General features: G+C 42.7%; 29 protein-coding genes. 4 read left to right on the top strand and 25 right to left on the bottom strand.

Going from position 1 to position 41,326, the window contains the following annotated elements:
- Positions 1-539: 539 nt before the first annotated feature.
- Complete coding sequence (locus F7734_RS37925) at positions 540-737, top strand: NblA/ycf18 family protein (protein WP_155749617.1); 198 nt, start codon at positions 540-542, stop codon at positions 735-737.
- Positions 738-1,185: 448 nt separating this feature from the next.
- Here the strand turns inward: F7734_RS37925 and F7734_RS37920 are convergent, their stop codons facing one another.
- From F7734_RS37920 to F7734_RS37905, 4 genes are all read right to left on the bottom strand, one after another.
- Positions 1,186-2,760, bottom strand: a complete 1,575-nt coding sequence (locus F7734_RS37920; protein ID WP_155749616.1) for a serine/threonine-protein kinase — start codon at positions 2,758-2,760, stop codon at positions 1,186-1,188.
- 269 nt (positions 2,761-3,029) lie between these two features.
- Positions 3,030-3,479 (bottom strand): hypothetical protein, encoded by a 450-nt coding sequence (locus tag F7734_RS37915; protein ID WP_166482404.1) that lies wholly within the window; start codon positions 3,477-3,479, stop codon positions 3,030-3,032.
- Between the two features lie 461 nt (positions 3,480-3,940).
- Complete coding sequence (locus F7734_RS37910) at positions 3,941-4,507, bottom strand: Uma2 family endonuclease (RefSeq protein WP_155749615.1); 567 nt, start codon at positions 4,505-4,507, stop codon at positions 3,941-3,943.
- A 176-nt stretch (positions 4,508-4,683) separates the two neighbouring features.
- Positions 4,684-6,024, bottom strand: coding sequence for an ATP-binding protein (locus F7734_RS37905; RefSeq protein WP_155749614.1), 1,341 nt, complete (start codon positions 6,022-6,024; stop codon positions 4,684-4,686).
- A gap of 324 nt (positions 6,025-6,348) precedes the next feature.
- Here F7734_RS37905 and F7734_RS37900 point away from each other — a divergent pair, with 324 nt between their 5' ends.
- On the top strand, positions 6,349-6,870 hold the full coding sequence (locus F7734_RS37900) for a hypothetical protein (protein WP_155749613.1): 522 nt from the start codon (positions 6,349-6,351) through the stop codon (positions 6,868-6,870).
- 249 nt (positions 6,871-7,119) lie between these two features.
- Here the strand turns inward: F7734_RS37900 and F7734_RS37895 are convergent, their stop codons facing one another.
- Both F7734_RS37895 and F7734_RS37890 read right to left on the bottom strand, forming a co-directional pair.
- Positions 7,120-7,776 (bottom strand): DUF4157 domain-containing protein, encoded by a 657-nt coding sequence (locus tag F7734_RS37895; RefSeq protein WP_155749612.1) that lies wholly within the window; start codon positions 7,774-7,776, stop codon positions 7,120-7,122.
- Positions 7,777-7,985: 209 nt separating this feature from the next.
- On the bottom strand, positions 7,986-8,186 hold the full coding sequence (locus F7734_RS37890; protein WP_155749611.1) for a hypothetical protein: 201 nt from the start codon (positions 8,184-8,186) through the stop codon (positions 7,986-7,988).
- Between the two features lie 249 nt (positions 8,187-8,435).
- Here F7734_RS37890 and F7734_RS37885 point away from each other — a divergent pair, with 249 nt between their 5' ends.
- Together F7734_RS37885 and F7734_RS37880 are read left to right on the top strand one after the other, a co-directional pair.
- Positions 8,436-12,707: a DUF4157 domain-containing protein gene (locus F7734_RS37885; protein ID WP_155749610.1), complete on the top strand. Its 4,272-nt coding sequence runs from the start codon at positions 8,436-8,438 to the stop codon at positions 12,705-12,707.
- A gap of 37 nt (positions 12,708-12,744) precedes the next feature.
- The gene (locus F7734_RS37880; protein ID WP_155749609.1) at positions 12,745-13,815 is read left to right on the top strand and encodes a WG repeat-containing protein; all 1,071 of its coding nucleotides are present in this window, start codon (positions 12,745-12,747) and stop codon (positions 13,813-13,815) included.
- A gap of 83 nt (positions 13,816-13,898) precedes the next feature.
- Here F7734_RS37880 and F7734_RS37875 read toward each other — a convergent pair whose 3' ends face one another.
- From F7734_RS37875 to F7734_RS37790, 19 genes are all read right to left on the bottom strand, one after another.
- A complete protein-coding gene (locus tag F7734_RS37875) occupies positions 13,899-15,650 on the bottom strand; it encodes a contractile injection system tape measure protein (protein WP_155749608.1) in 1,752 nt (583 codons plus the stop codon).
- Positions 15,651-15,659: 9 nt separating this feature from the next.
- Positions 15,660-16,619, bottom strand: coding sequence for a radical SAM protein (locus F7734_RS37870; RefSeq protein WP_155749607.1), 960 nt, complete (start codon positions 16,617-16,619; stop codon positions 15,660-15,662).
- A gap of 57 nt (positions 16,620-16,676) precedes the next feature.
- A complete protein-coding gene (locus tag F7734_RS37865; protein WP_155749606.1) occupies positions 16,677-17,357 on the bottom strand; it encodes a hypothetical protein in 681 nt (226 codons plus the stop codon).
- 31 nt (positions 17,358-17,388) lie between these two features.
- Positions 17,389-18,015 (bottom strand): Rossmann-like fold-containing protein, encoded by a 627-nt coding sequence (locus F7734_RS37860; protein ID WP_155749605.1) that lies wholly within the window; start codon positions 18,013-18,015, stop codon positions 17,389-17,391.
- Positions 18,016-18,280: 265 nt separating this feature from the next.
- Positions 18,281-22,837 (bottom strand): hypothetical protein, encoded by a 4,557-nt coding sequence (locus tag F7734_RS37855; protein WP_155749604.1) that lies wholly within the window; start codon positions 22,835-22,837, stop codon positions 18,281-18,283.
- 347 nt (positions 22,838-23,184) lie between these two features.
- Positions 23,185-27,141 (bottom strand): hypothetical protein, encoded by a 3,957-nt coding sequence (locus tag F7734_RS37850; protein ID WP_155749603.1) that lies wholly within the window; start codon positions 27,139-27,141, stop codon positions 23,185-23,187.
- Between the two features lie 66 nt (positions 27,142-27,207).
- Positions 27,208-27,654, bottom strand: coding sequence for a carbohydrate-binding protein (locus F7734_RS37845; RefSeq protein ID WP_155749602.1), 447 nt, complete (start codon positions 27,652-27,654; stop codon positions 27,208-27,210).
- A gap of 150 nt (positions 27,655-27,804) precedes the next feature.
- Positions 27,805-31,473: a baseplate J/gp47 family protein gene (locus tag F7734_RS37840; protein ID WP_155749601.1), complete on the bottom strand. Its 3,669-nt coding sequence runs from the start codon at positions 31,471-31,473 to the stop codon at positions 27,805-27,807.
- Positions 31,474-31,536: 63 nt separating this feature from the next.
- Complete coding sequence (locus tag F7734_RS37835; protein WP_155749600.1) at positions 31,537-32,055, bottom strand: GPW/gp25 family protein; 519 nt, start codon at positions 32,053-32,055, stop codon at positions 31,537-31,539.
- A 1-nt stretch (position 32,056) separates the two neighbouring features.
- Positions 32,057-32,359, bottom strand: coding sequence for a PAAR domain-containing protein (locus F7734_RS37830; RefSeq protein ID WP_155749599.1), 303 nt, complete (start codon positions 32,357-32,359; stop codon positions 32,057-32,059).
- Between the two features lie 442 nt (positions 32,360-32,801).
- Complete coding sequence (gene vgrG, locus F7734_RS37825) at positions 32,802-34,571, bottom strand: type VI secretion system tip protein VgrG (protein ID WP_155749598.1); 1,770 nt, start codon at positions 34,569-34,571, stop codon at positions 32,802-32,804.
- Positions 34,568-35,269 carry a LysM peptidoglycan-binding domain-containing protein gene (locus tag F7734_RS37820; protein WP_155749597.1) on the bottom strand — a complete coding sequence of 234 codons (702 nt, stop codon included), beginning with the start codon at positions 35,267-35,269 and terminating at the stop codon, positions 34,568-34,570. The genes vgrG and F7734_RS37820 overlap by 4 nt, the downstream gene beginning before the upstream one ends.
- Before the next feature lie 3 nt (positions 35,270-35,272).
- Positions 35,273-35,446 carry a DUF5908 family protein gene (locus F7734_RS61090; RefSeq protein WP_166482403.1) on the bottom strand — a complete coding sequence of 58 codons (174 nt, stop codon included), beginning with the start codon at positions 35,444-35,446 and terminating at the stop codon, positions 35,273-35,275.
- 40 nt (positions 35,447-35,486) lie between these two features.
- The gene (locus tag F7734_RS37815) at positions 35,487-35,963 is read right to left on the bottom strand and encodes a phage tail protein (protein WP_155749596.1); all 477 of its coding nucleotides are present in this window, start codon (positions 35,961-35,963) and stop codon (positions 35,487-35,489) included.
- A gap of 19 nt (positions 35,964-35,982) precedes the next feature.
- Positions 35,983-36,414 carry a phage tail protein gene (locus tag F7734_RS37810; RefSeq protein WP_155749595.1) on the bottom strand — a complete coding sequence of 144 codons (432 nt, stop codon included), beginning with the start codon at positions 36,412-36,414 and terminating at the stop codon, positions 35,983-35,985.
- A gap of 153 nt (positions 36,415-36,567) precedes the next feature.
- Positions 36,568-38,028 carry a phage tail sheath family protein gene (locus F7734_RS37805; RefSeq protein ID WP_155749594.1) on the bottom strand — a complete coding sequence of 487 codons (1,461 nt, stop codon included), beginning with the start codon at positions 38,026-38,028 and terminating at the stop codon, positions 36,568-36,570.
- A gap of 17 nt (positions 38,029-38,045) precedes the next feature.
- Positions 38,046-39,245 (bottom strand): hypothetical protein, encoded by a 1,200-nt coding sequence (locus F7734_RS37800; protein WP_155749593.1) that lies wholly within the window; start codon positions 39,243-39,245, stop codon positions 38,046-38,048.
- 114 nt (positions 39,246-39,359) lie between these two features.
- On the bottom strand, positions 39,360-39,938 hold the full coding sequence (locus tag F7734_RS37795; RefSeq protein ID WP_155749592.1) for a DUF4255 domain-containing protein: 579 nt from the start codon (positions 39,936-39,938) through the stop codon (positions 39,360-39,362).
- A 556-nt stretch (positions 39,939-40,494) separates the two neighbouring features.
- Positions 40,495-41,326, bottom strand: an 832-nt coding sequence (locus F7734_RS37790; protein ID WP_155749591.1) for an anhydro-N-acetylmuramic acid kinase, incomplete at its 5' end; no start/stop codon positions are given.

The following is a 41,326-nucleotide window of genomic DNA, read 5'->3' as shown; positions in this document are numbered from 1 at the left end:
CTCCTAACCCCTAACCTCTACCCCCTACCCCCTAATTATGTTCAGCTTGAGCATTTTTCTGGTTAACAACTTGATACATATATTTTTAAGCCTCCGTAGCTAGCGACTCGGAGGCTTAATTGAAGATGTTTCAGTGTAATTGACATCTTGCACCTAATAAGGTATGGCGCATATAATTCTGATTTACTACCTCTCGCATCTCTCCTCTTGTCACCAGCAAGAGATTTACATACACAAAGGAAGACAAAATTCAGCATTCGAGTCTTTTGCCACAGGACTTTATGTGTGTTGGTTTTTGTCTCTCCTGATTTCAACTACCCGAAATCCACTTTAGCGGACTTGAGGTGTATATCAGTAGAATGAGCTACAGGATGCCCAAACTGAAAAATTATCCATTAGGATGTGGGCAATTCGTCAAACAGTTGTTATCTTTCGTAATATGTAAGAAGAACAATTGTATGCCAACTTAGAGTCAATACCAGCATACCTCTGGTTTTTTTGACTCTGTCAAATTTACTTAACCTCTTAGGAGATAACTTATGAACCAACCAATCGAATTGACCTTAGAACAACAATTCAGCATTCATTCTTTTGCCAGTCAAGTTCAAAACATGAGCCACGACCAAGCAAAAGATTTTTTGGTCAAGCTCTACGAGCAAATGGTAGTCCGTGAAGCCACTTACAAAGAGCTTCTCAAGCACCAATGGGGACTAGATTCTGGTTCCACTTGGGCATAGATTTGTGATGTCGCAGTGGGCGACCTCTTTCTCTTGCTCTGTTCCAAGGAGGAAAGGAGCTGGGGATGCAGGGGCGTCAACTCTGAAAAAAACCCAAACTACAAGAGCTTTTATAACGGGTCATTTGCCCAAAAAAATACTTGCCTGCTTCCAATCAAAGCAGTCGTATCTTCTTATGGAGTTAATAGCTGTGCAGAGCGTCTACTAGATTTCAGTATGAGAGGCTAGGGCGACAAATTTATATGCCATTGCTTTTTCCCAAGCGGCACACTAAGCATCCAGAACTGTTCGCACAGCCTCTAGTCTACCCAAGTTTTACACCCGGTAACTTATCTATTTATATTTCTTATAACTTTCTACAGCACCTTGTATAGAGGTTATTAACAATTTGTAATATAAACTATCAAGATTGCTGTAGAACTTATATGAATAATTAAGTATATTTCTCTCAACCGGAAAGGTCAAACGGTGAATCTGTATCGATCGCTTGTATTTTTGCTAGAATTTGGGATTTTATCTTTTCGTACTCAACTTTTAGCAAACTTTTACTGACTTGCGGGTCGGCAGTAGATATTAATGTTTCGCTAATCTTGACCCAATCTTGCAACCGATGGCGCTGAGCAGATGCAATGCTAGAAAGTAGTACGTGAGCACAGCGGTTGGGTGCTTCTCGAGAGAAAAATAACAAGCGATATGAACCTGTTTGCCCAAGTAAGTGAGTCACTTCTTGCCCAAAAGTCGTTTTTAGGTCTAAGTAGTACGGCAACCACTTAGGTCCTTGCTTGCGATTGTATATCAGGGTAATCCACAGCAACATGGGGTGAGGAGCCGTGATAAAAAGAAACTGATTGTAACGCGTACAAACCAAGCGCTTCAAAATTTCTTGTTGTGGTAGCATCACCCATAAAGCAGGAATAACTTCTCCTTCAGGACTCCGGATCAGCTTTGGAAAAACAATATCAGCAATAGGTTTATTAGCAGGCCATGAAGCTTGTTGTGCAATTTCATCAGTTAGCATAGAGGGCAGAAGGATTGGAGTCCTTTGCTCTGAGCCTGTTTTTACTATGGAGCCATTAGCAGGAGGTGTATTAGAAATGACATCACTTTCTGGTTGTGGTATGACTTTACGAGTACCGTAGCTTTGTTCTAATGAGACTAAAACTTTTAGAATTTCATCGATATTTTGAGGACGCGAACTTGGTGATTTAGCCAAACAACTTAAGACCAAATTTTCCACTTCAGTTGGTACTTGTCGCGTAGGAGCAACCTCCAAGAGAGGACGCGGGATTTGTTGATGGTGTAGTTTATACCAAGCGCCAAAGGAGTGGCTGACAGCGACAAACGGCAATTTACCAGCTAGCATTTCATACATCATCACTCCCAAACTATAGATATCAGCACGGTTGTCTAATTCCTTACCATCCATTTGTTCGGGTGAAGAATAAGCCAGAGTCCCTAAGTAATAATTAGTATAATTAGCATCAGACATGAGGAGTTTGGCAATACCAAAATCCAACACTTTTACAAGTTCGCCAAAACTAGCATCTTGGATAACTAGCATATTGCTTGGCTTGATATCACGGTGAATAATCGGACAAATTTTGCCGTCAATCGGGATACCACTGTGGGCGCAGTGTAAACCCAAGCAAATCTGACGTACAATACTGAGAAATCTTGGTAAAGACAACTGTTGCTTGCGGATGGTGTGACTGAGGTTTGTTCCTTGTAAGTATTCCATAACATAGAACGGAGTGCCGCTCTCGTCTACGCCATAGTCCATAACTCGGACAATGTGAATACTTTTTTGACCTAGTAGAGCACAGGTTTTTGCTTCTCTTTCAAAGCGTTCCAGTACCCGCATTTTTTGGTTTTGAATTGATAGGGCAAGAAATTTAACAGCAACAGGGACACCACCCAACAAAATGTCCTTAGCACGATAAACTCTACCCATTGCTCCAGTACCGATGATGTCTTGAAGCTCGTAGCGTTTGCTGAGTAAGCGACCAGTGTTGGGGTCTGACATAAAAAATTCGACTCCAATATCAAATAATTTTGGGAAATTTATGCTTTATACACGCCTCCAGAAATTCGAGAGGAGTATTTACCTAGAGTAAGGCAATGAGACCGAGCGATACGCCCAGTCTTTCTGTAGCACCCAGTACTGTCAGTTATTATTTTGAGTTACTATTTATATTTCCCAGTTTTTACCTTTTAAATAACATTGTTAGTTGTTGGTTGTTAGTTGTTGGTTGTTAGTAGCACCACTAACCACTAACTACTAACCACTATCCACTATCCAGGACTTTGTCTCTCTAGGCTCGCTTCCATTGTACTGGTTAAAAAATGACCAGCTAATACACCACTTGTTAAATAGTAAGTATTATCAGATACTCGATGTAAGGTTTCAAAGCCACTGCGACGCTGGCGATCGCTTAACACCCAATACCTTTGGACAATTGTTTCTAACCCAATCCAGCCTTCCCCTTCTACCTGTCCTAACAAATTATGTTGAAGTAAAAAATTATACTGCCGTTCGCCGCGATCCAAACGACCCTTATACTGTAAGGCAATTTCTGAGTGTTCGGTACCGGGAAACATCAACTTTGTCGCCATTGTGAACCAATTATCTCGATTCCAAACCACCAAGGTCAAACCTTTGACGCTGATTGGCATACCATTACGTTCCAGCCAGGTTCCTTGTAGAATCCAGCGCCCCGGTTCTAATAAAAAAGTGTGTGGCACCTTGTACGTTCCTTGCTTTGCTCGAGCACCGCCTAGACTAGTCTTGAAACATAGGATGTTTGGCAGATTAAGTACAGTATAGCTATTCTTATTGTTCGACGCTTTGCCATGATTTGGGTTTGATTATAGGCTTTCAGGAACTCTGGAAATACTAACCTGAGTACAGATAGCTGCTCGCGATCGCGAACAGCTTGGTTTCCAAGTGATTCAAATGCTTTAACAACCCGACTTTATTGGAGCATCAACCGGAAACTTTGGCATGAGATCGCAATTCCTGCTTCAGCAATGAACACTTCCATTGAAGGAGTATCCTTGTCCAACAAGCGCTCCCACTAAACCAATTGGGTCAGCAACATATCCATCTGAATTTTTTTCGATAATTATCTTAAGTTGTTTCACGAGTTCCTTGTCGATTTTACTCTCAATGTTACTTTAGTGCGGGGTGCTGACGAAGGATTTAGCTAACAAAAAAAGGATGCAATAGAACAACTAAAGCCCGGTAGTAAAGGTGAAGTTATCTCATCAGTATTGAATAATGTTGCCACAAGTTTTAAGGTTGCGTTTTGTCTTCGGTAAACTTGAACTTGCTGTAAGCGGAGATCGACAATCCAATATTCTTGTACTCCCTGTAAGGTATAAAGTTTTAGTTTAACCTCTCGATCGCGCCGTTCATTGTCTGCTCCAGGAGAGAGAACTTCTACAATCAACTCTGGTGCGCCTGTTAAATGTTCTGAATCATCAAGCAATATTGCTAGTCGAGCATAACTTGCCCAAACAACATCTGGAATAACGTTATTAGCTTCTGAAAATATAATTCCGGGCGTAGTTGTAGCTTCCCCCAACTCTGTTTCGTCAGACCAACTGTTCAATGCTGCACAAATCTTAACAGCCACTTTTTGATGGCTCCATCGGGGCGCTCTAGTCATGAATAGCTCACCATCAACGATTTCATATCGAGTGCCATCATCAGGTAAGAGATCTAGATCGGCAATCGTCCAACGAATTTGTTCGGAAGTTACCTGACTCATAAAAATAATTATGGTAACAAATAATATTAACATTGTAATAGAGATTTTCCAAGCAAGATAGGAAAACTTCTGTCTACCACTTTTCTCCTAAGAGGACTTCTTGAGGTGCGCCTGTAGCTGTTGGTAGGTTTCCAGGAGTTCCCATGTATCGCCAGTAAGCTAACACCGGAAGTTTCTTAAACAATCTTCCCGGCTTTGCCAAACTCTCGCTTGATGGCGTAATGTAGATCTTCCTGGTGAATCAAAACATCACCTCGCTGTAGCGCTTGCAGGCAACAATACTGTACCACATTCATAATGTCGGCTCCGCTCAATTCGTAGGTAGCAGCAAATTCCCCAAGATTAACTACTTCAGCTAATTTTAGCTGAGGTGGAAAAGCCATTTGCCAGATTCGCAGTCGTTCTTTAGAGTTGGGCATAGGAAAATGAACGATCGCTTGAAAGCGGCGAATAAAAGCTTCGTCAATGTTACTCTTGAAGTTAGAAGAGAGAATAACTAACCCATCGTAGTTTTCGACACGCTGTAATAGATAACTCACTTCTTGGTTGGCGTACTTGTCATGAGCATCACGCACGTTAGTACGTTTGCTAAATAGAGCATCAGCTTCATCAAAGAATAAAATCCAATCTTTGCTCTCGGCTCTGGCAAAGAGATTAGCTAAGTTTTTTTCAGTCTCACCAATAAACTTTGATACCACCATTGACAGGTCTATTTTGTAAACTTCTTTACCCGTGTATTTGCCCAAAAGACTAGCCGTGAGCGTTTTACCTGTACCGGGAGGACCGTAAAATAGAGCGCGGTAGCCCAGCTTGAGCTTTTTTTTCATTCCCCAGTCGTAGAGGATAGTGGAACCATAAGTTATCCAAGCTTTGAGTTCGTGAATTTGGTCTAACGTCTGGGCATTGAGTACCAAATCCTCCCATTCCATCTCTGTAGAAATACGTTGAGCGGGAAAGTTAATACTGAAATGGGGGCGGGAAAAGTGACCTTGAGTAAAAAGATCCACATAATCTTGCGTCATTACCAGTTTACCACTCATCACGGGTTCGCCATCAGGTGGTGGCTCCAGGTAGAGGACGCGTTCGCGCACAAACAGATGATTGTCCGCGAACATTTGTTGGAGGCGAAAGCGATCGCTCAACTGATTTCCTCCGAGTATGAACAACACTGTCTCACCAGTAGGCAAAAAACCGCGATGAGACTTCCCCCGCCAACCGCCAATTTGCGGATAATCACCAGCCTGAGGTAACTGAGCAGCGATCGATTGGTCAAAAAAATCCGGCTGTAGATGTGGTGCTAGCGCTATTAATAACGTCAATTGTTCTGCAGTATTTAATAAGTGCTTGCGAATAAATAAAGTCAGAGGAGTGTCTGCTACCCACAAATCATCAGGTGAATTGGGTATGAGCATTTCATACTGAGCGCGATCGCCAAAGTATGAAGTCATGCGCCATTCAATCACCTCTGCAAGGTATGAAAGTGCATATTGTAGGGTTTGGGCATTAGAGTCAAGCATCAAGTTTCATCCGCGTACCTTATAATCAGACGCTTCCAGATTATCTACATCTGCGGTTAATTATTTCTTCTTATACCCGAAACCGCTATCTTAATTTAAAAGAATTAACACTTTTTGAAAGTCTGCTTGAAAATAGAAGTAAGATTTGAGAGGTGATTTATAAAGTAGGTTGGGTTGAGGAACGAAACCCAACATTGAACCCTTATTGTTAGGTTTCATTCTTCAACCCAAACAACACAATACATTTGGCAATTTAACATTTACTTTATAAATGACCTCTGATAGAAACTATGTTCTCACATTTAGAGGAAGAAAATAGCTTTTATGCAAGAAACTGTAGTTGAGCAAAATCAGAAATACCGGAACGATATCAAGCCACTTTTGTACAACAGGAATGATGCATATGTACAAATCAATCCCGTTCAAGAGCAGGCTACAAAATTATGGACAACTCTGTCAAAAAAAGATACCGCTGATGCCTACCAAAAAGCTGGGGCGACGACGTGGACAGTTTTAAAACAGGCGATCGCACTGCTTGTTTTTTCAGTTGTCTTACTGGTTGCTTTAATATTTTGGGTATGGGGAATTGGATTTCAAGCTGGGTTTCAGTTTCGCCAATGGCTAGAAGTGAAACAGCCCAATTTAGATGAAGTGATAGCTCTGGTGCTCAAAATTCTTTTGTGGCCTTTCGTGCTAGCATTTCAGTGGGCTAACTGGTTCGTGAAAAATTACTTAGGTTTGGAAATTCGATTTGAGCAACCAAAACCACCATCAACTCCAGCTCCTCCCAGTGGAGGAAGTACTGATTCTACATCTACTCCTTCGCAGGATTCACCAACCAAATAAATTTTAAATACACTGATGTAGGTTGGGTTGAGGCTTTGCGAAACCCAACGATGTCGGCAAAATGTTGGGTTTCGTTCCTCAACCCAACCTACACCTAAATTAAAAATTAGGGGACTTTGTTTGGCTCTTGATTTGTAGAGTCATTAGTGGGCTGTAGTCCGTAGCTCATAAACCCAATTACAAACGCTAGTACAAAAGGAAAAACTATCCACCAAAACAAGTCTTCTAACATAAAACACCTCTTTTTAACTACGGTTTATCTTGGTTTTGTTGCACCACGTGGGTGAGTTCGTGAGCTAACAGATGTTCTCCAGTTTCTGATTCTGGGTCAAATTTTCCTTGGTTAAAATAAATATCCTGTCCGTGTGTAAAAGCTTGTGCTTTCAACTCTCGATTCATTTGTGCAGACTCCCCGTCGGTATGAATTTGCACATCGCTGAAGTCTCTACCGAAAGCAGACTGCATTTTTGCTTGGGTTGTAGCTGGTAGAGGATGACCGCGTCCTTGAGTTTGTTGTAAATGGGAAGATAAAGCAGGGCTAGGCGTTGAAGCCCCTGATTCTGACTTGGGTTGAACTTCTTCTTCTTTTTTATCCTCCATCATTTGGAGTTCTGGCTTAGTGTTGATTTTTTCATCTTCTTTCATTGGAGCCGACTGAATCATTCCCGCTTGTTGTTGTTGAATTTGGGGAGTTTGGTTTTGGTTTACCACTGTATCCGCCATTGCATCAGCTTCTCGTTCAAAAGCATCTCCGGGCTGACCAATGGTAAGTTTGGTTTGGATGCTATTGGCGCTTACTGATGAGAAAAAGTGATTGTTGTTGCTGTGCTGTTTATTGAAGAAGGGTTCGCGTCCTTCTTGAATAGTAGGTGGTTTGTGGGTGCGTCGAGATTTGAACACTGCCATGATTGATTTTTTATAGGTTAAATAAAATGACAAAGGGAGTAGGGAGCGGGGAAAGAAAAATTTTTATTTGTTCTGGTGTAGGCAATTGATGATGGCTACTTAAGTTTATGGTAGGCTTAATATTAAGCAAACCAAGAGCAACTTAATAGTACTCAATAAGATGATTGGGAAATGCTTATTCCTGATGCCCAATCGCTAGTCCCCACTCCTCATTTAAGGTGTGGGACAAACTTGGTTTGAAGAGCTTGTGTGTCACTTTGGCGTTGGATGAAACCCTGATTTTGTTGAGGGCTATATTTAGCTTCTGGGGAGAAAAAGGAACCTTCACTAATTCCCGCTTTCTTAAAAAAGGGTTCACGTCCCTCTTTTAGCGAAGGGGCTTTGCGAGCGTGTTTGTGAGTAAAAGGCATATGTAGCAATCCTATTTAATTTGTAAGGATTATTGTTTTGACAGAAGAAAGGATGAAGATGGAAAAAGAACAAGGTTGCTTGCACCATAATATCCACATACTGCGATCGCAATCCTGTTGAATTTGTGAACTTAGGTGTAGCTGAATGAAGATATGATTCACTAGCGAACTGGAAGCTCCCAAAATTTGAGAGCATGGTGAAGTTACTCTGGATGGACGGACTTTTGATTGTGGAATAGAATCGAGACTATGAAAACCACCGAGAACAAAAGTAGCTATAGTCAACAGTATACCACGGCAGATCGGTCTTCTGTGAAGTCAGAATGGGATCGTGCTTTTTTCTCGAATCCACCATCAGAACAAACTCCTTTCTTTCGTCCTGGTGCAGCATCCTGGGTACAAACAAAATCCATTGGTGAGCGATCGTCTTTCTTCTCACCTTCTCCCACCCCTACAATTCAACGAAAATGCAAGACCTGTGAAGCAGAGGAACAATCTCAGGTAGACGGTGTCGAATTGCCAACCGTTCAACTGATGCCTGCATTTGAAAGTGAAGGAGTGGTTCAGTCAAAAAGAGTGTCCACAGCAGCGATCGCTTCCCCAACTGTCGCCCCCCAAACACACCAAGGCGCTGAAACCAAGGAACTGGAACAACAAGAGGCGATCGCACAAACTCCTCAGATTCAAATGATACCTGCTTTTAGCAGTGCAGACGACCCAGAAGATGGTAACACCAACTACCCCCCTATTCAATTTAGCTTGACAATTGGTCAGCGCGGAGATGCCTATGAGCGGGAAGCCGATGCGATCGCCGATCGGGTGGCAGCAATGCCAAGGTCAACAGCATCTGATTTAGCAACCAAAAACTCGAACACTCCCGATTCACAACAGGTAAATCGCAAGCAAAGTGTAGGAATGCGATCGCTAATGCGGCAAGCAGATGGCAGCCCAACACCTACACCCAAGAATTTAGAAACTAGCCTACAACAGGCACGAGGCAACGGCTCACCCTTGAATGCCAACACCCGTACAGAGATGGAGGGGGCTTTTGATGCCGATTTTAGCAGAGTCCAGATTCATACAGGACGGGAAGCTGCGACGTTAAACAAGTCGCTTGGAGCACGAGCCTTTACTCACGGAAACGAGATTTTCTTTAATTCAGGTGAATATCAACCCCAGTCGCAGCAGGGAAGACACCTTCTTGCTCATGAATTAACCCACACCTTGCAACAAGGTGCATCGATACAACGCAAACCTGTCATCTCATCCACTTCAAATGATGTACAGATGTTGCTGCCCGATTTCATTCTGGAAGAAGCCAATGATTACGCACGCAACATTCCAGGTTATGTCCTGTTCACTGTCATTATTGAATACAACCCACTGACAGGAAACAGAGTTGAGCGCAATGCTATCAATCTCCTGGAAGGGTTCATGGGATTGGTGCCCTTTGGCACAGCGATTTTTGACAAGCTACGAGAACACGGTATTTTACAGGCAGCATTTGAATGGGTTGTAGGGGAACTCGGCAGACTGGATTTATCTATTAGTCGAATTGAACGAATTATCGAAGCTGCAGGTGATGAAATTGGCTATGACATTTGGAATGCTGATGAAGTGCTAGAGCGCCATTTTATCGCGCTTTACAACGATGTAGAAGCTTTTGCGCGATCGCTAGTTGACCACATCATTCAGTTAATCAAAGATGCAGCACTTAATTTAGCGGAAGGTTTGCTGAATGACAACCAAGCTTGGGCGTTAATCAAGAAAGTCTTGCATTACGATCCCTTAAGGGATGAACCTGTTGATGCCAGCACCGCCGAAATTCTCGCAGACTTTCTGCGACTGATTGGCAAAGAACAAGAGCTAGAGCAAATGCAGGAGCGCGGCACTTTAGAAGAAACTGCTGCATGGCTCGATACTCAGCTGGGAACATTTATGGCATTGCTGGGTGAATTCCAAAGCTTGATTGCTTCTGCCATAGATGCGATTAGATCAGAAAATCTAACTAATCTCACAACGAATCTGGAGAGCTTAGCTAATCAGGTTATTGGTTTCTTACAAGGTGTTTGGGAATTTGCCTCAACAGTAGCTCTCAAAGTCTTGGAACTCATTAAAGATGCGTTGCTTGGCTGGCTCAGTTCTTACGCCAATGACATTCCTGGCTACCACCTGCTCACGGTAATCCTTAACCGAGATCCCTTCACGAATGAGGTTGTTCCACGTACCGTCACCAACATTATTCGAGGTTTCATGAGCCTGATTCCGGGTGGAGAGCAGCAGTTCCAGCAAATGCAGGAAACCGGAGTCATTCCTAGAGCCGCTGAACGCATTGAAACAATGATGAGCGATTTAGGGATTTCCTGGGAGTTCATTCAGAATTTGTTCCTGGATATTTGGAATAGCTTCACCATTGACGATTTAATCAATCCGATTGATGCGTTTATTCGCATCTTAACTGAGTTTGAAGAACCCCTCAACCGTCTGTTTACTTTCGTTATTGAAGTTATCAAAGTCGTGTTGGAACTTTTGCTGGAGATGATGAACTTCCCCAGTGACATCCTCGCACGCATCATCAACAATGCAATTCAAGCGCTCGACGACATTCAGCAAGATCCAGTAGGTTTCTTAATCAATATGCTGCAAGCAGTCAAATTGGGCTTTGAGAAGTTCTTTGACAATATTGTGCAGCACTTACTCGGCGGTGTAACGGATTGGCTCTTCGCTGAGGTACGCAAGGCAGGCATTGAACCGCCAACGGAAATTACATTGGAGTCGATATTAGATCTGGTGCTACAAATCCTAGGCATCAGTATGGATCAAATCTGGCAAAAACTGGGCGATCGCATAGGGCAAGAAAATATCGATCGCATTCGTGGAGCTATCGATCGCTTGACAGGTATTTGGACTTTTGTACGGGATGTTCAAGAGCGCGGTGTTGCTGCGATTTGGGAATATATTCAGTCGCAAATCAGTAACCTGTGGGATATGGTGCTGGAACAAATTAGCAACTGGATTACGGAGCGTGTCATTGAGCGCGTGATGACTCGACTTCTTAGTATGCTCGATCCCACGGGTATTATGGCAGTGGTGAATGGCTTCATCAGCTTTTTCAACGCCGTGCAATCAGCAATTGAATACTTCCGTGAAATGCTGATGATTGTAGATGATTATGTCAGCACGATCGCCAGCGTTGCTAGAGGTGACGTTGAACCAGGTGCTGTTAAGATGGAGCAGGGATTAGCAAACAGTATTCCGGTTGCGATCGGGTTCTTGGCAAATCAAGTCGGGTTAGGCAACCTTGGGGATCAAATTGCAGAAATCATTACTGGTATCCGCGAACTGGTCGATCGGGCGTTGGATTGGCTGATAAATCGGGCGGTGAGTGCAGGTCAAGCACTACTGCGATCGCTTGGAATGGGCACGGAAGACCCAACTCCTGCTCCAGGTTCGGAAGCTAGAAGACACGAGCACATTGCAGATAGTATTTATGAATCCTTAAGGAGAGACGTACAAGATAACCAGAATATTGATGAGTTGCTGACAGAAAAGAGAGCACAAGCACAACAACTACATGAACTCTATGCGCCTCAGCTTGAAAGTGGGTTAGTACTTATCATTGAGTTGCATAAGGTTGAATCTAGTGAAGGTAGACCTGGATTAGAGCTTGAAGTTATAATTAGACCTAATACAACTGAGCGCGGCTATAGAATTTATCACAGAGCAGGCAATTTATCTAGTAAAGTTGACGAACTTATTGAACAGTCTTTAGATGAATTAACAGACGTATTATACAGTGGAGATGATAGGGAAGAGGGTATACCAAATAATGTGGTACAAGCAGAAACCTTGGCTAGAGGAATACAAAGAACTTTAGGAAGAATTCAAAGAGATTATGGTGAAGCCGTCAGAGATTCTAGCAACAATATAATATTCGTAGGAAACGAAAACTTCTTTGTCGATCAAGTCAGAAACAATTATGTTTATCCACGCGCTCGTGCTGTTTCAGCTACAATTATTCAAGTAAATGGTAAAATAACGACAGCACATGAAGTAAGAGGATTTTTGTACTCTAATCCTGCCTTTCGGACAGTAACAGTTGGTCAACTTCACTCATTACTTACCGCCATAAATTCTGGAGCTTCTACACCTGTCGATTCGACAGCCATGTTGATTGCCTCATTGGTCGCCGAGCCTTTTAGATATGGACCGTCTCACATTACAAACTTATTGCTGTTGAGTGATTACGGCAGACACGGAGAAGCTGCTTTCGCGGCAATGTCTATGACTACTGGTGGAACAGATCCCACTAACTCTCGGAATGCTGCATTAGATCCAAATGGTCGAGGCACTATACCAGAAGATGTCAGATTGAGACAAATTGAAATTGTTAAAAGCAATAATGAATTAATTAGTAGATTAGAAAATTTTTATGAAGAAAACTATGAACGATTGAGAGATACGGAGATGGTCAGACGTTTCCGAAATATAATCAGAGATTACTTGAATCGAAGACAATAAAACTATTTTATTTTGTTTCTCAGCCAGGTTAATTTAGATGAAATCAACAGAGTCATCAGTACTTTATCCTATATCCCTAAACTGGAAATATGGATTCATAAATTCAAAAGGTGAAATAGTTGTTGAGCCTAAATATGATTTTGTCGGTCGCTTTGCTGAAAATCGCTGTTTTGTTGCAAAGCTTACAGACGATTTTCAAAGGCTCTTTGGATTTATTGATAGTGAAGGACATGAAGTAATTCCTCTGAAAGCTATTTCTGCTTGCACCCATTTTAGCGAAGGATTAGCTCAGTATGGTGAAGATGAAAGCCGGGTTGGATTTATTGATTACTACGGAAACTATGTTATTGATTCTAACTTTGAATATACTATCAACGATCGTATAAGTTTAGGATTTAGTGAAGGAATTGCTGCTGTCGCAAAAGAGAATTGGTGGATTTATATTGACAAAGCAGGAAATGATTCTCTGGGATTACGCTTTCAACTGGCAAGACGTTTTCATGATGGTTATGCTCTAATATCTGAACTAGGAAATACCCTAACCCATAACGATTTATATTTTATTGATAAGCGAGGAAATAAATTAGAGACAATTCCTTGTGCTCTCGGCTTATTTTGTCAAGGATTTCGAGATGGGCTTGCTCTTGTGAAACTTCAGCTTCAGCAAAGTAGCAACAATAAAAATGCTTTTGGTTTTATCAATACTTCAGGCTCTTTAGCATTTCAGAAACAGGTTTCTTATGCTTCTGGCTTTCATGAAGAAATATGTATCGTCAAGGAAAAGGGGAAAAAATTTGGTGTCATTAATCAACAAGGAGAGTACGTTTTAGAGCCTGAATTTGATGATTTAGGGTATTTCAATGATGGAATTGCTCCTTTTAAGGCAGGTAATGTATGGGGCTTAATTAATATTAGAGGAGAAATAATTTTAGAACCTCAGTATCTCTTTATCGATAGCTTTTTGGGGCAGTTGCTTTTTGAAGATCCGTTCCACAATACAGAATATCGGCATCTTACCCTTGCCAAAGTTATGACCGACAGGAGGAGAGAAACCCAAGATTTATATTTAAACCGATATGGTGAGGTAGTTGCTAACTCTAAATTGTAAGGAGTGAGATTGCTTATCTTTGACGTCATCGTAACACAAAACCAAACATTCCAAGAAGAAGTCAGGAGGCTTCTAATCTCATATTAAATCCAATCCACTATCAAAATATCATCCATCCAAGGCAATTTCACCACGCTCAATCCCCAAGGCAGACGACTGAGCAAGATATCAATGGATTGGCGCTCGATCTGGAGTTTCCAAGTACCATTATTGTTACGGGTAAGTTTGCCTTCGCGCTGTAAAAATCCCTCGCGTAGTCCGTCGGGACTGGTATTTTTCAGGGCTTGCCAGTAATTAATCGCAGTTTGTAGTAGATGTTCACCTTCATCCAAGGCGGTGGCAGGTAACTCAACTTCACGGGCGATCGCTTCATCTAGCGACCAGCCACAAAGTAATTTCGGTAATACTAATTCATATTCGGGGGCATCAGTTTGCTGCGTTGCAAGGTAATATAATAAGTATACTGCCCTTTCTTGTGCCATTTGGTCGCGGAAACATCCCTCTTCTACTAGCCCCACACTGCGAAGATAAATCGGCAAAAACGGATGCAAAAGTACTAGTCCAGCTTGATTGATGTAAATCCCAACAGTTTCTTCCTCTGGTGACAAGATGGAACTGCGGGAGTTAAGCCGACTAAAGAGCGTCGGTGGAGTGAGATTTTGACTGGAAAAATTAGTTTGTGTAACCGATAATTCATCTTTATTGACAATTTCATTGGTTCGTGCTGTCAAAGCATTATTTTGGTTTTGAGCCGTTGCTTCGGAAGTTTCTGCTGTGGGTGTAACATCATTGTCCCGATCTTCGGCGGTGGGTTCAGTTGTCGCTGGTTCCGACTCTGGCGTGGCTGGTGATGTAGTTGTTTGCGTCACCGCTAAGGGAAGAACTCGATCGAGTGCTGTTAACCAGAGAGTTCTGGTGGTGGAAGGAATTGCTGTCAAGATAGTTTGCAAGCGTTGATACGCTATCTGAGAAAATCTTGGCTGGTACTCTGTTTGCTGTGTTGGAGGTTGGCGATTAATTGCTGATGGAGATGATTCAGGAGTGGTTTCTTGTTGCCAAGTTTGGATAAGCACAGTCAGCCACAGGCGAGTCCAAACAGCAGCAGGTAAAGGTCTTGTGGGTGAGCGATCGCTATGAATCTCTGCTAAAATTAACAGCCAAGCTTGTGTGTTGAGGCGATCGCTTCGTCGATCAAAATTCAAAGCTTGGATGATTTGTTGTGCTTGGGTGAGGAGAGCAGCCCAACCGATCCAGGTAGGTTGTAATTGCAGCAGTAATTGGTGTCGCAAGTTTTCTGGTAGTTGTGCGACTAAACGTTGTCTGACTGTGGGGTTGTTGAGCAATTCTCGCACTGGTTCTTGCCAAGTGGTATCATTTTGCATGGCAGTTTGCCAGCGAGATAACCAATTTTGCCAGTCAGTTGTCGTCACCCACCAGGGAAGGCGACCATACTGTAAAAAATATAGCAATATTTCCCCATCGGCGGTGGTGCGATTTTGGGCGATCGTTAGGGAACTCTCAGTAGCTATGCGGCGGTTTGCTAGATAATCGCGGAGAGTTTGGTTTAAGGCGTCGATCAGATGGGGGATGAATTCATCGGCTACACGTCGGGGATGAATGACACCTAAATCGATAACGACTCGATCTAGCCGCACGACTTCATCGGCTGTGACTAATTGTTCAAAGAGTTGTGCCATTGCTGGGATACCTTGTTGGTGTAGCAGGTGGCTGATTTGTTCTTGTAGGTTTGATACGTCGGCTAGTTGTCCTGTGTTGATTTCTAGTAGGGCGCGTCCGATGATATGGTGTTGTCCGTATTGTCGCTCCGTTAGCATAAAGTTATTTCAGTTTTGACCAGAACTTATAATTTCGTGAGGGGAGCATAATGATAAAAAACCAGCTCTTCCAACAATGACTTTGTCAAAAATACTTCTCATAATCTTGAGTTGTTCATCTTGCCATTCCTTATTTAGTAGGAAAGGGTATTCATGTCCTAAATATGCCAAAAACTTAGATGGAGTGTTGGCAGATTGAGTATTTTCTTTAAAGAAAAGGCACGTAATATATTTAACGCCCCATGATTTCAGTAAATTTAGTGTGTACTCTAAATCATCCCACAGCCCAAATGGGCTAAGTGTTGGAACAACAAAAATGCCTGCCTCACATAAAGTTCTAATTGCCTGCATTCGGTGTTCATATAATGGAGTTGCACGTTCCCAAGCTCGAATAAATTCATTTTTATTTGTACTAAGGCTAAAGCTTACAACAACAGGCGGACCGCTATCGCTTACTTGTGCCAATTGATTATATTCAGCTATTAAACCTACATCTCGATCGGGTCTAAAGCGGGTTTGTATTACGATTCTTCGTGGTCGTAAACTGGGTGGAGAATTCTGAAGTCTTTTCCATAAAGCTTGTGTTATTGCAGGAGGGGCTGCGTATGCATCTGTAACACCGCTCCAGTAAATTGTCTTATCTGCTAAATGTCCTTTTTCCAAATGCCGTTCTAACTGTGCAATGACATTTTTCTTGTTGCGAACCTGAAAACCCCATTCTTGTCCGTCTGACCCACGAACTGTATTTGGAGTAAGCCGAGTACCAGAGGGTACATAACAGAACAGACAACCTCCAGGACATCCAACCTGTAATTGCATAGTGAGGTCAAATCCTTCCATAAAACCTCTCCCTTGGCTAATAATGTTAGCGTTACTCTCACCAATTGTTACTGATTTTGGAGGTAATATACCGAAAAGTTTTTGGTAAATTTCCTCGTATGTTTGTCCAGTTTCAACTTCATTTCTCATGAGACCTGGCAGCTTTTAATCTTAGACTATTTGAGGTTTTATTTATTCATTTTTAGGCTATAGGTTAGAGGGAAATGGTATGGTATCAGTGTGTAAGTTTACGCTATGTGCTAAGGAGTTACACGTTGCAGAAATTACAGTTAAACGCCAACTATTAGCAATTTTTTCATATAATTTCTCCCGCTCCGATTTATATGTTTCAAGCTCCTCCTGATTCAAAAAATTAATAGCTACAGATGATAATTCCTCTTGCAACCAATCAGATAAATCCTTAAAGTGAAGACTCGCATCTAAATAACTCTGAAGAAGTTCGGGTACATTTAGAGTCTTCACAAAACGATCGAAGACAGAAAGCATATAAACCAACCATTCACACTCTAAATAATAAAAATAGTAATGTTGTGAAGCAATTCCTTGGTTTAAGTTTCTACTAGCTGAATCAAGATCTCTAATCCAGTTCATAATAGTTTTTTCATACTGCTCAATATATGCAAATATAGATACATTTTTATTTTCTATCCGAAAAGCAAGCCCTGCTTTTCCTGATTCATCTAATAACCATCTTCCCACTTCTTCAAATTCAAGTTCGCATTCGTTTAATCTATCTTGAATATCATCTGTTTCAATAGACTCGAGCAAACGATAAAATGCATGAAAAACCCACCACAGGAAGCCACACGCAAAATAATATTTTCCTGATTGTTCATCTATAGAAGTCTTTGTTCCAAGTTTTGTCATATCAATCTCCAAATAATTGCTAAGAGACAAGTTATGCTAACAGTTTAAAGATGTAGTAATATGATGGACCTTGAGAATTTCTTAGTTTAGTTCCTTCTGTCCGTCTTGCTGGATATTTTACAGAAAATTCATATTCATCCCTTTTAGTATCAACAAGTCGTACCTCAAACTTCCTTCCAGCTATTTCAGTAAAACCTTGTTCCTGGCTTGTTTGATAGTGGTCTTGTAACTTCAGGAGACCTAAAGCTCTAGTACTGCTAGTTACACCAAAATGTACTTCCCCTCCTTGTTGTAGGACTTGTGGAGAACTCGTCAAAACACCGTCTATCAGGTTTCCTGTCTTTAAATCGACGTCATCAACACCTTTCTTACCTGCTTGCGGATTATTGAAAATAATTTTATCAAATTTATTTTCTTCTCTAAGATTTGGAAAATTCTCTTGCAAGCGCGTTGCATTAACTCCATGTCTAACCTCAAAATTCTCCTGACTTGAGGGAAATTTCTTCAGTTTAGAATCGTTAACATTTTTCAGTAAATCTTCTACTTCTTCTTTCGACTCAATACCTGTAGCAGTGATGTGAGTTCCTTCCATACCAGGCTTGTCTCGAAGGGTTCTACTATACTCAAACGTATTATCTCCAACTACTAAAACTCTCATCCTCCTAGTATCTTCAGGATTAATTTTGCCATGCACTGCCCAATGCTCTCCATCTTTATACTCGCTCTAGAATTTTAAGTTTATACCGTAACTTTATAGCATAACATAAAAAAGTTATGGAACCGCAGATGAACGCAGACGAACGCGGATAAATTTGTACTTCATTCAAGTGAAAACCGTTATATTCGAGCTTACATAAGTAACGGGCGCAATGCCTTGCGCCCTTACAAAGGGTGTGGTTCATTTAGGTGAAAACTGCTGTAAATCAACGGGATTGAGAGGATGATGTTGCAGGTGGGGTTGGTTTTTCGATCTGTTTGGATGCTGAGTATGTCCAACCCATAAATACCATGATGATGGCTGTACTCACGGCTAGTAATTGGGGTAAGTTGATTCTGTAAAATAGCCGATCGCTTATCAATGATGATTGACTGTTAGTAGCCGTGATAATTTCTCTTCGGTTGAGAAATGGGTTTTGCAAGCGGGTGGATATTGTGTCTGGGTTGGTGTTGGGTGGTGTGTTACTGCTATTACTGTTATCAACGATTCGCAGTGTGATGGTTAGGGTTGTGCTGACTAATCGATCGCTGTTTACTTCTCTCACGGCTTGTGCTTGAATTTGATGAGTGCCTATACTTGGTTGCCAGTTATTAGGCATCCGGTAGGGGGCGGTGTCGGTGGTGAGTACTCTCTGTGTACCACTGGGGTTGGTGTAGGTGAAGATGACGCTCTTGACGGTGGCTGGTGTGGTTATTGCTTCAAAGTTGTATTGATTGTTCGGGTTGAAGTCTGAGAGATTAAAGGTGCGATCGCCTTCTATTTGTGTGCTATTTATAACCTGATTGTTGCTCAACGCCAGTAGATTTAAGGTTGTCACTTCTGGGTTGGGAATCGGTAATTCTGTGGATGCAGGTGGGGGAGTAGGTTCGGGAATCGCGCTCAATATCTCTGGTGGTGCGACAATTGTTACCTCTTGCTGGGAGCTGTTACTACAACCTTGCGCGTTGGTAATACTGTAAACCAAAGTGATGATTTTCTCGCTTTCAGTACCTAAGCTGACATCACTAGGGTTAAATTGTGGTGGGTTTGATTGGCTATTGATGACATCCAGTGTGATATCTTCGTCACCATCGAAGGCAGTGAAAGTACCACCATCTTCGCTTGCAATGAGTTCTACGGGAGAATGGTTATTATCAAATGTGGTGCCATTTCTTCCTACTTGAAATTCGGCATTTGGCAGAGCAAAAATGGTAATATTTTTGCTTGATTCGTTAGTACAGCCTTGGGTGGTAGTAATTTTGTATACTAAAGTAATGACTTTCTGAGTCTCCTCATCATCTAAGTTAACAGCACTAGGGTTAAATTGTATTGGCGTTGATTGGCTATTGATGACATCTGATGTGATATCCTGTTCGCCATCAAGGGCGCGGAAAGTACCACCAGCTTGATTTGCAATTAAGTCCACTGGGTCATCATTATGACAGAAGTTGGTTGTATCTTCTCCAACTTGGAAACTAGTATCTGGTAAGGCAAAAATCCGCACTTGTTGGGTTGACTCGTTGGTGCAGCCTTTGTCACTGGTGATAGTGTAAGTTAAGGCGATCGCTTTTTCACTGGCATTACCTAAGTTGACAGCACTAGGGTTAAATTTTATTGGCGTTGATTGACTGAGCACGATCGCTGTGATATCCTGTTGTCCATCTAGGGCGCGGAAAGTCCCACCCTGCTCAGCAGGGATTAAATCTACTGGGTCATCGTTAATACAAAAAGTGCTGTTGACTTGGAAACTGGCATCTGGTAAAGGATTGATGGTGACACTTAGGGTATCGTAGGTACTTTCTAGGACGTAGGTAAAAGTAATTGCGACTTGTGAAGCGATCGCTTGTTGAATGCGGCTGGGTTGAAAATAGTATTTCCCATCAGCAAAAAAGCTACCTTCACCTTTGAGTGAACCCCCCACTGGATCGAGGATAAATTCATAACGAGTTTCATCACCCGCACAGAAGGTGGTTTTTTCTAGTAGAATAATGGGGCGCGGTTGAGTCAGCACATAGCTGATGGTGGGACTACCACTACAGCAACGATAGGGTAGACAAAAATCAGCAACGACAATATCCTCTCGATTGAGTAATTCCCGACTCGTTGCTTGTTCTTCGGGTGATGCATTTGGTAGGGAGACGTATTTTTTGATGACTTCAGTACGGGCTTGATAAGTAGGATCGCGATCGGCTTTTAATAAATCCCCGACTAAATCTCGACCATCGACATACACTAAAATAAATGTACCACCTTTGGGGACGCCACCTAGATGTTCCATACCGGGATGGTGTTGAGCAAATTTGTGAAACAGTCGCAGTTCTTCTAGATGTTGCAAGCGTTGCTGATAAGCTGTCATCAGCCCCTTTAATTCAAAATAGTTGAGAAAATCAGCAGCTAGGCGATCGCCCATAGAAAAAGCTAATTCATTATCCGTGGCGTAGTTTTCAGGAATATCTCGCAGCCAACCATATAAAGTTTCAAAGTCTTGAAATTCAGGCTGGTTGATAATCGGGCGATCTGACTCGAAATTGACGGTGAAGAAATTCAGCGACAGAAAACTTATCGCAGCTTTACCCCTTGGCTGATTGGTATTGAGATTAATTGGTAAATCTAGTTCGTCGGTGAAAGACAGCCGCAGGAAATAACTCATGGGGTTATTTGGTGACTGACGCTCTACCGTATATGTCATTTTACCCAACACGAAACAAGCTGATAAATCTTTCGCAATGCGCTGCTGTTCTTGGTTAACTCTATCATCTGCTAATCCAGAGAAATCAATGACGGTATCATTTTCATTAGGTAAGGAATAACGAGCGATGCGGATACCCGAGTCGTTTCGCATATAGAGACGGTATCTACCATTACCTACCGCTTCAAATTCCCAGGCGTTGGTATTGGCAGCCGCGACAATTTTGTTAAATAATTGGTCATAAGCGATCGCTGATAAATTCTCCTTATCAAAGAAAACTCGCTTGAGTGTATTTAGAAACACATTCCGCAACCACTCGGCTTCGTGTTTGCGCCACAGTTTCTCAAAGGTATCTTTCATTCGTCCGAAGTCGGCGTTCAAGTCATCAAATTCACCGGAGACATTCACATCCTGAAAACTTCCTTCGTTGCCAATCTTCAGAGCGATCGCATCAAAGGCTAAATTGTAACGCTGTTTGTAATCCAGAATTCGTTTCAAAGCCACAGCACTGGCTTCCCCAAGATGACCTTCAATGCGATAAAATGAGTAGTCGTCTAACCGATAGATTAAATCGTCGCTGGGAATAAAACTCTCAATCGGGTAGAAATAAGCTGGATGAAACTGACTTCGCCCTTTGCGGTAAGCATCGTAATTCCAGTACCGATATAACTGAGGATAATTCAAATAATAGGGAATCGCTTGTTGACTGAGAGGAAAAGAACGATCTTTACTGGGAGTAATTTTTAGAGGCGTGTCAAAAAAGGGTAAGAGATAAAAACTATCCGCCACACACAGACGCACCAAGCGATCGTACAAAGAGCGTACTTGCTTGACACGCAATTGATTGCCGTTGTATATAGGAGCTTGGGTAAAATGACTGCGATAAGGAGAAACTGGCGCGTAGGCTGACGGTGTTTGATTGGGAGGTGGTACCAATCCCAGCATCAAGAATTTGGGAAAACGACGGATATCAGGCGTACAGTCATCCATCAAATCAAAAGCTAGCTCAGCCAATTCCCGAAAAGCCGATACCAATTGACTGAGATAATCATAAAAATATTGCAGCGCATACTGAGCTTCAACTTGGGAAACTTGTGACGGCGGATCGGCTTGAGGCGACCAGATAAACTCCGGTACAATGTTGTGAAGACGTTGATTCAATAAATTTTGGAGCCCTGTGAAATCAGCAGGTTGAGGCTGAAAAGAAGAGAAAAAAGGCGAAAATAGTTGAAAAAGATTGGGGAAAGAATGAGCGATCGCCTTGATTGCTTCCACGCAAACGTTATAGTAACCTTTGAGGAAAGCGTTGTAATCAACAATATTGGATAAACTCACCACAGGATTTGCTTCCTGGTTATAACCAAAGCGTTGTACTTGAGGAAAGAAATTCTGGAAAAAATGAGATGGAGTCGTGAATAACTCCTCAACACTCAAATTTTGCCATGGTACTGGTAAAGGTTCCTGTAAAAATCCTTGTTGCAACAGCTTCTCAGCGCTGAGTTTTTCCTGATTTCCTTCAGAGGCGCGGGGTAAGAGGAAATAACGCAGACGGAAATTCCGATCTTTACCTGTATCATCGCAGTCTAACAAACAAGAATCTCTCTGTTGGTCTTGAAGTTCATATAAAACTACCAATGTCTGTTCGGAGAGAAACCTAGCAAACCCCGTCTCATCGCGGGAAGTTCCATCGGGAGCAGTCTGTAAAGCCAAGCGACTACTCCCTTCTTCTGCAAACAGTTCTACAACTTTGTAGGTGGAGGGTGCAGTACTGGTTTCTCCTTGACTGGGTGCAAATAAAACTGGGGAGACTGGCTGTTCGCTTTGATAGTGAGTTAGGGTGGTGGCTTCTAGAGAAATTACGTACCCTTCGGAAGTAATACCACATCCTGGTGTGATGTGTATTTGCGCTTGATTTGTTTGATAAGTGCTGCTTACTTCCATCCCGCATGCGATACCCATACCAATGAGATAAACGCGAGATAGCCGATTCTGATTGTCGAGGTATGTGACAACACGATTGAGATCGTTGTTGGTTAAAATCTGATTGGGGGTGAAGATGGGATAACCGATCGGGTTAATGATGGTGGTGTTCATGGTTAGTGGTTGGTTGTTAGTGGTTGGTTGTTACTCCTATCCCGCAAGGGAAATTACCTAATTAAATAAACCGCAAAGACGCAAAGAGCACGAAGAAAGAGGAGAAGAAGATCGGTAATCTTATGGCGGAAAGGGAGTAGTGGTTAGTTGTTAGTCTGCTGTTCCATATTTATTTTGTATATTGAACCGCTCCAGGCGCAGAGGACGCAGAGTAAGAGAGAGAGGAATTTGGTGCAAATATTAAATTCGTTTGTGTCGAAATTACTTCTCTTTCCTCTCTCTTCGCGCTCTTTGCGTCTTTGCGGTTCATTTAAATCAGTAATCTTCAGGCAGAAAAGTCATAATTTTCAATCACCAGCAGTTCCCAACGCAGTCTGATTGAGAATCGCTGGGTTAGTATCGGGACTGCTTTCTTCGCAGTCATGTAATGTTGCTTGAGGATATACATTCCGCAACTTAGGTAAAATTTCGAGCAAACGGTTGAGTGTTCCCGTTAAATCGCAGGCGGCGTTTTCACAACTTTCCAACGCCAATTGCTCTAGCCAGTTGCGATACGCTGACTCAAAATCGTGCATTTGCTGTACGTTTACCCAAGCAATTTTTAGAACGATGTGGGCGGGTGCTTCCAAACGCAAAGTTTGCTCCACAAACCGCCGGAAAGGAATATTACGAAAGCGTTCCGGCCAATAGGGTATAATGATACTGACCCAAAAAGAATAGGGGTCGTGTCTGGCTAAACGGTATGGGTTATCTGGCTGAGTTTCTGCATCCTCCTCTGTCACTAAAATAGGGAGAAAATCATCAGATATGGTAGGAATTTCCCCAGCTGTCAGGTTAGGTAGCTTGGTTTTGGGACGTAGAAGAATGTGTTCCAGAACGTGGAAGCCTTCGTCGTTTGTCCATGTTTGTAAGGACTCCATCGCTTGGGTGCGATCGCTTTTACTGTTATAGTATTGACTCGCAAAGATTTGGTCTTTACTTTCATTGGTTAATTCCCACCCGTAAATACTATCTTGGCTGTCAATCAACCGATAGTTCTCTTGCTTCTGCGCCAATTCCATTAAGGTGTTACCCTGTTTCCAAGCATCATCGGCGGTGGTGTAACTCTGTGTTGTTTGTAAAAGTAGCTGGTTTTCTGGGTTGTAAATCTCACCAATGTATGGTTTTTTCTCTATGGTTTTGATTTCTGTATGCAGTCGCGCCGTGCGTACCAACAATAATAAATGTTCGATTGCTTCATCCCGCGCATCGGCTGAGGTGTATGTTTGAGGATGGATAGCAACTGCACTGCGATCCTCGCGAGGACGACTCAGTATCCGAAAACTAAATCCCTGCTTGCTGTTTATTGATTGAATGGCGTTTGGTTCAAACAATACACCTAACACATCTTGATAAAAGCGATCGCGAGCGGTGTTAACATCTTTATATGTTTCCATACTTTCGAGCATAATAGCTCCTTGACGATCTACTAGACGGTAGCGCTCATCTGCAATTACTAAAAACGGTTCCATCGCATTCAATCGCTGGAAAACAGTCGAGCGATCGCGATCGTTAGTAAATACTGCTAACAAATTACCCGTCTTGTCGGTAATTCCCAGACTCCCGTTCTGTACGGTAACGTAGCGGTTCCAGAAGCGCAGGTTTTCGGCAAATTGTTCTGCGGCTTGCCAAGCGAGTAATTTTGTGCTATATGAATTTACACTCCGCAGCAAGGGTTGATAACTAGCGTTGTCTGTCAGCACAAACACATAGCCGTCGGAAGTTAATACCGTTAATTTATATTCATTTTGATTAGCTTGGATGTGACTGAGCCAGCGTTGCAAAGCTAAATCGCGATCGGACTCGGTAGAAAAACGCTGAGTATATTCCGCCAGCACCTTTTTTTGCTCGTCAATTAAAGCATAGCCGTAGTAAGTAAATTTTTCAGCAGTCCCTAACTGATTTTCTTTACCAAAGGTAATTTTACGGTAATTTTGTTTATCTTGAATTTGTCGCAGACTGGTAACCCCATGAGTTAAAGCTTCGACGCGGGAGAAATAGCGTTGAACGCCCGTGAAGGTAATTACCTCAGAATTTTCCCCAGGAATTTGCAAGCGGAACGAGAACAAATCTTCGGCTGCGGGTTGAACGACAACCAACTGTTGCAATGCTGTATCATCTAGATTTGACAACCGAGTGAGTAAACTTTGCAGCAGTGGTTCAAAAGCAACTAACAGTTCCTTGGTGGAAGGAAAATAGCGATCGCTGTTAACTAAAACTGTGGTACAGTCAGTATCTAAGACTTCCAACCCGTAATGATAATAATATTGATAAGTCAGACGCTGGTAAAAATTGCCGTGTAGAGCAAACAACAAAAATTTTTCTCGGTCAGCCAGAGCCTGTTCTGAAGTAGCATAACGCTGCTGACTGGTTAATGGCAATTCATCATTACTAACATTCACACTCAAAACCAAATTCCGCGTGTCAGTGCTGACGCGATAGTGGTTGAGGTGACGACGACGCACATCGTCAATACCCAACAACCGCGACACCCGCTTTTTCAAACCCGCCACATTCTCGGTATCCCATACCGCCTCACAATCGCAATAATTGAAAGCACGGAAGCGATCGTGACTCAAGGCGGGATAATCTTGGAAAAATTTAGCTTTATCGCGAATAATTTCTGCTTCGCGGTCAACTTTATCGTTATGAGTCGCAAATATCTGATAATTTAACAGTACGTAGTCAGTAAAAGACTCCGCAAACCGCGCCAACAGATGATCTAAAAAACGGTTGCGGCGATCGCGGTAAACTTCCACTTCCTCATGCAACACATTAATATAGTTATCCGAGAGAACTTTTTTATCTTTCACCTCAGGAAACTCAATCTTCTGAGTAAAATAAGTCCGTTGCTCAGCATCCGTCTCCCAAGAAAACAAATCCCGGATATGCGCGAGTTGAGCCAAGTAGCCAGCTAATAACTGGTCGAAGAATACCAGATAACCCTTTAACTGTAGAGCCTGAGCTTGGCGTAATGCTGGTACGTTTGTAGGTAATCCCTCTTCCCCGATACCGTAAGTCACCGGGAATTCGTGCTGAATCGAATAATAATCGGCTAATTCATAATAACTTCCCTTAGGAACAGATAAATCCAACTCTTGGCGATCGCGTGGTGTTTTAATATAAGCCGCTTGTTGCTCGTAATAACGACGCTCCACCTCCTCCAAATCGACTGCGATCGGTAGCGTACTCTTAGAAAAGTTAATTTTCGATACCTTCACACCCAACACGGGACGGTATTTCTCAGTGAGATGCAAATACCAAGGGTGTCCCACAGACTGACGCAATCCATTAATATAATTAGCAATGCTAAGTTTCTTAACAGCCGCCACACCGGGAACTTGAAGAATTTCTTTATATAAATCCGAAACGTGCAGAATACTGGGTAAAGTCAAAGCAACCAATTCATCAGTATCAATAAAGCCATGACTTTCATACAGTATCTTACCATTTTCAAAAACAGTAGGTCTCCCAGCGAAGATTTCCGCCGGACTTTTACCCTTATCCAGCAACTCCTGTAAAGTATAAAAGCGCAATCTCGGCGATAAAAATTCCTGTATTCGCACGTAAATATTCACCAACACATCCTCAGCATCAGCATCAGTCGTTAATTGAATATCCGCACACAGAGCAATTTCCTCCTCACCTAGAATAAGGATGTCATCAAAATCCTCACAAAGATTGCGAGCGCTACACAATACTTCCTTAACTTCATCCAAAGTCTCACCCCAAGAACGATAAAGCTGTCCGCAAGCATTCTTACGATATTCCGGGTCAAGATCTAGACTGACAGTATACAACCCCCGAAGATTTAAAGGTAGCGGTTTCTCTTCCGGTTGAGTATATTGCAACACTTTATTCTTTAAATTTACGTAAATAGCAGGCTGATAATGAGTCACCTTTTGCAGCCAAGCATTACGCACCCCAGGAATATCAATTAATCGCTTGCGTAAATCTAACTCCGTGACAGGATTACAAGTTAAGACGCGATCCGGTGTGAAAAAATTATTTTCTCGACTCTTAGTATCACCCGGATTGAGAGCCAAAAGGTCCTCAATATCTAAATTATTGCGATAGCCTAAATCCGTCACCGCATAACAAAGTACCTCCAGAATAGTGACACCTGGGTCATGGAGATTATAATCAGTCCAGAGTTTACCAGATAGAGATTGTAAGTGGGTAATACCGATATCCCGCAGAGTTTGGAAATTCAGATAAGGCGGGAACTCAGGTTTTTGCTTCGATATACTGAGATATTCCGTCATTTGTTGGTTGTTAGTTGTTAGTTGTTAGTTGTTAGTTGTTACTAGTCACTGGTCACTGATTACTGGTCACTGAATGCTAGACTGACCTAACAACCAGAAAAATTCGATTGCTAACCCAATAAACAACAAAGGAATAAACCGAGCTAAATTCCGCAACCGCCCTTCCATTTCCTTTTGATATTCAGTAAACTCTTTACAAAGCCTTTCCAACTCATGCTGAAGCTTATCCACTTTTTGCTCTAATTCCTTCAGCAAAGACTTCCAATCAGAACTAACACCTGGTGGTTGCTCCTCCTTAGCACAAATTTCATTATCACTTTGCATTTCCCAAAGGGCGCAATCGTAGTAAACCACATCTCCTTTTTGATAAGTTTGTCCCGGCTTCCAAATCCCATGAAATTGGTCATCCCGCTTATTTAGCATCGAGTCAATCAACTCAGCAAAATAAGTTTCTGATAAGCGACTTTTATTTCTAAATAAACTTTTTAGTTCGTTACGTTTCCTCAAATTCATACTTAAAATCCCATGACAACATTAAGTACACAAATTACTTCACTCCCGCCATAAGATAACCATCACTCTTCTTCTCCTCTTTCCTCTGTGTCCTCTGCGCCTCTGCGGTTCATTTAATTAGATAATCTCCCTGGCGAGGGATTATTTTTCCTAACCCAACTCCAAATCATCCAATGATTCAAAACCAAGAACACCAGATGCAAGTGAAGAATTACCAGAAACGATCGCCATTTCTTCAAATTCCTGAATCACGTGATTTTGACCGTTAGTTTGCAGGGAAACTGAAGTCAAGACCGATCGCGCAGTACTAGCGATCGCTTCTCGAATATCTTGTTGCGTGTCGAGGTGCATTTTGAAATTTATTATATAATCAACATAATATTGTTCCTCAACAAATTTCAGAATAGAAGATCGATAAACTTTGCCACCAAAATTAATATCTGCACCCGTATCCACAGTCCAAGGGGTAAGAAAACCGATAATCGCTTGCTGCAATTCCCTCTGATAATAGCCAAAGTTACTATCGTAGGGAGATTTGAATTTCACTTGCATTTCTACCTGAATCCTCTCATACTGAGGATTTACCACTTTTATCATTACCCAAGGAGAACTTAAACTTGCTAAATATTTCTCAATTTCTTGTAGTAAATTAATGTTAATTTTCGGTTCTAAATCGTTAGTCGTACTGCGTTGTGATAAATCGGGAATCACAGCTAAAGTTACAGAACCGGGCGCTAATTCATATAACTGTTCTGGACTGTCAACAAATTGACCGTGATTAATACAGCGAACTTTGTAAATTTGAGGAAACTTTTCTAATACCAATCTTTCGTAGTCAAAGATAGATACAGCCCGTCCTTTATGGCGGAGGTGTTCGCTGATACGAGTATAAAAATGCTCTGGTTGTTCTTTGACTCGCCCACCAAAAGAAGCGTAAGGTTGCTCGATTTTTTTAATTTCTGGTTGCGGTGAAGCTAACTTGCTAATTGTTCCTGGTGGTAGGGGAACAGCCAAACGGTTGGGGTCGTTACCTGAGTCGGTGAAGGTGACGCGAGCAGCTTGAGTGTGTACGCCGATAATTTCGCACACAGTCCGACTGCGAGCTAAAATACTCACTTTTAGCCAGTAAAGATTCGGGTCGAGAATGGTCGTTTGATTGCGACTAATATCTGCAGGAATCTCTAAATTAATAATACCGGAAGTTATTAATCCATTGGTAGCATCACTGACAATGCGATCGCCTAAAGATTCCCAAGTATTATCTTTCAAGTAGTACCATTGTAATTTATATTGTTCCTCCCGCCGTAAACTTGTATCCGCCGTCTCTTCTGCAACCTGAAACAGTAGCGGTAAAGCCGTAGGTGGGTCGAGATTCTGCACCCCAATCAATAATTCCCCTTCCTGGGTAAAATGAGGTAAAAAATCCGGTTTTTTACTCAACTCCAACCGTTCAAACCCACCAAAGGGATGGAGGTGAAATAACGTGCAATTATCCTTCTCTGCTTGGGCGGTATAGCTTAGAGACAGCGAGTTAATGACTGGTAGATATGGTTCTGGAGGAAGAATCGGTTCCGCATTAAGTTCTACATAATAGGTGTTAGCTCGAAACGGTTCGTCATCTGAGATGCGGTAATAAGCACCGATAACAGCTTGTCGTTTTTGTTCACCCTCAACCCATACTGTCTGATTGGTTGCTGCAGCTAGCACCTGTCTAGCCAAGACTGTAGGATATTTCTCATGCAGGAAACTCCCCAATAATTGCAGCCGCAAAAAACCAGTTTTACTTTGAGGAGTCCATGTCTCAACGGGTTCAGGAGTATCAAAAGAATTGAGGTGTAAACTGGCTAATTTATCTGTCAGGGAAATCCCAGAACTATCAAACAAACTAGCCGTCAAGCCGCCTACTACCGGATGCCAGATTTTTTGCCGCAGAGCATGAATAGTAAATCTACCAGGTTGAAAGTTATTTTTAATATCATAAGCCGCATAAATATCTTGCCAATTGCTCGGTTTTGGTGTCGCCAATTCCAGGGAAATTGTCAAATCGGTCAAATTCTTCTGCAAAACTTCCTGCGAACCAATGTAAAGATTAGCTTTGTCTTTCGGTTGGCGACCAAACGGTTCAAAAGGTGTAGCGGGATTCAGCACGCCGAAATCATTTTGCAATACCAGATTCCGTACCTTATCCACATGGGTTTGTACAGTGATATCGTGAATTTCAGCATCTCGAAAATAATGGTAAGGCGATCGCCCATCGACTAACACCCGATTGTTCAATTCTAGCCGAACCACAGGCATTGGTCGCTCTAGTTGTAGAGGTAGATTCGGCTGTTTCGGGTCGTAAGGAATTGGCGCATCTGGGCGATAAGGTAAGATAGGAGCCACATCAGGAGCTAGTTCGACCACCAAATACAAATCAGTTCCATCCCATCGGGTTTGTTGACCGTTGCTAGCCGTTTGAGTTGATGGTAGGATATCTGGGGTTATCCATTCCTTCTCGCCACTTAGATAAACCGTAAATACCTGATGTAGCTGGTTAACAGGTATGGGTGTAAAAAAGCCACTCAAAGATAACTTCAATTGGATAACACGCCGCCCTTCTTGTAAGAGCAGCACATCAGAAGCGATCGCCAGTCCAAGAGAAGCATCATCGCGATCGCTACTTCCAAAAGGTAACCATGTTTTAACAATTTGTTCTTTAGGAAATTTTCCACCTTTCCCATCTAAAGAATTTGCTATTGGTGAGACATGCAAACCCAAAAGATTTTTCGGAGCGGCGGCGTTTTTCCTTTCCAGAGAATCAAGAAACAAACCTTTGAGGCTAGCAATTTGAGCTTTATGAATAACAACTTCAGCATCCAGTTGGTAAAATAATTCCACCCCGGTAGCATCTTTCCCGGCGGTGAATCGCGTCGCTGTAGGTAGCTTGTATTCCGTTTGAGTTTTAGCTAATTCAAATAGTAGGTGAGCGCTATCAGCTTGAGACGGGCGATCGCGCAGCAACAAAACTTGACGGTAGAAAAAGTCTAGATGGCGCTGGGTGAGACGATTCAAGTCATCGCGAGCGGGTCGCAGCACCTCCAAAAAAGCCAAGTAAAGGGCGAGGTGTGGCTGATGGTCTTGGCGATCGCGCAGACTCGATTGTAAGTAACTCGGTGCTTGCTGAACAATCTGACGGTAAGTTTGCAACAACACCTGAAACACTGCATCCAGTTCGGAACGCGCTTCTTTAGGTGTAGCCGTCAATGGAGTGCGATCGCCCATCACGGGCGCATCTATCTTTAATTCAAATACTTTGGTAAATTCCTCATAGAATTGCCCATCTATTGCTCCATAACCCAACTCAAAGGCTTGCATCCGAACCAAAGGTTGTCTTAGGTTGGTCTTAACCAAACCTGCGATCGCCGATTTCAAGGGAGTGTATGGTTCTAAGCCTTTATACCAAAACTTAATTTTTGTCAAGATATCTTTCCAAGATTGTAAGACTTGGGTGAGACGAGCAGGAGTGCGATCGTCCAGAAATGCTGCTAGTTTTTGGGTATATTGGTCTTTAATAATTTGAGGGCGAGTTTTACTAATTAAAGCAATTTGGATAGGTGTATTGCCCTCGAAAAAGTTTTGCCAGTTACCATCAGCCTGACTATCAGAATTATAATAAATAACCTGTTCGCTCAGACGATGTGCAAAGACTAAAAAGTCTGCCAAGTCACGTTCATCCACCTGAATAGAATTAGGCGACAAAGCTGAAACCGGGCGTTGACGCTGGCTCACCCCATCACGGGTTAGTGGATTTTTCGGTAGTTCGCGCTTGTTGCTCATAAGACCAGTGACCAGTGACCAGTGACCAGTGACCGAGGAGCGGTGACTGGTGACTATTGAGTATTAACTATTAACTACAATGGCTATTCCTGGAGCACTTGATACTAAAGTGCTGCTACCTTCTTGGAGGTAGAAGGGATAGACAAAGTTGAAGCGAGAATTGGTGCTGATGATGATGCAATCTACAATAATTTGTAAGAAACCTTGAGAGCGTTCTTCCTCCTGTTGGCGAAGATTCTGTATGAAATCTTGTGCAGTATCCGGTAACAAATTTTCTAATCCTTGTTTAATATCGATTTTTTTAAGACGGACACGCGGCTCATAATATAAAATAGCAGTGCGTACCAGTTCTTTAATGCTGCTAGTTACGGTAGGGGTAAGACTTTCAAAGAGTAAATCTTGTAAGTTACAACCGTAATTTGGTTGCATAACGCGTTCGCCAAAGCTAGTAGATAGAAGAATTTGCAAACTCTCACAGATGTCCGTTTCCGCACTAACAAGCCGGACACTTCTAGCTTTTTGGTCAAATGTTGGAGGAAAACCCCAACCAGTACCTAAATAAGCTTTGCTGTCTTCCTCCATATCAGTCTCCAATAAGTACAGTGAACAATCCCAAAACTATCGAGCCACCATGGGCTGTTGTATCTCCGAGACGAGCAGCAGGTTTACCACCAATCAAGACGGTAGTAGAACCGACAACGATAGTATCTGGTGGTCCAACACAGACACAGCTATCACCAATAACAGCCGCCGATAAACCACCAATCAAGACAGTGGGTGTACCCGGACCAAGAATCGGTCCGCCAACGTGAGGAACAGTTGGAACCCCAGGGGTCTGCATAGGACAAACGTGCATATCATTGATGCGAGCGGCGGGTTTTCCCATAAGTGATACAATTTTGGATTTTGGATTTTGGATTTTGGATTTGGAATTTGGGATTTGGGATTGATAAAAACTTGCTTGGACTTACTTCCTTTCCGCCATAAGATTACCGATCTTCTCCTCCTCTTTCCTCTGTGTCCTCTGCGCCCTCTGCGGTTCAATTAATTAGGTAATCTCCTTTGCGGGATAGGAGTAATTTCATCCAACAGTCTCAGGACTTACGCATAGCCTCCTTTTGAATCTATGGTGGTGTACACAACTTGGATTTACCCCCCTTAATCCCCCCTTATAAAGGGGGAAACAGAAAATCTAGTTCTCTCCCCAATCCATCGGTCTGGGCTAGGGTGGGGTAAATTTGAGACAAGTTCGTAACGAATTAAACATCACCCCAATCGTTTGTAGTTGCATGCGCTGAAGCGCTACTACGAACCTCAACGCTACTTTCTTAATTAATTAGGACTAAAGATCCCTTAAGAATAGCAGTCGCACTGCTAGAAACTTCCGCCCCAGCAGTCCCTTGAGCTTTAAATTGACCGTTAGCTGTGATACTCACATTCAAACCCTGGATGTTGATATCGCTATTGGCTTTGAGAGTGAGTTTTCCGGTGGCTTCTATGCTAATATCTTTAGAACTTTTCACGGTCATACCGCGATCGCTCATCACAAAGGTATTGCCATTTTGGTCGGTTAAATTGATTCCCTTATCTTCATCAGAGATAGCGATCTTATTTCCTCCTGGAGTTTGTAGGGTAATTATTTTCTTTTCATCATCAAAACTAATCTGCATCTGAGAACGAGAGAAAAACCCTTTGCGATGGTTGTCATCCGTAGTTGGTAGGGGGGCAGGTTTGCTGCTACTATTCAGCATCCCCAACACGACCGGATCGCGGGGATCGTCGTTGAGAAAACCGACTATCACTTCATCCCCAATTTCGGGACGAAAGAAAGAACCGCGATTATTCCCAGCATCTAGGGTGGCGATCCTCGCCCAAGTTCCATCTGCTTGGGAATCGATAATTGGGATTTTGACTAGGATGCGGTCTTCACCGTTGGGATCTCCTTGCAATTGCACCACCACACCAATTTGCAAACCATTGACTCCAGGAACCAGTCCCGCAGCTGGTTTTTCTAGAATCTCAGCTTCTTGATAAAACCATTCGGGTACCAGTCCCAGTTGCATGTGGGTGAACCACGCGCCACCTACCATCTCGTGACGAACCCCAGAAACATAAGCCAAGCCGTTGAAGCGATCGCCGACTCCTTTTAACTCTACCAGTACGTCAGGTTTTGCATCGGGATAGCCCTTGGTTTTCACTCGCCCTTGAATTTTTGCCAATCGACTTTTGAGCATCTGAGCATCCGCCCAAGCCTTGAGTTCCGGTTGGCTGACAAAACCACCGTGACGGAGTTCCAAGGTACTCAAGTTAATTACGTTGGCTAACTGCTTTCCCGATAAATTCCCTTGTCTGCTGATGGTAGGTTCTTGACCTTCAGCAGAGATTAATACCCCATCGGTATAACTCCAAGACTTTGCTGTCACCGCGTTGTATTGACTGCGAGCATCCATCGCTGCTTCCAACTCAAGGAGATTCGCACCGTAAGTGAGGCTGATTAAAGGACTACCGCTTGTAGTAGGAGCTTTAACTTTGATTTTGTTGTCTTCAGCCAGAACAATTTTGCCATTCATTTCAGCGCGAGACAAAATGAAATCCCAATCAGTGGCGCGGTACTGGACAATTTCCGGATGTTGCACCTGGGTAGCTTCCGTCTCTGCTGATAAATTATTTTGGTTAATAATTTCGGCGATCGCATTACTATCTGTCGTATTGACAAAATAGCGGCTATGACGACCGACGGTGAGTTTTGTCGCCATCCCCTTGCAATCGAGAGTCAGCATAGAGTCGCCATTAGCACAGACTTTCAGTGAGTGTTTGATAATCAGTCCTTGAAAAATCTTACGGTCTCTACCGTCGTAACCAATTGCAATTTCCACTTGTTTACCCGGAATCAAGTCACTCCCCTGACTAGCAGCAAAAGTCTCATCCGCCGTCGCACCGTCACGCAATACGATTCGCGCTGTAGGTACGCGGTTAACAATCTGACTCACTGTAATTGACAGCAGCGTGTACTCATTGGTAATGTCTTTACCGTCAGACAGGAGTTTGCAGGTAGCAACATCATAGTTAGAATCTTTGGGGATGATGCGATCGCTCATAATTGGGTTTTTTCCAGTGGGGGAAATCGCAGATCGGTATTAGCAGCCAATCGGCGGAAGTTAATTAAACCGTTGACTTTGGCAATTTGCAGGTAATAGGTGGGATCGCCATAAATTCGATGGGTCATCAAAGGTAAGGTATCACCCGCCGTCACCTTTCGTCGATGGGTAACATCAGGAGATTCTTTACCTTCTTCTCGCACGCGGCGACCTTGTTCCACATAAGCGGAAAAGGTCGCACTGAGTTTAGCGCGGAGGGGTTTACCAGTTGGATCGAAGAGGGTGTAATTAATTTGGAGATCGGTCAACACGCAATCAAAACCATTTCTTTCTCCAAAAGAAAACTCTCCCCAAAGCAGGCGCAGAAAATTCGGTTTGTGGGTCTCACTGTTCATGTTGTAGACCAAATCGAGGAATGTCTGCACCTGTCCCGTGACATCTTTATGAAATTCCCCTGGTTTGTTATTGACAGCAACCACACCAGTCCCATCAAAAGTGAAATCCAACTTCAGTTCTTCGGGGTGAGTAAATTTGAATTCCGGATCGTTGCGCTGAGAGCCTTGGGCTTGTTGGCGATTGTATTCCACCTTAAAAGATTGAGAAAATTGCTCCGGATTAATCGGTAGCTCAAATTCCCCTAACTTATCCCGAAAGGCTTTGTCTGTATATACCTGCAGCTTCACTTTAGTGAGTGCCATATTTTACCTTTCTAATTTTTCTTTGAGGATGGTTAATACCTGTTCCACGCAAGCTGCAATTATTGCAGATTGGTCACTTGCACCGATGCCACCTAAGTTTTTTTCACTGGTACTTTGAGTGTTTCCCCCCTCATTGACAGAAGCTTTAATCACTAATTCTCTAATTTCCAATGGCATAAGTTAATCCTCAAGTTGGTCACTGGTCACTGGTCACTGGTTATAGAGTTTCAAAGTAGCTGTAGTTTAATTCCACAGATTCGATCGCGATCGCGTTCTGTTCGGCGTTGAATTCGGAAACTGACCACTTCTTTGGCCAAGCATTAATTACCTTCCAAGTCATTAGGGGTGCGATCGCTTCTGGTGGTTGATTTGGGTCGTCACGCTTGACGTGTAACAGCCGCACGAGCAAATTCATCGGACGGATATCAAAGTTGAGAATGGCATCCATACACCACTTCACCATCTTGGAATCTGTTACCAAGCCCCGCTTCAACACAAGTGGTTCATATTTAGTCCGCACTGGTAAAATATGCTCGAAGCGATTTTCGCCGCCTTCTTTGAGGGTTTCTGTCTGCATATCAACACTCAGCCCGGTGACGCTCTGAAAGCGGGTTTCGACCACCTCCTTGTCAAGATTTTCGCCTTGAAAAACAACTTCAAAAAAGAAACTAACTGGTGGATAGGTACGAATCATAATTCACCTAACAATCTTCTTAGCCATTTTCAATAGTCAATCCTTCGTGAGCAATCTCAATTGATTCGATCGCCACTTCATTACCGTCACCTTTGAGGTCGGTTGATTGTACTTTTGTTGGCCAAGCGCGATTGACTTTCCAAACAACAACTGGCTCATGCTGTTCGTTGAGCAGACTAATCGTTAAATCTCGTCGCTCAATAGTGTTTAATGCTACAGTATTCCACCAACTGAAAAAATCGTTGTCGCCTTGGAATGTACCTCGCTTCATCGTAATGTTGCTAAATTTTTGCATTCCTGGCATCTTGAGTTTGTGATACTGGGGCAAATTACCTTCGCGGTACTCGATCGCTTCGGTTTCTACGTCTAAACCAGAAACTTCGGTGAATCCCAGGCGAGAACCACCCCACTCGACTTGGAAATGAAACTTTGGTAAAGGATACTCTGGCATGATGATTAGGTTCGTCGGTTGATTGATGAATTATGATTTAACTCACGCAAAGGCGCTAAGACGCTAAGAAGTTGATTGATAAGTAGGTTGGGTTGAGGAACGAAACCCAACAAATTCTGCAAAGTGTTAGGTTTCGTTCCTCAACTTCCAAAATTAGCTTTCCTGCATTTTGTGGGAGAATTTTAAGATGATGAATTCTGCTGGACGGACTACAGCCATGCCAATTTCTACGATCATCCGACCTTCGAGGATATCGAGGGCGGTCATGGTTTCGTTGAGTCCGATTTTGACGTAGAAAGCTTGTGCAGGTTTGGCTCCCGCTAAGGCTCCCGCTCGCCATTGCAGTGTGAGAAAATTTTCAATCATGGCTTTCACTTTAGTCCAGGTGTTGGCATCATTCGGCTCAAAGACAAATGGCTCGCTACCTTTTTTAATGGATTCTTCAGCCATGTTGAAGAAGCGGCGAACGGAGACATAACGCCACTCGTTGTCATTTCCCGCCAAGGTACGAGCACCCCATATGAGGGTTCCTTTACCTGTGAAGGCGCGAATGGCGTTGATAGATTTACCAGTCGTATGAACATTGAGACTATCTTGTTCCTCATTTGTGATTTTGATAGTCGGTTGAATCACCGAATTCAAGCTAACATTGGCGGGTGCTTTCCAAACGCCACGGCTGTTATCTACTGAGGCGTAGATACCTACGACTATTGGCGCTGCTGGTAGAATCACCGGAATGTCTTCAACCGCACGTTTGACACGAGGGTAAAGTTGACCATCGGTTGTGTCTGGAGTTTTTTCGGGATTGATTGCCTTCATGTTAGTCTCAGTACCATTGGCGAGGACAACTTTCACCGCTTCTTCGTTGTTGGTTGAATAATTAAAAATAGTTGCTAGTCTTGGGCCATAGGCTGCACCGTATTTGAGATTATTAATACCAATTCCACTATTGCGGAATGCTTTTACAGCATTTGTAATGCTCACTCCTGGTGGATCGAGGAAAGCATCCATAACGACAAAACGGTCTTGTAGGTCAGCGCATTGTGCTAAGGCTGCATCATAGAGCTCTTTATACCCGGCATAGTTTTCGGCTGCTGTATCGTCATTACTGAGATTCTCTGTCTTGACCAAACCCAAACTTTCAGGAAAGACAATCAATGTGATCTCATCTTCTTTCTTGAGGGATTCTAATCCCGATAGCAATTTTGTCTGGTCTAGGGTTCCATTCTCTGTCATTTTACCGACAGAAACAATGTAGCAGGGACCGCCACCATTGGCAAAATATGCCTGTAGAGAATAGTACATGTTATGCGGTGAAGGGCTCGCTATCACCGCAGTCACTTTTGTATCGGTGTCTGTATCGATGACGGTGACTGTGATTGTAGTTTCGTCCAACGCTTTGCCAAAAAAACCTTCATACTCTAGTAAGGATGTAATACGGATGGGACGAATGACTGGGTTTGCTGGGTCTTTGTGAAAATCCTCAGCCCCTATTTTAGCTATCTGGGTATAGCCAATAAAGGCGGGAATGGCAGTTTCTACCTGAGCAATGGAAGGAGGAAATTTGGAGATTTCTTCGATATAGACGCCTGGAGTTTTGTATGTACTTGGCATATTTCTTGTGGATTAAATTACAAATAAATATCAGAAAAAATACTAGTGACTCTTTGACTTTCGTCAGTTTCTGGTTGAATTAATGCAGCGTTGGGGCTGGGTAAAGGTCGATCTTTACAATCATTGAGTAGACTATCAGATCGCTGGCGCAAACCGATAGGACGAATGGTGGCGTAGGTGCGTGCATCAATCAAGTTAAAGTCATTGGGCAAATTTTCGGCGTTACAACCATGCGGTCGTTCATAGCGATAGCGCCAACGAGTTGCACGGTTCTTGAATCGAATGATATATGTTTTTGGTTGGATGAAAGTCTTTCCAGCACTAGATTGTAATAAAGAGAAGTTGGACGGCACTAAGTTAGAATTGAGCAAAATTTCTACTAAGGCACATGCTTCAGGAACGCTATTATCCACTAGCACAAATTCCGCTACTTGGGTGTTATTTTCTAGTAATTGATAGTGTCCTGGTCTTTGTCCCGCAAAGCTGATGCTAACACTGAATGGCTCACCAAGATTGTGAGTATCGGGAACGGTCTCATCCACAGCCCAAGATTCTTGCTCATTGCTATCTATTAAAGTAAAGCGATAGGTCTCACCAGGATTGGCATTGGCAATAACTTGAGTGCGGTAAGTTTTTTGTATTGGCAAGCGATCGCGTTGAGAGACATACTCAGTAGCAGGGAAGGTATCCCACTCATTGGGGTTGGGGGAATCGCTAGCATTAGCCTGATAGATGAAAGCTTCTAGAGTTCTACCTGCTTGAGTCACTAATTCCCCAACCTGATATTCTGTGTTAGCTGTGTAAGCAGACAAAGGTCTTGTTAGAAATAGGGCGTGTCCTTGATTGTCAAAGAGGTTGGAAAAATAATAAATTTGTTGACGGTTGCCTGTCAGTGGCAAATTGGTAAAATTGGCGAAGTAGCGATCGCGCACCACTAACCAAAATGTCAATCTATAAGGTCGATCCACTGGGACAACTGTAAAAAATTCTCCCGATGCAGCGACGTTGACATTGGCAAAAATACTCGCACCATACAGTTGCGGACGAAACACCCAGCGTAAATTCGCCAGTAGTCGCCTACACTCTTGAGTAGGAACTAATTCTAGGGTGCGGGAAATATCATAATTGGCAGGTAATACTCCGGGAGGATCGGGCTGTCCCAGGTAAAAATCATGCCACAATTCCAAGTTCAGAATTTTCTTATAGAGAATCTTCATTGGAAGGGAGTACGAAGTGAGGAGTATGAGAGATGGCTAATGGCTAATTGCTAATGGCTAATGGCTAATTGCTAATGGCTAATTGCTAATGACGACCTTAACCAGTCAGTTTGATTACTCATTAATATAAATTTCAGTAATCACGTTTCCTTCCGCTTGGCGTTTTTGTGCTTCTAGAGCGACAATGCGAGCACGATAGAGAACAAAGGGTACTTGTTTGCCACCTAATGCTCCCCATAGATGGTTGAGTTGCTCAAAGGTGAGACTGTAAAGGTCTGTTAATATTCTTAAATCTCGCGATACACCTCCGATGCCAGGTACTGTGGTTAAGGTCAGTTCTTTTTGCCACTGAAAAAATTCCACCACCCGTGAAAGCAGCCTTAAGGCTGTTTCGTACTGGTTGTGTAGCGCGGAAAAGAGGATAAATAAGTTGAGGTTAACTGGAGGATTTTGATAAATTGTTCGACCGTTTTCCGAGCGATAATGAGCGTTATTTTTTAGAGTTGTTTCCTCTTGAAGATTAACTAAGCTCATCACTACATGACCATTGATTTGATTGCTTTGACCGCCGAGTTCTTCAGCCATCGCAATATTTTCAACGATCACAACTTGACCTGGACCAAGTTCTGGTTCAAATTCAAGAATGTAGCGCTGCAAAGCAACCTGTATCAGTCTCATTGCATCGAATATCATAAGCTAACCAAAAATTTACGTCAACTCAACACAGCCTATAAGGAGTCCCAGCCGTAGAAACACCCAAATCTTTCGTTTAATTACAGAGTTGAATGGCTACCAAACTTTTTTAGTTTCTCATACAAGTCACTAAAATCTGACAAGAATTTCTTAATAGCAGGAAGGAATCTTTAGCACAATCAACAATAATGTTTTAAACGATCCTCATTATTTACGAAGCTGACGATTTTTGCTTAAAATCTTGCGAATTCTTAAAGAAATGCTATTAATCGCAATATTTACGACTGCTTTCAAGAAATATGAAGGTCAAGGTTACTGATACCAATGAAATGTATGATACATATACATTGGTCGTAGGGGCACGGCGGCTTTGCGCCCCTACCGGGGCATTTGTATCACCAAATATGGAGGTCTTTCAAGGGTAGATATTTAAAAATCAGGTATAGAGAGGGTGATTTCAAAGACATGAAGTTGTGGAATGAAGTAAAATCGTAGATGCTGAAATATATTTAGTTTTTGTCAAAACATTGTTAGATAACGACTTACCAATGACTTATCAGAAAACTTCTCCCAAAAGCACTTCTTGACGTGCGCCTGTAGCTGTTGGTAAGTTTCCAGGGGTTCCCATGTATCGCCAGTAAGCTAAAATAGCAAATGCGATCGCTTCTTTAAAATCAGCATTCAATCCCACATCGTCTGTTGTCATGACTGGTACTGAGGCTAATAGGTGCTGTATCCGAGCTTTTAAATAAAGATTGCGGCTACCACCCCCACACAATAGTACTCTTTGTGGCAGTTGTGGTAAAAAAGAACGGTAGCTGTGAACAATGGAAGCTGCTGTCAGTTCTGTCAGAGTCGCCAATATATCAGCAGGACTGAGTTGATAAACTTCAGCGTCTTGCAAGCAATTTTGAAGGTAGGAAACTCCAAATAATTCTCGACCTGTGGATTTGGGAGGTGGTAGATGAAAGTAATCTTGACTGAGCCATTGTTCTACCAAAGGATGGCAAGGATTGCCACTTGCAGCCCAAGCACCATTTTCATCATAGGTTTTTGTCCCAGAGGATAAATGCTCTACTGCTAAATCTAAAAGACTATTGCCCGGTCCTGTATCCCAACCGCGAAGTTTTTCCAACCAATTGCTGTCACGACGAGGCGGTATATAAGCCACATTCCCAATACCGCCGATATTTTGAATACAACGTCCTTCGTTGAGATCGCTGAGTAAGGCTGCATCTACACGAGGAACTAAAGGAGCACCCTGACCACCCACAGCAATATCGGCTGCACGAAAATTACTGATAGTTGTCATCCCTGTAAGATGAGCAACTACCGCACCACGTCCTAGTTGCAAACTGTAACCAAGGAGGGGGTAGGGGGTAGGGGAT

Source organism: Scytonema sp. UIC 10036 (assembly GCF_009725235.1).
The sequence above is the reverse complement of the archived record's forward strand: the minus strand, read 5'-3'. Positions and strand labels throughout refer to the sequence as shown.

What these genes read in the sequence shown, in the direction of transcription:
- F7734_RS37800 (WP_155749593.1), bottom strand. Translation starts at nt 39,245, where the DNA reads ATGAAGATTCTCTATAAGAAAATTCTGAACTTGGAATTGTGGCATGAT.
- F7734_RS37895 (WP_155749612.1), bottom strand. Translation starts at nt 7,776, where the DNA reads ATGGCAGTGTTCAAATCTCGACGCACCCACAAACCACCTACTATTCAA.
- F7734_RS37815 (WP_155749596.1), bottom strand. Translation starts at nt 35,963, where the DNA reads ATGATTCGTACCTATCCACCAGTTAGTTTCTTTTTTGAAGTTGTTTTT.
- F7734_RS37830 (WP_155749599.1), bottom strand. Translation starts at nt 32,359, where the DNA reads ATGGGAAAACCCGCCGCTCGCATCAATGATATGCACGTTTGTCCTATG.
- F7734_RS37905 (WP_155749614.1), bottom strand. Translation starts at nt 6,024, where the DNA reads ATGCTTGACTCTAATGCCCAAACCCTACAATATGCACTTTCATACCTT.
- F7734_RS37870 (WP_155749607.1), bottom strand. Translation starts at nt 16,619, where the DNA reads ATGAGAAATGAAGTTGAAACTGGACAAACATACGAGGAAATTTACCAA.
- F7734_RS61090 (WP_166482403.1), bottom strand. Translation starts at nt 35,446, where the DNA reads ATGCCATTGGAAATTAGAGAATTAGTGATTAAAGCTTCTGTCAATGAG.
- F7734_RS37865 (WP_155749606.1), bottom strand. Translation starts at nt 17,357, where the DNA reads ATGACAAAACTTGGAACAAAGACTTCTATAGATGAACAATCAGGAAAA.
- F7734_RS37860 (WP_155749605.1), bottom strand. Translation starts at nt 18,015, where the DNA reads ATGAGAGTTTTAGTAGTTGGAGATAATACGTTTGAGTATAGTAGAACC.
- F7734_RS37925 (WP_155749617.1), top strand. Translation starts at nt 540, where the DNA reads ATGAACCAACCAATCGAATTGACCTTAGAACAACAATTCAGCATTCAT.
- F7734_RS37875 (WP_155749608.1), bottom strand. Translation starts at nt 15,650, where the DNA reads ATGCTAACGGAGCGACAATACGGACAACACCATATCATCGGACGCGCC.
- F7734_RS37900 (WP_155749613.1), top strand. Translation starts at nt 6,349, where the DNA reads ATGCAAGAAACTGTAGTTGAGCAAAATCAGAAATACCGGAACGATATC.
- F7734_RS37855 (WP_155749604.1), bottom strand. Translation starts at nt 22,837, where the DNA reads ATGAACACCACCATCATTAACCCGATCGGTTATCCCATCTTCACCCCC.
- F7734_RS37820 (WP_155749597.1), bottom strand. Translation starts at nt 35,269, where the DNA reads ATGGCACTCACTAAAGTGAAGCTGCAGGTATATACAGACAAAGCCTTT.
- F7734_RS37880 (WP_155749609.1), top strand. Translation starts at nt 12,745, where the DNA reads ATGAAATCAACAGAGTCATCAGTACTTTATCCTATATCCCTAAACTGG.
- F7734_RS37920 (WP_155749616.1), bottom strand. Translation starts at nt 2,760, where the DNA reads ATGTCAGACCCCAACACTGGTCGCTTACTCAGCAAACGCTACGAGCTT.
- F7734_RS37795 (WP_155749592.1), bottom strand. Translation starts at nt 39,938, where the DNA reads ATGATATTCGATGCAATGAGACTGATACAGGTTGCTTTGCAGCGCTAC.
- F7734_RS37910 (WP_155749615.1), bottom strand. Translation starts at nt 4,507, where the DNA reads ATGAGTCAGGTAACTTCCGAACAAATTCGTTGGACGATTGCCGATCTA.
- F7734_RS37890 (WP_155749611.1), bottom strand. Translation starts at nt 8,186, where the DNA reads ATGCCTTTTACTCACAAACACGCTCGCAAAGCCCCTTCGCTAAAAGAG.
- F7734_RS37850 (WP_155749603.1), bottom strand. Translation starts at nt 27,141, where the DNA reads ATGACGGAATATCTCAGTATATCGAAGCAAAAACCTGAGTTCCCGCCT.
- F7734_RS37805 (WP_155749594.1), bottom strand. Translation starts at nt 38,028, where the DNA reads ATGCCAAGTACATACAAAACTCCAGGCGTCTATATCGAAGAAATCTCC.
- F7734_RS37840 (WP_155749601.1), bottom strand. Translation starts at nt 31,473, where the DNA reads ATGAGCAACAAGCGCGAACTACCGAAAAATCCACTAACCCGTGATGGG.
- F7734_RS37810 (WP_155749595.1), bottom strand. Translation starts at nt 36,414, where the DNA reads ATGCCAGAGTATCCTTTACCAAAGTTTCATTTCCAAGTCGAGTGGGGT.
- F7734_RS37835 (WP_155749600.1), bottom strand. Translation starts at nt 32,055, where the DNA reads ATGGAGGAAGACAGCAAAGCTTATTTAGGTACTGGTTGGGGTTTTCCT.
- F7734_RS37885 (WP_155749610.1), top strand. Translation starts at nt 8,436, where the DNA reads ATGAAAACCACCGAGAACAAAAGTAGCTATAGTCAACAGTATACCACG.
- vgrG (WP_155749598.1), bottom strand. Translation starts at nt 34,571, where the DNA reads ATGAGCGATCGCATCATCCCCAAAGATTCTAACTATGATGTTGCTACC.
- F7734_RS37845 (WP_155749602.1), bottom strand. Translation starts at nt 27,654, where the DNA reads ATGAATTTGAGGAAACGTAACGAACTAAAAAGTTTATTTAGAAATAAA.